This window comes from Streptomyces sp. SD15 (genome assembly GCF_054462255.1).
The window spans coordinates 54,364-112,034 of record NZ_JBTLMO010000016.1 but is presented as its reverse complement, the minus strand read 5'-3'; the positions used below and the strand labels follow the sequence as shown (position 1 = coordinate 112,034).

General features: G+C 70.1%; 41 protein-coding genes, 1 tRNA gene and 5 pseudogenes (2 of these 47 only partly in view). 14 read left to right on the top strand and 33 right to left on the bottom strand.

All coding sequences use genetic code 11. The annotated features are described in order from the left end of the window. Window positions 1–144 carry the final stretch of an MFS transporter gene (locus tag ACX28W_RS18150; protein WP_459000000.1) on the top strand. It extends 1,320 nt beyond the left edge of the window, so 144 of the gene's 1,464 nt are visible here — the last part of the coding sequence; the start codon falls outside the window, past its left edge; the stop codon is at window positions 142–144. 245 nt (window positions 145–389) lie between these two features. Here ACX28W_RS18150 and ACX28W_RS18145 read toward each other — a convergent pair whose 3' ends face one another. Both ACX28W_RS18145 and ACX28W_RS18140 read right to left on the bottom strand, forming a co-directional pair. Then, a complete protein-coding gene (locus ACX28W_RS18145) occupies window positions 390–1,718 on the bottom strand; it encodes a phosphoribosyltransferase family protein (protein ID WP_459000063.1) in 1,329 nt (442 codons plus the stop codon). A 210-nt stretch (window positions 1,719–1,928) separates the two neighbouring features. Next, window positions 1,929–3,032 (bottom strand): annotated as a pseudogene (locus tag ACX28W_RS18140) (CapA family protein); the annotation flags it as partial. Window positions 3,033–3,356: 324 nt separating this feature from the next. Between ACX28W_RS18140 and ACX28W_RS18135 the strand changes: the two are divergent. Further along, the gene (locus ACX28W_RS18135; protein ID WP_458999999.1) at window positions 3,357–3,668 is read left to right on the top strand and encodes an NIPSNAP family protein; all 312 of its coding nucleotides are present in this window, start codon (window positions 3,357–3,359) and stop codon (window positions 3,666–3,668) included. A 76-nt stretch (window positions 3,669–3,744) separates the two neighbouring features. On the opposite strand, the gene ACX28W_RS18130 is transcribed toward ACX28W_RS18135, so the two are convergent. From ACX28W_RS18130 to ACX28W_RS18110, 5 genes and pseudogenes are all read right to left on the bottom strand, one after another. Further along, window positions 3,745–4,389 carry a LysR substrate-binding domain-containing protein gene (locus tag ACX28W_RS18130; RefSeq protein WP_458999998.1) on the bottom strand — a complete coding sequence of 215 codons (645 nt, stop codon included), beginning with the start codon at window positions 4,387–4,389 and terminating at the stop codon, window positions 3,745–3,747. Window positions 4,390–4,423: 34 nt separating this feature from the next. Next, window positions 4,424–6,541, bottom strand: a complete 2,118-nt coding sequence (locus ACX28W_RS18125) for a hypothetical protein (protein ID WP_458999997.1) — start codon at window positions 6,539–6,541, stop codon at window positions 4,424–4,426. A 175-nt stretch (window positions 6,542–6,716) separates the two neighbouring features. Continuing rightward, window positions 6,717–8,303, bottom strand: a complete 1,587-nt coding sequence (locus ACX28W_RS18120; RefSeq protein WP_458999996.1) for a serine/threonine-protein kinase — start codon at window positions 8,301–8,303, stop codon at window positions 6,717–6,719. A 286-nt stretch (window positions 8,304–8,589) separates the two neighbouring features. Further along, on the bottom strand, window positions 8,590–8,874 hold the full coding sequence (locus tag ACX28W_RS18115) for a YciI family protein (protein WP_459000062.1): 285 nt from the start codon (window positions 8,872–8,874) through the stop codon (window positions 8,590–8,592). 357 nt (window positions 8,875–9,231) lie between these two features. Beyond that, window positions 9,232–9,704 (bottom strand): annotated as a pseudogene (locus ACX28W_RS18110) (ATP-binding protein). 161 nt (window positions 9,705–9,865) lie between these two features. On the opposite strand from ACX28W_RS18110, the pseudogene ACX28W_RS18105 reads away from it, so the two are divergent. Beyond that, a pseudogene (locus ACX28W_RS18105) lies at window positions 9,866–10,725 on the top strand (helix-turn-helix domain-containing protein). Continuing rightward, the gene (locus ACX28W_RS18100) at window positions 10,722–10,934 is read left to right on the top strand and encodes a DUF397 domain-containing protein (RefSeq protein ID WP_168509194.1); all 213 of its coding nucleotides are present in this window, start codon (window positions 10,722–10,724) and stop codon (window positions 10,932–10,934) included. Before ACX28W_RS18105 ends, ACX28W_RS18100 begins: the two are co-directional and overlap by 4 nt. 172 nt (window positions 10,935–11,106) lie before the next feature. On the opposite strand, the gene ACX28W_RS18095 is transcribed toward ACX28W_RS18100, so the two are convergent. Continuing rightward, window positions 11,107–12,420 (bottom strand): hypothetical protein, encoded by a 1,314-nt coding sequence (locus ACX28W_RS18095; protein ID WP_458999995.1) that lies wholly within the window; start codon window positions 12,418–12,420, stop codon window positions 11,107–11,109. 205 nt (window positions 12,421–12,625) lie between these two features. Next, window positions 12,626–15,667, bottom strand: a complete 3,042-nt coding sequence (locus ACX28W_RS18090) for a type I restriction endonuclease subunit R (protein WP_458999994.1) — start codon at window positions 15,665–15,667, stop codon at window positions 12,626–12,628. Between ACX28W_RS18090 and ACX28W_RS18085 the strand changes: the two genes are divergently transcribed. Continuing rightward, the gene (locus ACX28W_RS18085) at window positions 15,666–15,815 is read left to right on the top strand and encodes a hypothetical protein (RefSeq protein ID WP_458999993.1); all 150 of its coding nucleotides are present in this window, start codon (window positions 15,666–15,668) and stop codon (window positions 15,813–15,815) included. The genes ACX28W_RS18090 and ACX28W_RS18085 overlap by 2 nt on opposite strands. A 331-nt stretch (window positions 15,816–16,146) precedes the next feature. Here ACX28W_RS18085 and ACX28W_RS18080 read toward each other — a convergent pair. From ACX28W_RS18080 to bldG, 12 genes are all read right to left on the bottom strand, one after another. Beyond that, window positions 16,147–16,220: transfer RNA gene (locus ACX28W_RS18080), tRNA-Thr, on the bottom strand. Window positions 16,221–16,338: 118 nt separating this feature from the next. Next, window positions 16,339–17,964, bottom strand: coding sequence for an alpha/beta hydrolase (locus ACX28W_RS18075; RefSeq protein WP_458999992.1), 1,626 nt, complete (start codon window positions 17,962–17,964; stop codon window positions 16,339–16,341). 215 nt (window positions 17,965–18,179) lie between these two features. Beyond that, on the bottom strand, window positions 18,180–19,385 hold the full coding sequence (locus ACX28W_RS18070; RefSeq protein WP_458999991.1) for a DNA polymerase III subunit delta': 1,206 nt from the start codon (window positions 19,383–19,385) through the stop codon (window positions 18,180–18,182). A gap of 156 nt (window positions 19,386–19,541) precedes the next feature. Next, on the bottom strand, window positions 19,542–22,895 hold the full coding sequence (gene tmk, locus ACX28W_RS18065; RefSeq protein WP_458999990.1) for a dTMP kinase: 3,354 nt from the start codon (window positions 22,893–22,895) through the stop codon (window positions 19,542–19,544). Window positions 22,896–23,121: 226 nt separating this feature from the next. Then, window positions 23,122–25,935 (bottom strand): type I DNA topoisomerase, encoded by a 2,814-nt coding sequence (gene topA, locus ACX28W_RS18060; protein ID WP_458999989.1) that lies wholly within the window; start codon window positions 25,933–25,935, stop codon window positions 23,122–23,124. 236 nt (window positions 25,936–26,171) lie between these two features. Continuing rightward, entirely contained in the window at window positions 26,172–26,369 is a 198-nt protein-coding gene (locus ACX28W_RS18055; protein ID WP_458999988.1) for a hypothetical protein, read from the bottom strand. A gap of 108 nt (window positions 26,370–26,477) precedes the next feature. Next, window positions 26,478–28,625 carry a serine/threonine-protein kinase gene (locus tag ACX28W_RS18050; RefSeq protein ID WP_458999987.1) on the bottom strand — a complete coding sequence of 716 codons (2,148 nt, stop codon included), beginning with the start codon at window positions 28,623–28,625 and terminating at the stop codon, window positions 26,478–26,480. A 239-nt stretch (window positions 28,626–28,864) separates the two neighbouring features. After that, window positions 28,865–30,394: a DUF7059 domain-containing protein gene (locus ACX28W_RS18045; protein ID WP_458999986.1), complete on the bottom strand. Its 1,530-nt coding sequence runs from the start codon at window positions 30,392–30,394 to the stop codon at window positions 28,865–28,867. A gap of 180 nt (window positions 30,395–30,574) precedes the next feature. Continuing rightward, a complete protein-coding gene (locus ACX28W_RS18040) occupies window positions 30,575–31,165 on the bottom strand; it encodes a small secreted protein (RefSeq protein WP_458999985.1) in 591 nt (196 codons plus the stop codon). A gap of 192 nt (window positions 31,166–31,357) precedes the next feature. Beyond that, window positions 31,358–33,763 (bottom strand): sodium-translocating pyrophosphatase, encoded by a 2,406-nt coding sequence (locus ACX28W_RS18035; protein WP_458999984.1) that lies wholly within the window; start codon window positions 33,761–33,763, stop codon window positions 31,358–31,360. 348 nt (window positions 33,764–34,111) lie between these two features. After that, complete coding sequence (locus ACX28W_RS18030; protein WP_458999983.1) at window positions 34,112–34,549, bottom strand: ATP-binding protein; 438 nt, start codon at window positions 34,547–34,549, stop codon at window positions 34,112–34,114. A 119-nt stretch (window positions 34,550–34,668) separates the two neighbouring features. Then, a complete protein-coding gene (gene bldG, locus ACX28W_RS18025; protein ID WP_003975386.1) occupies window positions 34,669–35,010 on the bottom strand; it encodes an anti-sigma factor antagonist BldG in 342 nt (113 codons plus the stop codon). Between the two features lie 80 nt (window positions 35,011–35,090). On the opposite strand from bldG, the gene ACX28W_RS18020 reads away from it, so the two are divergent. After that, window positions 35,091–37,544 carry a DEAD/DEAH box helicase gene (locus tag ACX28W_RS18020; RefSeq protein WP_458999982.1) on the top strand — a complete coding sequence of 818 codons (2,454 nt, stop codon included), beginning with the start codon at window positions 35,091–35,093 and terminating at the stop codon, window positions 37,542–37,544. Between the two features lie 63 nt (window positions 37,545–37,607). Here the strand turns inward: ACX28W_RS18020 and ACX28W_RS18015 are convergent. The 7 genes and pseudogenes from ACX28W_RS18015 to ssd all read right to left on the bottom strand — a co-directional run. Beyond that, window positions 37,608–38,012 (bottom strand): annotated as a pseudogene (locus ACX28W_RS18015) (Rv3654c family TadE-like protein); the annotation flags it as partial. Between the two features lie 113 nt (window positions 38,013–38,125). Further along, window positions 38,126–38,593 carry a TadE family type IV pilus minor pilin gene (locus tag ACX28W_RS18010; RefSeq protein WP_458999981.1) on the bottom strand — a complete coding sequence of 156 codons (468 nt, stop codon included), beginning with the start codon at window positions 38,591–38,593 and terminating at the stop codon, window positions 38,126–38,128. Then, entirely contained in the window at window positions 38,580–38,786 is a 207-nt protein-coding gene (locus ACX28W_RS18005; RefSeq protein ID WP_458999980.1) for a DUF4244 domain-containing protein, read from the bottom strand. Before ACX28W_RS18005 ends, ACX28W_RS18010 begins: the two co-directional genes overlap by 14 nt. A 71-nt stretch (window positions 38,787–38,857) precedes the next feature. Beyond that, window positions 38,858–39,640: a type II secretion system F family protein gene (locus ACX28W_RS18000; protein WP_458999979.1), complete on the bottom strand. Its 783-nt coding sequence runs from the start codon at window positions 39,638–39,640 to the stop codon at window positions 38,858–38,860. After that, window positions 39,637–40,470 carry a type II secretion system F family protein gene (locus ACX28W_RS17995; protein ID WP_459000061.1) on the bottom strand — a complete coding sequence of 278 codons (834 nt, stop codon included), beginning with the start codon at window positions 40,468–40,470 and terminating at the stop codon, window positions 39,637–39,639. The genes ACX28W_RS18000 and ACX28W_RS17995 overlap by 4 nt, the downstream gene beginning before the upstream one ends. 32 nt (window positions 40,471–40,502) lie before the next feature. Continuing rightward, the gene (locus ACX28W_RS17990) at window positions 40,503–41,825 is read right to left on the bottom strand and encodes a TadA family conjugal transfer-associated ATPase (RefSeq protein WP_458999978.1); all 1,323 of its coding nucleotides are present in this window, start codon (window positions 41,823–41,825) and stop codon (window positions 40,503–40,505) included. Further along, the gene (gene ssd, locus ACX28W_RS17985; RefSeq protein WP_458999977.1) at window positions 41,822–42,916 is read right to left on the bottom strand and encodes a septum site-determining protein Ssd; all 1,095 of its coding nucleotides are present in this window, start codon (window positions 42,914–42,916) and stop codon (window positions 41,822–41,824) included. Before ssd ends, ACX28W_RS17990 begins: the two co-directional genes overlap by 4 nt. 588 nt (window positions 42,917–43,504) lie before the next feature. Between ssd and ACX28W_RS17980 the strand changes: the two genes are divergently transcribed. Continuing rightward, window positions 43,505–44,338, top strand: coding sequence for an HAD family hydrolase (locus tag ACX28W_RS17980; protein ID WP_458999976.1), 834 nt, complete (start codon window positions 43,505–43,507; stop codon window positions 44,336–44,338). A gap of 358 nt (window positions 44,339–44,696) precedes the next feature. Here the strand turns inward: ACX28W_RS17980 and ACX28W_RS17975 are convergent, their stop codons facing one another. Then, window positions 44,697–45,521, bottom strand: a complete 825-nt coding sequence (locus ACX28W_RS17975) for a Fic family protein (RefSeq protein WP_458999975.1) — start codon at window positions 45,519–45,521, stop codon at window positions 44,697–44,699. Between the two features lie 101 nt (window positions 45,522–45,622). On the opposite strand from ACX28W_RS17975, the gene ACX28W_RS17970 reads away from it, so the two are divergent. Continuing rightward, complete coding sequence (locus ACX28W_RS17970; protein ID WP_458999974.1) at window positions 45,623–46,603, top strand: ATP-binding protein; 981 nt, start codon at window positions 45,623–45,625, stop codon at window positions 46,601–46,603. A 178-nt stretch (window positions 46,604–46,781) separates the two neighbouring features. Here the strand turns inward: ACX28W_RS17970 and ACX28W_RS17965 are convergent, their stop codons facing one another. Next, the gene (locus ACX28W_RS17965) at window positions 46,782–48,053 is read right to left on the bottom strand and encodes a polysaccharide deacetylase family protein (protein ID WP_458999973.1); all 1,272 of its coding nucleotides are present in this window, start codon (window positions 48,051–48,053) and stop codon (window positions 46,782–46,784) included. 334 nt (window positions 48,054–48,387) lie between these two features. On the opposite strand from ACX28W_RS17965, the gene ACX28W_RS17960 reads away from it, so the two are divergent. Then, window positions 48,388–50,850: a SulP family inorganic anion transporter gene (locus ACX28W_RS17960; RefSeq protein WP_458999972.1), complete on the top strand. Its 2,463-nt coding sequence runs from the start codon at window positions 48,388–48,390 to the stop codon at window positions 50,848–50,850. Between the two features lie 73 nt (window positions 50,851–50,923). Here ACX28W_RS17960 and ACX28W_RS17955 read toward each other — a convergent pair whose 3' ends face one another. Beyond that, entirely contained in the window at window positions 50,924–51,055 is a 132-nt protein-coding gene (locus ACX28W_RS17955; protein WP_458999971.1) for a hypothetical protein, read from the bottom strand. A 253-nt stretch (window positions 51,056–51,308) separates the two neighbouring features. After that, a pseudogene (locus tag ACX28W_RS17950) lies at window positions 51,309–51,528 on the bottom strand (RNA polymerase sigma factor); the annotation flags it as partial. Between the two features lie 200 nt (window positions 51,529–51,728). On the opposite strand from ACX28W_RS17950, the gene acs reads away from it, so the two are divergent. From acs to ACX28W_RS17925, 5 genes are all read left to right on the top strand, one after another. Next, window positions 51,729–53,729, top strand: a complete 2,001-nt coding sequence (gene acs, locus ACX28W_RS17945) for an acetate--CoA ligase (protein WP_458999970.1) — start codon at window positions 51,729–51,731, stop codon at window positions 53,727–53,729. A 591-nt stretch (window positions 53,730–54,320) separates the two neighbouring features. Continuing rightward, the gene (gene nhaA, locus ACX28W_RS17940) at window positions 54,321–55,718 is read left to right on the top strand and encodes a Na+/H+ antiporter NhaA (protein ID WP_458999969.1); all 1,398 of its coding nucleotides are present in this window, start codon (window positions 54,321–54,323) and stop codon (window positions 55,716–55,718) included. Between the two features lie 55 nt (window positions 55,719–55,773). Continuing rightward, the gene (locus ACX28W_RS17935; protein WP_362075153.1) at window positions 55,774–56,250 is read left to right on the top strand and encodes a phage holin family protein; all 477 of its coding nucleotides are present in this window, start codon (window positions 55,774–55,776) and stop codon (window positions 56,248–56,250) included. Then, window positions 56,247–57,197, top strand: a complete 951-nt coding sequence (locus ACX28W_RS17930; RefSeq protein ID WP_362075150.1) for an alpha/beta fold hydrolase — start codon at window positions 56,247–56,249, stop codon at window positions 57,195–57,197. The genes ACX28W_RS17935 and ACX28W_RS17930 overlap by 4 nt, the downstream gene beginning before the upstream one ends. Window positions 57,198–57,392: 195 nt before the next feature. Continuing rightward, window positions 57,393–57,575 (top strand): hypothetical protein, encoded by a 183-nt coding sequence (locus tag ACX28W_RS17925; RefSeq protein WP_458999968.1) that lies wholly within the window; start codon window positions 57,393–57,395, stop codon window positions 57,573–57,575. Between the two features lie 39 nt (window positions 57,576–57,614). On the opposite strand, the gene ACX28W_RS17920 is transcribed toward ACX28W_RS17925, so the two are convergent. Further along, on the bottom strand, window positions 57,615–57,671 hold the end of the coding sequence (locus tag ACX28W_RS17920; RefSeq protein WP_458999967.1) for a MarP family serine protease. 1,143 nt of this gene lie beyond the right edge of the window; the window shows 57 of its 1,200 coding nt (coding positions 1,144–1,200); the start codon falls outside the window, past its right edge; the stop codon is at window positions 57,615–57,617.

Sequence of the window (57,671 nt, the reverse complement as noted above, 5' to 3'; positions counted from 1 at the left end):
CGCGTCGCCCTGCTGATCGGCTCCGGCGTGGGCCTCGCGGCGGCGGTCGTCGCCTTCTTCATCCCGGTGCGTCCGGTGGCGGCCAAGCCTGAGCCCGGCAGTACGCCGGACACCGCTCCGGAGGCGGTCGAGGCGAAGGCCTGAGCAACGCGCGCATCCACCCGGTAAGAGGGGGCAGGCAGCCGGGGGCGGCGCGGCCGGCTCATGACAAGCGCTGTCGCCGCCGTGTGCGCCGATCCCGCTGCGGGAACGAGGCAGACACATCCGCAACGAATTCCGACAACTCACCCCGAAGCCGTTCCACCTCCCCGAGCTCCATACCGACCACGATCCCCCCCCAACCAGGCAAGATCGGCAGAGGAAACGACGCACTGGCCGTTGCTTCCGGATCAGGCCAGGTGCCTGCTGAACCAGTCCGTGGCCAGCTCGGTGACCGATTCCAGGGTGCCGGGTTCCTCGAAGAGATGGGTGGCACCCGGGACGACGGCCAGCTGATGCTCGCAGGTCAGGCGTGCCGCCGCCTGCCGGTTGAGGTCCAGCACCACGTGGTCGCGGCCCCCGACGATGAGCAGCGTCGGAGCCTTCACCTCCGGCAGCCTGGGGCCGGCCAGGTCCGGCCTGCCTCCGCGGGAGACGACGGCCGCGACGTCCGCGGCGGGCGCCGCCGCGGCCCACAGCGCGGCGGCGGCGCCTGTACTGGCACCGAAGTAACCGAACCGCATGCCCTGGGTATCGGGCTGCTCACGCAGCCATTCGGTCGCCTGGGTCAGGCGGCGGGCGAGCAGCGCCGTGTCGAACACGTTGTCCCGGTTCTCCGCCTCGGCCTCGGTGAGCAGATCGAACAGAAGGGTGCCCAGACCGGCGCGGTTCAGCCCGGTGGCGACGAAGCGGTTGCGCGGGCTCTTCCTGCTGCTGCCGCTGCCGTGGGCGAAGAGGACGACCCCGGGGACGCCGCGGGGTAGCGTCAGCCGCCCGTCGAGCGCGGCATCTCCGGCCGGTATCCGGATCTCCCTGTCATAGAGCGGAGAATCGTGCTCCGGGGAGGCGCTGCCCGCGGCCGGCGGCGCATCGGACGTGGCGTGCGCCGCGCGGTTGTGCTCCAGGCAGGCGGTGACCTCCTCGTCGCTCGTCTGCCCGAAGTCCTCGTAGAACTGACCGATCGCGTAGAACTGCCGGGGGGTGTGCAGACAGACCCCTTCGTCCGCCTCGCCTCCGAGGCGGGCCGACCAGTCGTGCGGCGCCACGGGAACCGCCAGCACGATCCGCGACGCGCCGCGGGCGCGCGCGATCCGGCAGGCCGCCAGTGCCGTGGAGCCGGTCGCGAGACCGTCGTCCACCACCAGGACCGTCCGTCCTTCGTACCGGGCCGGCTGCCGCTCGCCCCGGTAGCGGCGGGCGCGCTGCTCCAGGACGCCGCGCTCGTGTTCCTCCACGGCCGTCAGATCACGGTCCGTCACACCCGTCGCCCGCATCACCTCTTCATTGATGACGCGCACTCCTTCCTCGCCGATGGCGCCCATGGCCAGCTCCGGCTGGAAGGGCACCCCCAGCTTGCGTACGAGGCAGACGTCGAGCGGAGCGCCGAGGGCCTCGGCGATCTGCGCGGCGACCGGGACTCCGCCGCGAGGAAGTCCCACGACCACCAGGTCCTGGCCCTTGAGGTGGTGCAGCTGGGCGGCGAGCCGCCGGCCCGCATCGGTTCGATCTGTGAAGTACATGGTCGCCTCCCGGGTGAGGTGAGGTCCTCGGGTCCCGAGTGAAGTCCGTTGTGCGCGCTGGGTGGCCGTTGCGGAGACGGTCCGGAGGCCGGAGCCCGGCGAGTCCATTGCCTGCGGCAACGGCGCGTCGGGCGTATGCGTCGCCGGGCGGTCCGTGCTCCCCGTCGGGTGCATGGTCCCGCTCACGCCTGCGGCCGGCCCTGGGGACGGCCGGACGGTGAGGGTGTCGTCCGGGTTCCGTTCGACGCGTGAGCCGTAGGCCCCGCTGATCCGGCCCAGAACGTCCTGCACCCACCGCGAGTCCTCGCCCGTCGCGCGCTCCAACCGCATCCGCCGGGACCGCATCGGAGCGATGCGCACGTCGTGGAACCTGCCGTCGTCCGGGTCCACGGTGACGAAGTACAGCAGCCGGAGGTCGTCCCGGTACTCCTCGTAGCCGCCGATGCCCTCGTAGTCGTTGATCAGGTCGCCGCAGCCGTGGGTGATGAGCTTTCCCCGGTACGACTCCAATGGCCGCGGATGGTGCGAGGAGTGCCCGTGCACGACGTCCGCGCCGCCGTCGATGAGCGCATGGCCGAAGCGGATCTGGTCACGCGGGATGAGGTAGCCCCAGTTGGAGCCCCAGTGGACCGAGACGACCACGAGGTCGCCCGGCCGCTTGGCCGGACGCAGCCGGGCGGAGATCCCGGCCGCGGCGGCGTCCGACGGCTCGGCGACGAAGTCGACCCCGCTGCGCTGTGCCGTGGCGGCCCAACTGCCGGGTATGCCGCTGGAGGCCATCCCCACGGAGAAGACCAGAACGCGCCGACCGCCTGCGACAGGGACGATCGCGGGGCGCCGGGCCTCGTCGGCGTCCCGCCCCGCCCCTGCCGAGCGAAGACCCGCGTCCGCCAGGGCCTCGAGGGTCTCCTCCAGCCCGCAGCGGCCGTGGTCCAGCACATGGTTGTTGGCCAGGGCGCAGACGTGCGGACGGGCGGCGGCCAGTGCGGGCAGGTTGGCCGGGTGCATCCGGTAGTGGACCTCTTTGCCGGGCGCGATCTCGTCGCTCTGCGTGACGGCGGTCTCCAGATTGAGGATCCGGGCGTCGGGCGCCGCCGCGGCGAGCACGTCCAGCGCGTCGCCCCAGGGCCAGGAGAAATCGACCGGAGAGGGAATCACGCCGTTCGCCGCCTCGGCCAGCTCCACATAGGCGCGGGCGTCCTTGATGTACGACTCCGACAACTTCGGATCGCCGGGGTGCGGAAGGATCTGGTCGACTCCGCGACCGAGCATCACATCGCCGGCCAGGAACAGCGTGACGAGGTCACCGCCCATTCCTCCAGGCTAGGCCGGTCCGGCGGGTACTGCTCCCGGGCGGCGAACAGGGGCCCGCCCGCTGCCCCTGCCGTTGTGCTCCCGCGGGTGCGAGGCGCTCGGCACTCCGGTCCGGCGGCGCTGCAGGACCTGCGCCCCGGACTCAGCGCACGTCTCATGTGGTGACACGCAGGAGATCAAGCCTCTCAGCAGCCAGCAGGATCACCATCTGGACCATGCGCTGGAAGGCGCCCCTGACTTCTCCCTCGGCCTCGGGCAGACGTGGATGCTGCGCAATCACCTGGCTGACTTCGAACCCGAACAGTCACGCGCCATCATGTGCGCATGATCACCATTCATCTGAAGTACGAGATTGACGCTGACAAGCTTGAGGACTTCGAGGAATACGGTCGCCGCTGGGTCGGGCTCGTCAACCGTTTCGGCGGAACGCACCACGGCTACTTCCTGCCGAGTGAGGGCGACAGCGACATTGCCTACGCCCTCTTCTCCTTTCCCAGCCTCGCCAGGTACGAGCAGTACCGCGCGGACAGCATGACCGACCCGGAGTGTCAGGATGCGATCGAACTGGCGCGTAGCACCCGCTGTATCAAGCGGTATGAGCGCCGCTTCCTCCGGCCACTCGATGGCTTGTCGTAGGTGTATTGATCACGAGCGTTGTTGACACTGGTCGGGTCTTGAACGTGGCGAAGACCTCCGGTGTGGTGGGAGCTGTCTAGGAACTCACCGCACGGAGGTCTTCGTGTCTCACCGTAATGCCCGGCTGACCGTGATGAGCAGCTGTGCGTAGCGCGGCGATGACAGCGGTGGTCGTGGGGTTCGCGGTTTCGGTCTGACGCGTCGCGGCGAACAGGAGGCGCTGGATCGGACGGTCCTCGATGGGCACAGCGTGGATTCCGGGTGTGGTCGGGTCGATGGCCGTCCGGGGAATGAGCGCGGTGGCGAGGCCGGCCCGTGCGAGGGTGAGCTGGGCGGCGATGTCGGCGGTGACGTAGGGCGCCTTGGCTGTGAAGCCGGCCTGGTGGCAGGCGTGCAGGATGGCTTGTCCGCAGTCCGTGGTCGGTGGCGGCACGGCGAGGGTGTGGGTGGCGAGTTCCCGCAGGGCGATGGGTCGCTTGTCGGCTCGGTCTGCCGCGGTGACGACGAGCAGCGGATCGTCGAGCAGCGGGGAGGCATCGATGCCCCGGGGTGTGGCCTCGGGCAGGTGGTGATAGCGCTGCCCGAGCACCACATCGACGGTTCCGAGCGAAAGTTCCCGCAGCTGCGCCTGGTCCGTGACAAGACAGGTGACGGTCAGCTGCGGGTGCTGCGAGGTCAGTGTGGTCAGCGCCGTCCGACTCCGTACCGGTGCCGGTCTCACCCGGCGCCTGCGAGGGTGGACGACGTTGTTCCGGTCAGCGGCGCCGCTTGCGGCCGCTCTTGCCTGCAGGGCGCCGGGACTTCCGGGCGCCGCCGGGGGTACCCAGTGCCCGTGCCGCCAGTTGCCTGAGCTCGGCGAGTCCGGACCGGTCCGGGTGCGCGGAGTCCAGCGCGGCGGCGATCGCGTCCCTGGCCTCGAAGCCCTGGGCACGCAGCGCTTCCTCGGCGCCGTCCCGGCCACCCACCAGCTCCACGAGCTGGAGCAGGCTCTCGGCGAGCACCAGCAGATGCTCGGCATCGGTCATGTCCTCGGGAGACAGCAGTTCACGGTGCGTCAGTTCGCTCAGCGCGAGCGGCGCGAGCTGGGCATCGCCGCGCAATCGGCGCAGCAGCCGTTCGCCCTCGCCGTCCGGCAACGCCTCCGGAAGTACGGCGAGCATCGCCTGCGCACGCACACGGAAAGGCATGGCCCTTACGGCTTCGACGAGTTGCCGTAGCGCGGCATCCCGCTCGCCGCGGGCCGAAATCCAGCCGACCAGCTCCGCGCGGGCGGCGTCCGGGTCGTAGTCGTCGGCCAGCACCCCCAGCAGGCCGGCCGCCGGTGCATGGGCCAGCTCGCCGACCAGCGGTGCGTCCCGGCCGGCCGCCAGCAGCCGCTGCCGTACGGCCCGGGTGCCCAGCTCAGTGAGACGGATGAGCTCGACCGGCCCGGCGATCAGCTCCTCACGCTGGGCACGGGCACGCTCCTGCGCCGCCGGATCCACTGCCGCCTCCGCGACACCCAGCAGCTCCGCAAGCTCGGGCGGCATGTCCGCGGGCGGTTCGTCTCCGGCGTCGGAGAGGTCGACATCGAGGAACACCGGATCGGCCATCCCCCGATCACGCTCGATCGCGCCCAGGTCCACCAGCACGTCGAGCGCCGCGCGCAGGTCCCGGTCCGCGTGCTCGAACCACATCCGGTGCGCGGCGTCCGACCCGCCGTCCAGCTGAAACTGGGCCCGGTAGCCCAGCTGTACGGAGTCACGCAGCCGCGGCCAAGGCATCGGGTACGGCAGGCTGTAGAGCGTGTTCAGTACGTCCTCCAGCACGTCCTCGTACACATCGAAGAGCATCGACTCCACATGCCAGCCGCTGCGCGCACCGATCAGGGCCTGCCGCAGCTCGAAGCACGCGTCGAACGCGCGCAGCCACAGCTGAAGCGGGTCGTCCAGCAGCGGCCGGGCCTTGGCCACCGCATACAACCGCCCCTTGGCCACCCGGACCAGCCGCGCCTTCTTCGCCCACTCCACCAGCAACCCGAGCCGTGGCAGATCGGCCGAGGAGCGCACCGCCTCAGCCTTGTCGCCAGTGCCCAGCACGTCCACCAGCTCACGGGCATCGGCCATCCGCAGCCTCCCCGCTGCCGTCACCGCGCGGCCGTCGCGCCCCGCCCACTCGGTGAGCCCACGCAACTGCGCCGCGACCGACGACGCCTCGGCCCGTCGGCGCAATTCGCCGTCCGGGGGGAGCGACACCGGCAGCTGCGGCTCAGCCCGGGCCGAGCCGGACAGCGCGCGGCCGGTCACCCGCCGTTCCATGATCGCGTCGAGGGCGTCCTCGTCGTAGGCGACCTCCCCGCGCTGCGCCCGCTCCGCGAATCGCTGCAACGCCGCCCCGTCCAGGACATCCACGCCCTGCTCGGCGGCGGTCATCGCCCAGAACTTCGCCAAACCCCAGCGGGTGCGATCCGCCATCGCCGCCGGGTACTGCTCCGCGGCCGCGTCGACCGCTGCGAGGGAGTCCTGAAGGGCTGGGCCGCGCGGGTCCGCCAACTGTACGGCGTGCAGATAGCGCAGCAGTGTGCGCAGCGTGCCCGGGGCGTCGCCGCATTCCTCCCCGGGGAGTTCGGTGACCGTCTGCGGCAGCCAGAGGAGCAGCAGCTCCTGCACATGACGCGGCTCCCACAGCCCGAGGCGACCGTCGGCCGTCGCCCGGTGCCGGTAATCCAGCGCTGCCTCGGCCGTAAACCCGTCAACCGGCAGCCCCTGCTCCCCGGACCACCGGAGCAGTCGGTCGATCAGCAGCGCGCGCGCCGCCTCGCACTCCTCCTCGGCCCCGGCTTCGAACCGCATCCGCATGAACCCGCCCAACGTCTCCGCAGTACTCCTCGCCACGTCACGCTAGCGCCGAACGGCCACGCACAACGCGGCAACCACGGTAATCACTCCGCATCCCTCTCAGGTCAACGACGCCGCAGAGACCGACCGTGGTTGTCGTCACCGGTGAGCCGCAGATCTGAACTCGTCGCGAGCAGCATGTTTCGGCCGATGCTGCCTCTGCAGGAGCGGGTCAGGAAGCCGATCCGTCGAGGCCGAGGCCGATCACGGCGAGTGCCTCGGCGATCTCGACGGTCATCTCGTCGTCGGGTCCGAACACCATGCACATGTCCTGGTGGAGCGGTTCGAGGACCTGCCGGGCCTCGGCGGCCCGGCCCTGGGCAAGCAGCAGCATCCCGATGTTGTGCCGTAGCTCCACGGCTTCCTCGCTCACGTCGCTGTCGACGGCCCGCACGACGTTCAGCACGCCCTGGAGCGCGGCGAGCGCGTCGGTGACCTGGCCGAGTTCGGCGCGGCACCGGGCCGCCTGGGCGCGGCAGGCGCGGGCCTGCTCGCCGGTGGGTCCGGCGATGCGGGCGTACGCGTCGGCGAGGGCGTCGAACTCGGGCAGGGCGGCCCGGTAGTCGCCGCCGAGGAGGCGGATCGCTGCTCGCTGGCGGCGCAGCGCCAGGACCTGCTTGCTCTCGGAGCCGAGGGCGAGGGCCGCGGGTTCGATAACCTCGCCGAGCACCTCGGCGGCCTGCGCGAACCGCTCCTGCTCCAGCAGGGCGTCGGAGTGGGCGTACGCCTTCTTGATGTCGTCGCGCAGCTGGGCGGGGACGGGCACCGGCTGGGCCCCCGGGAGGACGGCTGTCGGCGTCGAACCACCGGGTGCGGGGGCCTGGGCGCGGGCGCGGGGCGCGAAAGGGTGACGGAACACGCCCGTCGGGTCGGGTGCGCCGACCGGCCCGGCGTCGGCTGTACCGGGTTCTCCGCCTGGCGGCGGGAGGAACGGCAGCAGCCGCGCGTACACCTCCTGCGTGTCGGCGGGCCGCGCCTCGGGCGCCTTGCGCAGCAGGTGCAGGACCAGCTCCTCCATCGCCTCGGGGACGTCGGGCCGCAGCCGTCGCAGCGGGGTGGGGGCGGCGTTGACGTGCTGGTACATCAGCAGGTACTCGCTCTCCGCCTCGAACGCGAGGCGCCCGCTGAGGAGTTCGTGCAGTACACAGCCCAGCGCGTACAGATCGGTCTGCGGGGTGATGCGTCCGCCGCGGACCTGCTCGGGCGACATGTACTGGTGGGTGCCGATGGGGCTGCCGGTGGCGGTCAGTTTGGTGACGTCGGTGCGCAGGATCGCCGCGATGCCGAAGTCGAGGACCTTCACGGTGCCGTCGCGTGCGACGAGGATGTTGCCCGGCTTGAGGTCCCGGTGGATGACCGGCACGTCGTGCGCGTACGACAGCACGGTCGCGACCTGCGCGGCGACGGCGGCCGCCCAGCTGACCGGCAGCGGCCGGCCGGGGTCGAGGTAGGCGGACAGCGGTACGCCGTCGACGAGCTCCATCACCAGGAACAGCCGCTCGTACGACGCGTCGAGCACCGCGTCATACACCTGCGGCACGCCGGGGTGCTGGATGCGCGCGGTGATGCGGGCCTCGCGACGGAAGCGCTTGGCGAACTCCTCGGCCAGCTGAGGGGAGGTGACCGACGCCTGCCGGATGAGCTTCACGGCTACGGGCCGGTCGAGCACGGCGTCGTAGCCGCGCCACACGTCCCCCATGCCGCCGTGGCTGAGCTCCTCCAGGAGTTCGTAACGGTCGGAGATCGCCTCCTGCGGCACCTTGCCCCCGGTGTGCGTGAAGAACAGTCACGGTCAGGGGTCAAGTGTGACCGCTGCGTCGATCTGCCGTCCAGGTTGACGGAGCGATACGGACGTGGGGGCCAGCTGACCTCGTCTGAGACGTCCGGGTGTCCGCCTACGGAGATCCGGGCGCGGCCTACGGCCGCTGGGCCGGGGCGTTGTGCCCGGTGTTCCCGGGACGCGCGGCCGCTATCCGGTGGTCGCCGAGCTGGGTTGAGAGTCCGCGCCCGGGCTGCTACGGTCCGGCGCCGCTACTTGTGGAAGCCTACGAAGGACGGGGGGCCACCCGTACGGGCTTCACCTCGATGTTCTCCCACACGCCTGAGACGACGTAGGGCTCGACGGCCAGCCAGGCGTCGAGTTCCGCCCTTGTGGGGTAGTCGAGCACCAGCATGGAACCGATCATCTTGTCGTGCTCGTCGAGGATCGCGGCGGCGAACACCATGTGGCCCTCGGCGACCAGCTTTTTGGCGAGGGCGATGTGCTGCTCGCGGACCGCGAGGCGGCGGTCCAGGGCGCCGTCGTCGGTGCCGTCGTAGGCGGTGAGCATGAACTGCACGGGGATCTCCTAGGGATGTCGGTCGAGCGTTTGCTCGACGGTACGGAGTGTCGCACGGTCGGGTTGCCGCACCCATAGCAGCCTGCGGGGAGAACCCCGCCGACCATCGCGTCGTCTCGTCCCAGACAACGGACGGAAGGTTTCCCGGTCCATGGCCGTGATTGTTCAATGGCGTCAACTCACGGGAATGGGTGTTCGTACAAAACTGGCTCGTAGGTGTCGATCCCCGCTGGCCTGGGCGCCGGAACAGCTCATGTCGCCAGTTCGCAACAGCAAAGATGGCCAGGGCGCCGATGGACTGGGCCGGAGGATGTGCTCCTGGTGGCGCTAATCCTGTTGCACGGTACATCAATCAACAGTTGGCGACCTTCCCGTCGGCAGGGTGTACTCCGCCCACACCGTCTTGCCGGGGCCGGCAGCGCGCGGGTGCCAGTCCCAGCGGGCGGCGAGGTGCTCCACCAGAAGCAGGCCGCAGCCGGTGTCGCGGAGGTCCGTGGGCGTCACTACGACCGGTACGCCTTCGGTGCGGGTGTCGGTGACCTCGATCCGTACGGTCGTGGCGTCGGTGGCCAACGCGAGGTGGAAGTCGCCCCGGGGACCCGGCCGTGCAGGACGGCGTTGGCTGCGAGCTCGGCGACGATCAGCGTCAGCGCGTGGTGCGTGTCGCAGTCGTAGGGGATGCCCCACGCGTCGAGCCGCTGTCCGGCAAGACGCCGGGCGAGCCGCGCGCCGCGCGGGGTGGAGCTGAAGCGCATCGCGAAGTGGCCTGTGGGGCTGGTGGGCCGGGGGACGCGGTCGGGGGGAGCGGTCTCATTGTTCATGCCCTCAACGCTCCCCGTGGTGGCATAGCGTGACCAGTGGTGACGCACCGCCGCGTGCCGGTTGTACGCGACGGAGCGGGAGGTGTACGAGGCGCGCGGCGTGACCGGCTCGGGGCGGGCGCGTTGGGCCGGGGAACCGGGCCGGGGAGGCGGTGGAGCCGATGGAGTCGGTGGAGCAGGGCGAGGGCGAGCGGGAAGACGCCGGGCCGAGGCCGGAGGACGAGCCGGGGTCGGGTGTGGTGACGGCGTTCGGGCGGCAGTTGAAGCTGCTGCGGATACGAGCGGGCCTGGAACGACCGGAGTTCGGGAAGCTCACGGGCTACGCGGGCCAGTCGATCGCGTCCTTCGAGCAGGGCCGACGGATCCCCTCCCCCAGGTTCATCGACCGCGCGGACGAGGTGCTGGACGCCGGGGGCGTCCTCAAGGCGCTGAAGGAGGAGGTGGGGCGGGCACAGTATCCGGCATTCTTCCGGGATATGGCGCGGTTGGAGGCGAGCGCGGTCGGCCTGTCTGTGTACGCGGCTCTTGCGGTGCCGGGCCTGTTGCAGACAACGGAGTATGCGAAGGCCGTCTTCCAGATGCAGCGCCCTCTGCTCGATGACGACGTCATTGAACAGCGGTTGGCGGCACGGATGGCGCGGCAGGAAATCTTCACTCGCCGCCCAGCCCCCTTCTGAGCTTCATCATCGAGGAAGTGGTGCTGCGCAAGCCGATCGGTGGACTGGCAACGCTCCGCGAACAGTTGGAGCAGATCCTGCTCGTGGGGCAGAACCGCAACGTGGAGATTCAGGTGATGCCCACCGACCGAGAGGACCATGCGGGGCTGGGCGGGCCCTTCAATCTGATCGACAACGCCGAAGGGCGACGAATCGCGTACACCGAGGTCCAGGACGACAGTCGCCTGTACACCAGCGCCGGAAAGATCCGTGAGCTCGAAGCCCGATATGGCATCCTCCGGTCACAGGCGCTCACCCCTCGTGAGTCGCTGGACTTCATCGAGGAACTGCTGGGAGTGAAATGACCTTGGGAAGCACCGAGTTGACTGTGTCGGAGTCGGCCTGGTTCAAGAGCAGTTACAGCAGCGGCGGGGGTGGCGAGTGTGTAGAGGTCGCAGCCGCCGTGGACGCCGTACACATCCGGGACTCGAAGGTCCGATCCGGACCGGTTCTGACGGTCACCGCCCAGACGTGGGCCGGGTTCGTCGGGCTGGCCGCCGACCAGGCCGTCTGAGCCGTATATTCGCCCCCCCGTGGGCTCAGTCGCTCGGGCGGCTGGGCCCACGTCTGGGGTCGTACTCCACCTACACGTCACTCGGACACCGCCCGTCGCCATGTCCTCGACGGTACGCAGCTCGTCCATGGCGGATCGGAATGCGGGGCCGTCCTTGCTGAGGAGAGTGCGCCTACGCTTGCATGGGCAGCGCGGGGAACACGATCACCGAGCCGTCCTTGTTGCGGGCAATCTCGATCGCCACGTCTGTCGTGCGGCTGTTGACCATGACGCCGTCGCCCAGCTTGCGAATGCGGTCTGCCGCGCGCATCAGGCGATCGACTTCACCGGTCGTGAAGACGGGCCGCAAACCTTGCGGGCCTGCCAGCTCCAGCGCCGAAAGGTGCACCAGCACACCGGCGATGCTCGACTCCAGCTCGTCGAGGCGCTGTTGGTCGCGCTTGAGCTCGCGGGTGAAGTTCTCGAACATGTTGTCAGGGTTGTCCTGGGCATGCTCGACCGCCTGCAGGACGACGACCCGCCGCTTCAGCGCAATGGCCAAGGCGGCGAGTTCGAGGTGGGCGCGGAACGTGCCGCCATGCTCGTCGACGCCGGGGAACGACTTGGTCAGCGTGCTGATCTCGACGGGCTTGTCGTCGGGCAGCTTGTCGAGTGCGGTCTGCCACCGGGCAAGGCGGCGGTCAGCGGCGCCAAGAGCCGTGTTGATGGCATGTACCGCCGAGTCCAGTCCTAGCGAGATACCGAGTTTGCCCTGGTCGAGCAGAATGGCGGTGGCTTTGTCGATGGCATCGCGGCAGCCGTCGAGTTCGCTGTGCTCGTCTTCGAGCTTCTGCTCGTGCAGTTGCTCCAGCAGTTCTGTGATGTGTTCGATAGCCTGCTGGCGCTTGTAGTCGGCATGCGCGCTTACCCCCACCGCTACGGCCATGAGCACGAGCGGCGCGGCCACGGTGAGCGCCGCGCTGCCGGTGGCCGCGACGCCTGCTGTTGCACCGGCTCCACCGACTGCGCCTGCTGCGGCCGCTTTACCGACTGGCACGAACGTCGCATTGGCGGCGATGCCCGTCGAGTTCATGAGTGCACTGTGGATGCCACCGGCTGCCGCCTTCGACGCCATCGGGCGAACCATGCCCTGACCGAACTGGGCAGCAACCTTCGCCGGAACCACCATGCGATACAGGTTTTCGCCGGCAGCGGTCGCCCTGGCCGCCGTAAGGGAACTTCGCGTCGATTGCGTGATGAACTGTGACAGGTGCTGCGCCAGGGGACTCGCGGCATCGAGCGGGATGCCTCGGTTGCGGTCGAGCTTGGCGGGCAGCGGATGCACCTCCAGCGTGGCAATCGGCGCGTCGGCCAGGGCGGCCAGCACACCGCGCAGTTCAGCCAGGCGCTCAGCCGTCATCGGCTCGTCTCCGGCCAATGCGGGCACCCGGACGTCACCGGTCGCCAGCGTCCACACCGGAACGAGTGCCCTGCGGTCGTCAGTCATCGTCTCCCCCTCTTTTCCCACAACAACCTATGGCTTACATCGGACAAGAACGGCATGAACCTCGTGCATTCGTTTACGGGCGCTGCCTGCCGGCGAACCGACGATCATCCGGACAAATCCCGCCACATCAACCACAGGTGTCAGGCCGCAGACGAATCGAGGCCAAGGGGTGCCCCGGTCAGCATGTCCAGCCGGGGCTTACGCCTCAGACGTCGTCGTCGAGGCCCTCCTCGCGGCGGATCATCCGCCAGGCGGCCTTGCGGGCGCTGCGGTCCAGGCTGGACTTGAAGCCCTTGTCGGGGCCGAAGTACTGGCGGCCCATGCCCGCGATGGTGTCGATGTGGTCGGCCATCTTGTCCGCGAAGACGTTGTCGAAGACGAGCCCGAAGTTGTCCTCGTCGTTGACGACGGCCGCCGCCCGCACCTTCGGGTCGGCCTTGGCCTCCTCGAACGGGCGGATGACGTCCTGCTCGGTGAACTCGGTGCCGAAGCGTTCGTTGAACTTGTCGATCAGCTGCGAGAGCAGCGACTTCTCCGCTTCCTTCGCGCCGCCCGAGCCGTCGCCGAAGCCCTGCATCGTCGTCGGACCCTCGGCAGTGAGGGAGACGTCGTACTCGCCGGTCTTCTCCACCCGCATGTGGCTGAGGTCGATCTCGCCTATGTCCACGCCGCCGTCCGCGCGGCGCGGCAGGCGGTTGAGGAGGTAGCGGCCGTAGAGGTGCAACCGCTCCAGCTCGGCATCCCGGTAGGGGACGATCTGCGCGAGGAAGCCGTACTTCCTGACGTAGTCGTTGAGGTCGGCGCGGAAGCCCTCCGCCGTCTCCTGGTCGTCCTCGTCGTCGCTTTCGAGCAGGGGCGTGAAGCGGGCGACGGCAGGGGAGAGCAGCCGGTACAACTCGGCGTGCAGCTTCTCCCACTTGGACTGTGAGCCTGCCGCCTTCTCCTTGGCGGCGAAGTACGCGGCGGCGAACTCGTCCATCTCCTGCCCGGACAGGATCGGCGCCTGCATGACCCGGCTCTGCGCGGTGTAGAGCAGGTTGGGGTCGGAGGGGAGGGTCATCGCCTCCTCGAAGTACGGGCGGAAGGAGTCCTGTATGTCGTCGGCGTCGTTGACGAAGTCCAGTACGGCCAGGTCGGCCTGGGTCTTGCGCTCGGCGGTCCGGTTCAGCCGGGACAGGGTCTGGACGGCGGAAATGCCGGTAAGCGACTTGTTGACGTACATCGTCGTCAGGAGCGGCTGGTCGAACCCGGTCTGGTACTTCTCCGCCACGACCAGGATCCTGTACTCGCGCTGGCCGGCGCCGCCGGCTCGGGCGGCCTTGTCGTCGGCGCGCGTGTACGCGAACGCCTTCGGCAGCGCGCTCTCCGACAGCCCGCCGTTCTCCTTCGGCTCGGTGGTCTCCTCGCCGTCGACGGTGAGCGAGCCGGAGAAGGCGACGAGGACGCCCAGGTCGGGGTACTTGGTGTCGTAGTCCCGGTCCTTGATGTAGCTCTTGATGGCGCGCGCCATCTGTACGGCGGACTGCCGCGAGGCGGTCACCACCATCGACTTGGCCCGCCCGCCGAGACGGCCCCGGCTGTGCGCCACGAAGTGCTCCACGATCACCTGCGCGTGCTGGGCGACCGTCGAGTCATGGGTCAGCGCGTACCGGGCGAGCAGGCCGTTCGCCTTCGACGGGTCGACCTCCCGCTCGTCGGGGTTCTGGTTCACCAGCTTCCAGTACGTGTTGTACGTGACGTAGTTCCGCAGCGGGTCGAGGATGAAGCCCTCCTCGATCGCCTGCCGCATCGAGTACGTGTGGAAGGGCCGGTAGGTCGCCTTGCCGTCGATGTCCTGGAGCGTGCCGAAGAGTTCGAGGGTCTTGGCCTTCGGCGTGGCGGTGAACGCGAAGTAGGAGAGGTTCGCGGCGCGGGAACGCTGCTCGGCACGCTTCTTGAGCTGCTCGTCGAGAGTGGCGGCGGCCGGAGCCTTGACCGTGGTCGCGCCCGCGTCGTCCGAGTCGGAATCCAGGCCGAGGTCACGCAGAGCGGACCGTACGGCGGTGGCGGCGTCGCCGGACTGCGAGGAGTGCGCCTCGTCCACGATGATCGCGAAACGGCTGCCCTGGATCTCGGTCGGGTTGCGCTGGAGGTAGTCCAGCAGCGCCGGGAAGGAGTGCAGCGTGACGGTGACGATCTTCCCGGTGTCGCGGGAGAGGGCCTTGGCGAGCTGCTCGCCCTTCGCCCCGTGCTTCTCGTCGATCTTCACGACCAGGCCCGCGGTCTGCTCGAAATTGCCGACCGTTTCCCGGAGTTGCGCGTCCAGGTTGCGGCGGTCGGTGATGACGATGACCTTGTCGAAGACCGGCACGCCCGGCTTGAGTCCCTTGGCCACGGCCTCGGGGTCGAGTGCGCTGGGGTCGGTGGGGGTGTGCAGGTCGCTGAGGCGGTGCGCGAGCCAGCCGATGGTGTTCGACTTGCCCGAGCCGGCCGAGGCCATGACCAGGTAGTCGTAGCCCGCGCCGTGTGTGGCGGCGTGCGTGGTGAGCTTCTTGACCGCGTCCCACTGCTGGAACCGCGGGAAGACCATCGTCTTCGTCGTGCCGCCGCCGGGCGTCTTGCTCTTGTGCAGGTGCACGAACCGCTGGAGCAGGTCCAGCCAGTTGTCCGGCTGCCAGACCTGCGCCCAGAGGTAGGAGGTCGCGTACGTGCCGAAGGCGGTGGGGGCCGGGTTTCCGGCGCCGCCTGGCTGACCGGGTCCGTTGGAGCCGGTGTTGAAAGGGAGGAAGCGGGTGTTCTTGCCCTTGAGCTGGGTGGCGACAAAGACCAGGTCCGGGTCCACGGCGAAGTTCGCGACGACGCGACGCGTGAAGATCAGCTCGGTGGGGTCCCGGTCGGTGCGGTACTGCTCCTTGGCCTGCTCCACCCCCTGCTTGGTCAGGGGGTTCTTCAACTCGGCCGTGGCAACCGGGATTCCGTTGAGGAAGAGGGTGAGGTCGAGCCGATTGCCCCAGTCGGCCTGCTTCGTCGCGTACTCGAGTTCGCGGACGACGGTGAGGCGGTTGGCCCGGTATCCGTCGAGCACGGAGTCGTGGGCGACGAGGTTCGGCTTGAAGTACGCGACGCGGAGGAGGACGCCCCGGTCCTTGACGCCGTTGCGGAGGACATCGAGGAGCCCGTTGGTGGCGATGGCCTGGTCCAGGCGGCCAGCGAACCCGCGCTGCGCCTCGTTCGGGCCGGGGGGCGTGTACGTCGACGACGGCAGCATGACCTACACCGCGAGCGACAGCACCTGCTCGCAGGAGTACGCCCAGATCTCCCAGGAGCCCACCGGCGGCACCATCCACCGCGACGCCTTCATGAAAGCCTGCCTGACCAACGTCGACGACACCGCCAAGACCGACCCCGCGCCCTGACCGGCCTTGGCGCTGACCTGCAGGTCACATGGGCGCGTGGGCGCAGCACCGGATTACCGACCCCTTTGCGCACCCTGCGCGGCAGTGGCGAAGTCGGTGTCCGCACGGCCTCGTTCGCCTCGACGGACTCGCCACCGTCACCGACCCCACGGCGGTAGCGCGCTTTCGCCTGCGCGGGGTGATGCGCGGCTGGGATCACAGCCACATCGGAAATCTCTACCACGCAAACGAATGCCCTCGGAGCCGAATCAGGCGTGTGGTGTAGACCACGAACTGATCGAGAAAAGCAAAAGCCCCAGGTCACGGCGAGTGAGTCCTGAGGCTTCCACAGAGCCGCCTTCGGGATTCGAACCCGAGACCTACGCATTACGAGTGCGTTGCTCTGGCCATCTGAGCTAAGGCGGCGCGCTGTCCGCACTATGGTGCGATCAGCAACGTCGGTAAGTCTACACAGTTTCCAGGGGTGCTCCGTACACGCCCCCGGAGGGCCCGGAGAGGGCCGGTTCCGGGGCGGGCGGGAGGGCTATGAGCAGCGTTTCCCCTTCGGTGGAGGGGTGCCCTGGAGGAGGTAGCGGTTGATCGCGGAGTCGATGCAGGTGCTGCCGCGGCCGTAGGCGGTGTGGCCGTCGCCGACGTAGGTGAGGAGGGTGGCGGAGGAGAGCTGGGAGGCGAGGGACCGGGCCCAGGAGTACGGGGTGGCCGGGTCTCGGGTGGTGCCGACCACGAGAATCGGGGCCGCGCCCTTCGCGTCGATGCGGTGGGGTTCGCCGGTAGGCCTCACCGGCCAGTACGCACAGTTCAGGGAGGCCCAGGCCAGGCCGGCACCGAAGACGGGGGACGCCTTCTCGAAGGCGGGGAGGCCCTTCTCCACCTGCTCCGGGGTGGAGAACGCGCCCGGGAGGTCGAGGCAGTTCACGGCCGCGTTGGCGAACATCAGGTTCGCGTACCTGCCATCGGGCTCACGCTCGTAGTAGCTGTCGGAGAGGGCGAGCAGGGCGGCGCCGTCCTTGTCCTTCATCATCGCCGACGCGAGGGCCTCGCGCAGTCGGGGCCAGGCCCCCTCGTCGTACATCGCCGCGATCACCCCCATCGTCGCCAGCGACTCGCCGAGCTCGCGGCCGTCCGCATCGCCGGCCGGGATCGGCGCCGCGTCGAGTCGCTTGAAGAAGGCGCTGAGGTTTTTGCCCACCTGGTCGGGGCTCGTGCCCGGGCCGCCCAGCGGGCAGTCGCTCTGGCGTACGCAGTCCTTCGCGAAGGACTGGAAGGCCCTCTCGAAGCCGGCTGTCTGGTCCTCGTTGAGTTTGCGGGCGGGCAGGGACGGGTCCATCGCGCCGTCCAGGACCATGCGGCCCACCCGCTTCGGGAAGAGACCGGCGTATGTCGCCCCGAGGAACGTCCCGTACGACGCCCCGACGTAGTTCAGCTTCTGGTCGCCCAGTACCGCGCGCAGGATGTCCATGTCACGGGCTGTCTCGACCGTGGAGACGTGCCGGAGCAGATCGGGCGAGCGTCGCCCGCAGCCCTCGGCGAACTTCTTGTAGGCGTCGACCAGTTCACCCGTCTCCCTCGTGTTGTCGGGGGTGATGTCCGTCTGCGTGTACGCGTCCATCTCGCGGCCGGTAAGACATTGGACCGGCTCGCTGCGGGCCACCCCGCGGGGATCGACCGCGACCATGTCGTAGCGGGCGCGCACCTGGGCCGGGTAGCCGATCCCCGCGTACGACTGCAGGTAGTCGATCGCCGATCCGCCGGGGCCGCCCGGGTTGACCAGCAGCGATCCGAGGCGTTTGCCAGGGCCCGTGGCCTCTTTTCGGGCGACGGCCAGTCTGATGTGGCCCGAGGACGGCTTGGCGTAGTCGAGCGGCGCCTTCATCGTGGCGCACTCGAAGCCGGGGACACCGCAGCTGCGCCAGGTCAGCTTCTGCCCGTAATACGACGACAGCGCCGACGGCGTGGAACTGGGAAGCGCGGCGAGCGCCGCCGACGCCGATGCCCTCGCTGTCGGGGTCGGACTCCCCGAGGAGCAGGCGGAGACGAGCAGCGCGGTGGCGGCCAGCAGCACCCCGCCCATACGGATCGACCGCACGGCGGGAAGGGACGGAATCGGCCGGCGGGACCCGGTCGGCCGAGGAGTGCGCCTGAAGTACATCTCGTGAGCGTAACCCTGTGCGACGCATTGATCACCATCAGTCGTAGGGGCGATTCGTGCGAGTGATGCCAGGCGACCCGTCGCGCGGTCCTCATGCACCCCACCCGTGCTGCCCGGTCCGGGCGGTCCCGCCGGTGGCGTCAGCCATGCCTACCGCGTCAGTCATCCCAGTTGCACCCCGTCACGCCGCCCGCTCCCGGACACGGCGGGCGCGCTCAACCCGCCCGCAGCGCCATCGTCATCGCCTCCACCGCGAGCAGCGGGGCGACATTGCGGTCGAGGGCCTCACGGCACGCGGCGATCGCGTCGATACGGCGCAGGGTCGCCTCCGGCGAGCTGCCGCGGGCCAGGCGCTCCAGCACGTCCTCGGCCTCCGTGTTGGCGAGGGCCACACGGGAACCGAGCTGGAGAGCGAGGACGTCGCGGTAGAAGCCGGTGAGGTCGATGAGGGCCAGGTCCAGGCTGTCGCGCTGTGTACGCGTTCTTCGGCGCTTCTGCCGGTCCTCCAGCTCCTTCATGACACCCGCGGTGCCGCGCGGCATACGGCCGCCCTGCGACGCGCCCATGGCCGCCTTCAGATCCTCGGTCTCCTTCACATCGACCTCCTCGGCGAGCTGCTTCGCATCTTCGGAGGCCGTGTCGATCAGCTCTTGGGCCGCCCTGAGGCAGGCTCCGACGTCGTCGACCCGGAGCGGCATCTTGAGGACGGCCGCCCGGCGCTCGCGGGCGCGCGGATCGGTGGCGAGACGGCGGGCCCTCCCGATGTGTCCCTGCGTCGCGCGCGCGGCGGCGGCCGCGACGTCGGGCTCGATGCCGTCACGGCGTACGAGGATGTCGGCGACCGCGTCCACCGGCGGAGTGCGCAGGGTGAGCAGGCGGCAGCGGGAGCGGATGGTGGGCAGGACGTCCTCGATGGACGGGGCGCACAGGAGCCAGACCGTGCGGGGGGCCGGTTCCTCGACGGCCTTCAGAAGTACGTTGCCCGCGCCCTCCGTGAGGCGGTCCGCGTCCTCCAGGACGATGACCTGCCAGCGGCCGGTCGCCGGCGACATCTGGGCGCGGCGGACCAGGTCGCGGGTCTCCTTCACGCCGATGGAGAGGAGGTCGGTGCGGACGATCTCCACATCGGCGTGCGTCCCGATCAGGCTGGTGTGACAGCCGTCGCAGAAGCCGCAGCCGGGGACTCCGCCCAGCGCGCGGTCGGGACTCACGCACTGGAGCGCCGCCGCGAAGGCCCGCGCCGCGGTGGAACGCCCCGAACCGGGCGGGCCGGTGAACAGCCAGGCATGCGTCATCTTGGACGCCTCGGGGCGCGGGGTGCCCGCGGCGACCGCCGTGACGAGGGCGTCGGCGTCACGCGCGGCGGCGGCGAGCTGCTCGCTCACCTTGTCCTGGCCCACCAGGTCGTCCCATACGGGCATGGGGGCACCGCCCTTTCGTCGCACTTTGCCTTGCCGCGTCCATTGTGCGGGTCGCCACTGACAACGAGGCACAGGACCGGAAGGAGCGAGGGACGGCGACCGCCGGAAACGCGGCAGCGGTGACCGCCCGAACCTCACCTACAGCGACCGCCGGTCTCAGCGGCGGCGCCGACCGTCCCGCCCCTCGTCCGGGTCGTCGTCCTCACGCGGGCCCAGCAGCTCGTCCGCCAGGGTCGGGAGATCGTCCAGCGGGGTCTCCTCCGCCCAGTCGGAGCGGGGGCGACGGCGCGGGGCTCCGTCGGCGTCGACCTGGGGCAGCTCGCGCGTACGGTCACCGGTGCCGTCGGGCCCCGGTGCCGGCCGCTCGTCCCGGAAGAACCCCGCGGGCACCCGGTCCGCGGGATCACCCGCTGGAGCACCTGTGGGGGAGCCCGCAGAGGCGTCGGCGCCCTGTTCCCGTACGGGAGGAAGCACCGCCGTCTCATCGGCCGCGCCCGGAGCCACCGGCGGCAGCACGGCCGTCTCGTCCGCGGTCCCCGGGACCACCGGCGGCAGTACCGCCGTCTGATCGGCCGCCCCCTCGGGCACGGGCGGCTTCGGCAACGTGGCCGTCTTCTCCGAGTCGGCCCCGGGACCCGACGAGGCGGACCCGGAACCCGACGGGGCGGACCCGGAACCCGAGCCAGACCCGGAACCAGAATCGGACCCGGAACCAGAATCGGACCGGAAACCACCGCGGCCCTCGCCCGACCTCACCGGCCGCAACACCGTCGTCTCGTCCACCGGCCCGCCCGCCGCAGCCGACGGCGCCACAACCGGCGTAGGCACCGTCGTCTCGTTGTCGGGCACGGCACCCGCAGCCGAAGCCGACGCGGAAGTCGAAGCCGAAGTCGCGGCAGCTGCCGCAGCGGCGGCTGCCGCGGCCGCAGCCGCCGTCTCCGCAGCCGCCCGCCGCGCCTCCTCCGCCCGCAGCAAGGCCTCCTCGGCCTTCCGCTGCTTCTCCAGGCGGCGCTCCTCCGCCTCGGCCCGCAGCCACGCTTCCTCCGCGGCCTGCTTGCGCAGCCGCTCCTGTTCGGCGGCCCGAGCCTGCTCCTCGGCCAGCAGACGAGCCCGCTCCTCCTCGGCCCGGCGGCGGGCCTCCTCGGCGCGCTGCCGGGCCTCCTCCGCCTGACGCTCGGCCTCGCGTCGCTGGGCCTCCTCCAGCTCGCGCTGCTTGCGCTCCTCCTCCTCCGCGCGCAACCGGGCGAGCTGTTCCTGGCGCTCACGCTCCAGGCGCTCCTCCTCGGCCTTGCGGGCGGCCTCTTCCTCGGCCTTGCGCCGGGCGTCCTCCTCGGCCGCCTTGCGAGCCTCTTCCTGGGCCTTCACCTCGGCCGCGGAGAGGGGCAGCATCACGTCGAGCCGGTGCCGGACGACGGTGGTGACCGCCTCGGGCTCCTGCGCGGCGTCGACGACCAGGTACCGGCCCGGGTCGGCGGCGGCCAGTGTCAGAAAACCGGACCGCACGCGCGTGTGGAACTCGACGGGCTCCGACTCCAGCCGGTCCGGCGCCTCCGTGAACCGCTCGCGCGCCGCCTCGGGGGACACGTCGAGCAGCACCGTCAGATGGGGCACCAGCCCGTCCGTCGCCCACCGGTTGATGCGGGCGATCTCCGTCGGGGACAGATCACGGCCCGCGCCCTGGTAGGCCACCGAGGAGTCGATGTACCGGTCCGAGATGACGACGGCGCCCCGCTCCAGCGCGGGCCGCACCACGGTGTCGACGTGCTCCGCGCGGTCGGCGGCGTACAGCAGTGCCTCCGCGCGGTGCGAAAGACCCGCCGACGACACGTCCAGCAGGATCGACCGCAGCCGCTTGCCGACCGGCGTGGCGCCCGGCTCCCGGGTCACCACGACCTCGTGGCCCTTGGCGCGGATCCACTCCGCGAGCGCCTCCGCCTGGGTCGACTTCCCCGCGCCGTCGCCGCCCTCCAGGGCGATGAAGAAACCGTTCGCGGTGGATGCCTGCACCGGGTCGTCGCCGCCGCGCAGCGCGTCCATGAGGTCGTGCCGCAGCGGCACCCCGGAGCGGTCGTCGACCTTGGCGAGCACCAGGGCCGCGACGGGCAGCAGCAGCGCGCCGACCAGCATCAGCGTGAAGGCGGCGCCGCCGTGCGCGAACACGAACTTGCCGTTCTCCAGCCGGTGCGGGCCGATCGCCGCGGCCACCAGGGGCGCCACCAAGGCGCCGAGTGCCACGCAGACCCGTACGACCGCGTGCAGATGTTCGGTCGTACGCGCCCGCCGGTACTCCTCGGTCTCCTGGTCGAGCAGTGCGTGCCCGGTGTTCGCGGCGACGCCCGCGCAGATACCCGCGAAGGCGAGGATCAGCAGCACGCTGGTGACGTCCGGGACCAGCCCGGCGGCCAGCAGCGCGATCCCGGTGAAGGCGATCGCCAGCGAGAGCAGCCTGCGCCGCGACAGCGACGGAAGCACCGAAGAGGCCGTACGGATGCCGACGACGACACCCCCGGTCAGCGCCAGCACCAGCAGCCCGTACGTCACCGGTCCGCCGCCCAGGTCCTTGGCCTGCAGCACGGAGACGGCGACCACGGCCGCGACCGCCGCCGCGACGGCCGCGCAGGCGAACACCAGGAGCGGGATCGCGCCGGTACGGCCTTTGTCGACGCTCGTGCCCGTCTTGGGGCGGCGCAGGCCCTCCAGGGGGGAGCGCGCGCGGGGGGTACGCGTGTCGGGCAGTTCGAGGAACGTGAGGACCGAGAGCGACGCGGCGAACAATCCGGCGGCGACGTACGACGCGAGCGCCCCCTGGTGCTGGTCGAACCAGGCGATCCCGGCACCCAGCAGATTGTTGACGAGCGACACCGCTACAAGCGCGGCGGCCGCGATCGGCACCGCCACGAATCCCGTACGCAGCGACAGGCGCCGCAGTGCGTCCAGGTGGTCCGGCAGCGGGCGGACCGTGGCTCCCTCAAGCGGTGGCGCGGGCAGCAGCGCGGGCGCCGCGCTCTCCCGGCACACCGTCCAGAAGCGCTCGGCGACGCCGGTCACGAAGGCGATGACAAGGAGGACGGCGAGGGCGTTGTCCGGGGTCCAGTCGATCCACAGGGGCGCGAGGATCAGGAGCACGGCGCGCAGACCGTCGGCGCCGACCATGGTCCAGCGCCGGTCGAGCGGCCCCTCTTGGGACGTCAGCGAGGTGAGCGGTCCAAGGAGTACGGCTCCGAAGAGCAGCGTGGCGAGCACGCGTGCCCCGAAGACGGCCGTCACGGCCAGCGCGACTCCGCGGTAGCCACCGCCGAAGGAGCCCTCGGCGACCGCCGCCTGGAAGGCGAGGACGACCAGGACGAGGAGGGTCAGGGCGTCGGCGACACCTCCCACGAGGTGGGCGCTCCAGAGCCGCTTCAGCTGCGGTTGGCGCAGCAGCGCGCGGACGGCGCGCTCGCGGGAATCCGCGACCAGGGCGTCGTCGGGGGCCGGGGTGTGGGCCGTTGGCTGCTCGGCTCGCGTCATCCTGCAAGCCTATCCGGCCGTACTGACTCCCCGGAGGGGCGCCCGAACATGTGGACGCCCCCACACCAGAAGATGCGGGGGCACACACAAGCCGGTCACAGCGGGCGCGGCTTCAGCCACTGCCCTCAGCCACCGGTATCAGCCTCCGGAAGCCGCTCTCAAGCCCCCGGAAGCCACCGTTCTCAGCCCCTGGAAGCCGCTCTCAAGCCCCCGGAAGCCGCCGTCCTCAGCCCTCTGAACTCGCCGTCTTCTTCGCGGCGGCCTTCTTGGCGGGCGCCTTCTTGGCGGCCGTCTTGGAAGTCGTCGTCTTCTTTGCGGCTGTCTTCTTGGCAGGGGCCTTCTTTGTCGCCGTCTTCTTGGCGGGGGCCTTCTTCGCGGTCTTCTTGACCGGGGCCTTGGCGCGCTTCTCGGCGAGCAGCTCGAAGCCGCGCTCCGGGGTGATCTCCTCGACGCTGTCACCGGACCGCAGGGTCGCGTTGGTCTCGCCGTCGGTCACGTACGGTCCGAAACGACCGTCCTTGACGACGACCGGCTTTCCGCTGACCGGGTCCTCGCCCAGCTCCTTCAGCGGCGGCTTGGCGGCCGCACGGCCACGCTGCTTGGGCTGGGAGTAGATCTCCAGCGCCTCTTTCAGCGTGATGGTGAAGAGCTGGTCCTCGGACTGCAGGGAGCGCGAGTCCGTGCCCTTCTTCAGGTACGGGCCGTAGCGCCCGTTCTGCGCGGTGATCTCCACACCCTCGGCGTCCTTGCCCACGACGCGCGGCAGGGACATCAGCTTGAGGGCGTCCTCGAGGGTCACCGTGTCGAGCGACATCGATTTGAAGAGCGAGGCGGTGCGCGGCTTGACGGCGTTCTTGCCCGTCTTCGGGGTGCCCTCGGGGAGCACCTCGGTGACGTACGGGCCGTAGCGGCCGTCCCTGGCGATGATCTGGTGGCCGGAGCCCGGGTCGGTACCGAGCTCGAAGTCGCCGCTCGGCTTGGCGAGCAGTTCCTCCGCGAGTTCGACCGTCAGCTCGTCCGGGGCCAGATCCTCGGGCACATCCGCGCGCTGGTGGTTCTCGGAGTCCTTCTCGCCGCGCTCGATGTACGGGCCGTAGCGCCCGACGCGCAGCACGATGTCGTTGCCGACGGGGAAGGACGACACCTCGCGGGCGTCGATGGCGCCGAGGTCGGTGACAAGCTCCTTGAGGCCGCCGAGGTGGTCCCCGTCGCCGTTCCCGGCCTCGGCCGCGCCCCTCGCTTCCCCCTCGCCGAAGTAGAACCGCTTCAGCCACGGCACGGCCTGCGCCTCGCCCCGCGCGATGCGGTCGAGGTCGTCCTCCATCTTGGCCGTGAAGTCGTAGTCGACGAGCCGCCCGAAGTGCTTCTCCAGGAGGTTGACCACGGCGAAGCTCAAGAAGGAAGGCACAAGCGCCGTGCCCTTCTTGAACACGTAACCGCGGTCGAGGATCGTGCCGATGATCGACGCGTACGTCGACGGGCGGCCGATCTCGCGCTCTTCGAGCTCCTTGACCAGGCTGGCCTCGGTGTAGCGGGCCGGGGGCTTGGTGGCGTGGCCGTCGACCGTGATCTCGTCGGCGGACAGCGGGTCGCCCTCGCTGACCTGCGGGAGGCGGCGCTCGCGGTCGTCCAGCTCGGCGTTCGGGTCGTCCGCGCCCTCGACGTACGCCTTGAGGAAGCCGTGGAAGGTGATCGTCTTGCCGGACGCGCTGAACTCGGCGTCGCGGCCGTCGGCGGCCGTGCCGGCGATCTTCACGGTGACGGAGTTTCCGACCGCGTCCTTCATCTGGGAGGCGACGGTCCGCTTCCAGATCAGTTCGTACAGCCTGAACTGGTCGCCAGTCAGACCCGTCTCGGCCGGGGTACGGAAACGATCTCCCGAGGGCCGGATCGCCTCGTGCGCCTCCTGCGCGTTCTTGACCTTTCCGGCGTACGTGCGCGGCTGCGCCGGCAGGTAGTCGGCGCCGTACAGCTGCGTGACCTGGGCGCGGGCGGCGGTGACCGCCGTGTCCGACAGGGTCGTGGAGTCCGTACGCATGTACGTGATGAAGCCGTTCTCGTACAGCTTCTGCGCGACCTGCATGGTCGCCTTCGCGCCGAAGCCGAGCTTGCGCGAGGCCTCCTGCTGCAGCGTCGTCGTGCGGAACGGCGCGTACGGCGAGCGCCGGTACGGCTTGGACTCGACCGAGCGGATCGAGAAGTTCGTGTTCTCCAGGGCGGCGGCCAGTGCGCGGGCGTTCGTCTCGTCCAGGTGCAGCGTGTTCGCGCTCTTGAGCTGCCCCAGGGAGTCGAAGTCGCGGCCCTGGGCGACCCGCTTGCCGTCCACCGTCGCCAGGCGGGCGACGAGGGAGGACGGGTCGCTCTGGTCGCCGGCGCGGCCGGTGCCGAAGGTGCCCGTCAGGTCCCAGTACTCGGCGGAGCGGAAGGCGATGCGCTCGCGCTCCCGCTCGACGACGAGGCGGGTCGCCACGGACTGGACACGGCCTGCCGACAGGCGCGGCATGACCTTCTTCCACAGGACCGGCGAGACCTCGTAACCGTAGAGACGGTCGAGGATGCGGCGGGTCTCCTGGGCGTCGACCATGCGCTGGTTGAGCTCACGCGGGTTGGCGACGGCCTCGCGGATCGCGTCCTTGGTGATCTCGTGGAAGACCATCCGCTTGACCGGGACCTTGGGCTTCAGGACCTCGAGAAGGTGCCACGCGATGGCCTCGCCCTCGCGGTCCTCATCGGTGGCGAGGAAGAGTTCGTCGGAGTCCTTCAGCAGGTCCTTGAGCTTCTTGACCTGGGCCTTCTTGTCGGCGTTGACCACATAGATGGGCTGGAAGTCGTGTTCGACGTCCACGCCGAGGCGGCGCACCTCGCCGGTGTACTTCTCCGGCACCTCCGCGGCGCCGTTGGGGAGGTCGCGGATGTGCCCGACGCTCGCTTCGACGACATAACCGGGGCCGAGATAGCCCTTGATCGTCTTCGCCTTGGCAGGCGACTCGACGATGACGAGTCGGCGGCCGCCGTGTGCGGTGTCGCTGGTCGGGGACAACTTCGCTCTTCTCTCCGGTCGACGCAGGGGGTCTCCCCAGGCCTTGGTCCCGGGGGTCGGGTCATGCTGACGCTGCGGAGTGTGACGGTACATCCCGCCCCCGTGTCAAACGGGAAAAGCCCGCAACGGCCACTCGAACGGTAACCCGACTACCGCCATTCCTGCCGCCCGGAGTGCCCACCAGCCCTTTCGACCCTATCCGGAGCGTGATCTCTCAGTTACTCAGAGCCCCGCTCTCACGCGCGCATGAAACACCACATTCCGAGTGTCAGCGCACCCGCTCCGGCGACACTCGCGAGCGTCGCCGATGCGACGCGGTTCACACCCACGGCAATGGGCTCACCCTGACGCAGCCGCATCGCGGCCCATGTCAGCAACCCGCCCCCGAACAGGGCGAACACCGTTCCCACGAAGATCGCAGGTCCGCTTTCCATCGGTATACCCTTTCGCGTCGAGCCCCCGGGGTCGGGAGGTTTCCACGCGCCGGAAGCGGACATGCGAACCTGCGGTGAACGCGGGGCAGACGGCGCCCCATGGGCCGCTCAGACCGTGCCGGGCGCGGGTATCTTCCCGGTCGTCTTCTTGTTGTCGGAGTGGCCCACCGTGCACACGAGTGTGGTGAATCCGTCGTTCCAGTCCTCCTCGTCGCCCAGCCAGCCGTAGGTCTTGAGATCCGAACCGGGCGCCCAAGTCGACTCGAACTTGTTGCTGCAGAGCTTTCCTCCGTTGTCGATCCCCTTCTCGTAGCCCATGGTCCTGGGCGCGGCGGCGAACCCGACGACCTGGTCGGTGTGCGGCTCGGCGCAGTCGGTCAGCAGGGACTGGAACCCGTCGTCCCCCTTGTCGACGTAGGTCCAGCAGTCACCCACGGCCATCTGAGCCGCGTACAGGTCCATGCCCGCGTCCCGGAACCGTGCCACCGCACCCCCGATGGCGACATGCCGTCCGAGTACGAGACATGCCGTACCGCCTTCGGCCGCCGTGAAGCCCTCCTTCGTCGGCACGAGGGCGTACGCGCCCGCGTCGGGGAGGGCGGTGGCCAACGGCTCGGCCTGCCGCGCGCACCGCTGCCCGCCCTGGGCGCGGGCGTCGGCGTAGTCCGTCGCCGTGTCGACGGCCACGACCTGGCCGTCCGGCCAGTCGTCGACGCAGTCCACCACGCCGAGGTTCGGCGCCGACTTGAACGGCGTCCCCGACCAGACGGCCTTCACGCATTCACCCGCCTGCAGCGGCTCGGTGAGTCCGACCGGTTCGCCATACGGAAACACCGGGCCCGTCGGCTCCGGCGACGGTGTGCTCACCGTGGGGGACTTCTTCGCCGCCGTGTCCTTCTTGTCGCCGTCGTCGCCGGCCAGCGAGACGGCGGCCCAGGTGCCACCGGCGACCACCAGGAGGACCCCCACCACGAGGGCGACGACGGCGGCCAGGGGCCTTTTGCGGCGCGGAGGCGGGAGGGGCGGGCCGACCACGGGCGGCACCGGGGCACCGGTCCCCGAGTACGGCGTGGGCGCGCCGGTCCCGGCGTAGGGATTCCAGGAGTCGTAGGCACCGCTGGGAGTGGACGGGCGCCAGGGGCCGTACGGCGACGGACTACTGGAGGCCGGTCCGGGCGAGCCGACCGGCGCGACCGGCCCGCCCCCTCCCGGGGAAGCCGGACCGCCGGGTGGAGTATGCGGCGCCTGCGGAGTGTTCGGAGTGGGGGGCAGGCCCGGAATCTGCGGGGTGCCCGGAGTCTGCGGCGTGCTGGAGGGCGAGCTCGCGACGTACCCGGCCGGCGCCCCCGCGACATACCCCGGCGGCGGCCCGAACACTCCGCCCGCCGCACCCTGCACCACTCGCTCCAGCCCTCGTGCGACCGCCTCCGGCGCAGACCGCCGCACCGGGTCCTTGACCAGCAAGCCGTGCAGCACAGGGGCGAGTTCACCGGCGCGGACGGGCGGGGCTGGCTCCTCGCTGAGGAGGGCCGTCAGGGTCGCGTACTCGCCCTGGCGGTCGAAGGGGTCGCGGCCTTCAACAGCGGCGTACAGCGTGGCGCCGAGGGAGAAGAGGTCGGCGGCCGGGGTGGGCGGCTCACCGCGGGCACGCTCGGGCGCGAGATAGCCGGGCGTGCCGAGGATGCCGTCGGTGGCGGTGAGCCGGGGTTCGCGGGACTCCGGCTGGAGCGCGATCCCGTAGTCGGTGAGCAGCACGCGCGCGTAGGGGTCGCCCGAAGCGTCCGGCGCCAGAAGGATGTTGGCCGGTTTCACATCCCTGTGGAGGATTCCGATCCGGTGACCGGCACAGAGCGCGTCCAGGACGGCGAGCCCGATCCGGGCGACCTGTACGGGGGACAGCGGCCCCGACTGCCGTACGACCGCCTGTAGATCGACCGCGTCCGGCACGTACTCCATGACGATCCACGGCAGTCCCTCGTGCACCACCACGTCGTGCACGGTGGCCACATGCGGATGGCCGCGCAACCGCGCCGCGTGCCGAGCCTCGCTGCGGGCTCGCGCAACACGTTGTGCCGGCTCGTTCGCGTCCATCGGCACGTCCGGCAGCGCGATCTCCTTCATGGAGACCTCGCAGGCCAACTCCGCGTCGTAGGCGAGCCACACCCTCCCCATGCCGCCCGCGCCGAGCGTCCGCAGCAGCCGATACCGGCCGCTGATGATCCTGCCCTCGCCCTGATCCGGCGTCTCCCCCGCCATGGCGCCTCCCCCGAGACAGCGCGCCTCCCCCGAGGACGCATGGAGCTTGTCTCTTGAAGGTAGCTTCGCACGCACCACTGACAGGAGCCCTTTTACCGGCGAATCATCACCACTCCCACCAGAAGGGGCACATACGACTCAGTCGTACGGATACACCTCAGACGCTTCGCAGCCAGGACGCCCGCGTCCCTCGCTCCGCGGGGGCGGCATCCAGGGCACTTCGCGGGTGCTCGCCCAGCTCACTCCGCGGGTTCGAGGAACCCCTGCTCCACCAGCAGACGAATCTGCGCGGGCGTCCGGTCGCGGAGCAACACCGGGTCTTCGTCGACCAGTTGGGCGATGGCGTCCAGAATCCGTCCCGCGCTCAGCGTGCCGTCGCACACGCCCGCGAAGCCCGCACCGACCGTGTCCACCTTGGTGGCCCGGCGCATCCCTCGGTGCTGGCGCAGCACCACGTGCTCCGGGTCCTCGGCGCCGGGCAGCCCGACCTGCTCCTGAACCACCTCGGCCGCGAGCTTGAAGTGCCCGCCGAGCAGCGCCGCGTCGTCGCTCGCCCGCAGGTAGTCGACGCGGGCGAAGTGCGCGCGCACGGTCTCACCGAGCGGCTGCTCGACCGGGTGCGGCCACTCCTCGACGGTGATCGAGGGCTCGGCTGCCGCCGTCCTGCGCAGCGTGATCCACCCGAAGCCGACGGCCTTCACCTTGCGCGCCTCGAACTCGTCCAGCCAGGCGTCGTACCGCGCCTGGTACTCGGCCGGGTCGCTGCGGTGGTCGCCCGCGTCGCGCAGCCACAACTCCGCGTACTGCGTGATGTCCTGGACCTCGCGCTGCACGACCCAGGCGTCACAGCCTCGCGGCACCCAGGAACGCAGCCGGTCCTGCCAGTCCTCGCCCTCCACGTGCTGCCAGTTGGCCAGGAACTGCGCGTACCCCCCTTCGTTCAGGCGATCGCCCGCCTGCTGAACGAGCGTGCGGCACAGATCGTCCCCGCCCATCCCGCCGTCGCGGTAGGTGAGCCGGGCGCCGGGCGAGATCACGAAGGGCGGGTTCGAGACGATCAGGTCGTACGTCTCGTCCGCCTCGATCGGCTCGAAGAGGGAGCCCTCGCGCAGGTCGGCGGCCGGGGCTCCGGAGAGCGCGAGGGTGAGCGAGGTGATGTGCAGCGCGCGGGGGTTGAGGTCGGTCGCGGTCACGCGTGTGGCGTGCTGCGCGGCGTGCAGGGCCTGGATTCCGGAGCCGGTGCCGAGGTCGAGCGCGGCGGAGACGGGAGTACGCACGGTGATGCCGGCGAGGGTCGTGGACGCCCCGCCCACGCCCAGGACGACACCCTCCTCACGGCTGCCGATGCCGCCCGCGCCGCCGACGGCGCACCCTAGGTCGGACACGATGAACCAGTCCTCGCCGCCGGGCCCGCCGTACGGCCGGACGTCCACCGTCGCGGCGATCTCGCCCCCGCCCACCCGAGTCAGCCAGCCGCTCTCCAGGCAGTCCTCGACCGGCAGAACGTCCTCCACGCGCGCGTGCGGCACGGGCTGCTGCAGCAGGAAGAGCCGTACGAGCGTCTCCAGCGGCGTGTCGCCGCGGGTGGCCCTCAGCGCGGGCACGGTCTCGCTGCGCGCCAGCGCCGCGTACGCGGGGGCGCCGAGCAGCTCGAGCAGTCCGTCGGCGGTGAAGGCGGCGCCGAGCAGGGCGTCCCGCAGCCGAGCTGCGACATCGGCGCGGTCGGACGAGGGCAACGGTGACAGGCTGGTGTGACTCACGTCCCCCATTGTGTCCGCTCCCGCCGAAAGAGACATACACCTGTGCACAGCGCGTGTGCCTGTGGATACGCGCGTGCGCCTGTGGACGCAACGCGCATGCCTGGGGCAGCGCGCGCCGAGGGCCCGGTACGCGCGCGTACCGGGCCCTCTTTGGCTTGACTGACGATCGCCCTCCCGGGGACCCGGGTATCAGCCCTGGGTCGCCGAAGCCGTGGCCGACGTGGACTTACAGCTCGCCTGCTCGGCCATCGCGTTGCCGACGTCTCCGGCTTCGAGCTCCTTCAGGGCGTCGGTACCGGTCTTGCTCAGCTTCCCGAGCTGCTCGGCGACGCCGTCGAGGCCCTCAGCGAACTTCGCCTGGTCCTTCGTGTCGAGCGCGTCCGACTGCTTGCCCAGATCGGCGTAGGACGCGGAGAGGGCGTTGAGCTCCTTGACCGCGTTCGTCAGCTTCGTCTTGCCGTTCTCCACGTCCGGCGGCCCGGCCTTCTCAATGGCGGTCGCCATCGCCTTGTAGGCATCCGAGATGTCCTGGAAGCCCTTGGAGTCGGCCTTCTGGACGTCCTCCGGCGCGCTTTCGTCCGTGGTCTCCTTCTGGATCTCGGCGTTGGCCGCCGCGATCTTCCGAACCTGGGGCTGCACCGCGTCACAGACCTGCTTGGCCCAGGGGCCCAGCTTGTCGCTGTTGTCGTCGCTACTGCATCCCGACAGCGCCAGTACCAGTACCGCACCGCCGGACAGTGCGGCCGCGAGCTTCTTGTTCACCGGGTTGGTCCCTTCCATGGCTCTCGGCCCCGGAACTTACACGCCAAGCGGGCGACACCCACACGCCCGACGTCCGCTTTAGTAGTTATTGCAGCCATTTGCCCCAAGCGAGAGAAGGCTCACGACAAGGGTGTGAACACACACAGGGCGGGCGGGCGGCGCGTCGATACGCGCCGCCCGCCCGCCGGGACCAGGCAGAAGACCTGAGGTCTACGAAACCGCCGCAGCGTCGGCCGACTTGGCCACCCTTTCCGCGTTGTCTTCGTCACCTACGGCGATCCCACGCCGCTTGGAGATGTACACCGAGCCCACGATCACAAGGATCGCGAGGACGGCGATGAGCACCCGTACACCCACGTTCTTGTCGTCGCCGTACGAGAACTTGACGACCGCGGGCGCGATGAGCAGCGCCACCAGGTTCATCACCTTCAGCAGCGGGTTGATCGCGGGACCGGCGGTGTCCTTGAACGGGTCGCCGACGGTGTCGCCGATCACCGTGGCGGCGTGGGCCTCGCTGCCCTTGCCGCCGTGGTGACCGTCCTCGACGAGTTTCTTCGCGTTGTCCCACGCGCCACCGGAGTTGGCGAGGAAGACCGCCATCAGCGTGCCGGTGCCGATTGCGCCGGCGAGGAACGAGCCGAGCGCGCCGACCCCGAGCGTGAACCCGATCGCGATCGGGGTGAGCACGGCGAGCAGCCCGGGCGTGGCGAGTTCGCGCAGCGCGTCCTTGGTGCAGATGTCGACGACGCGCCCGTACTCGGGCTTCTCGGTGTAGTCCATGATCCCGGGATGCTCGCGGAACTGCCGCCGCACCTCGTAGACCACGGCCCCGGCGGAGCGCGACACCGCGTTGATCGCCAGGCCCGAGAACAGGAAGACGACCGCGGCGCCCGCGATGAGACCCACCAGGTTGTTGGGCTGCGAGATGTCCATCATCAGGTTCATCGGCGCGCCCTCGCCGGAGACCTTCTCGCCCACTTCGTTCGCGGCCGTGAGGATCGCGTCCCGGTACGAGCCGAAGAGCGCCGAGGCCGCGAGGACAGCGGTGGCGATGGCGATGCCCTTGGTGATGGCCTTGGTGGTGTTGCCCACGGCGTCCAGGTCGGTGAGCACCTGGGCGCCCGCGCCCGTGACGTCGCCGGACATCTCGGCGATGCCCTGCGCGTTGTCGGAGACCGGACCGAAGGTGTCCATGGCGACGATGACACCGACCGTGGTGAGCAGTCCGGTACCGGCCAGGGCCACCGCGAACAGCGCCAGCATGATGGACGTACCGCCGAGCAGGAACGCCCCGTACACGCCGAGGCCGATCAGCAGGGCGGTGTAAACGGCCGATTCGAGACCGATGGCGATGCCGGCGAGGACGACGGTGGCCGCGCCGGTGAGCGAACTCTTGCCGATGTCCCGCACGGGACGACGGGTGGTCTCGGTGAAGTAGCCGGTCAGCTGCTGGATCAGCGCGGCGAGCACGATGCCGATCGCGACGGCGATGAGCGCGAGGATCCGCGGATCGCCGCCCTTGGCCTGGATCGCCGCGTCCGTGACTCCGTCGAGGTCGGCGTACTTCCCCGGCAGATAGACGAATACGGCAATGGCCACCAGCACCAGCGAGATCACCGCGGAGATGAAGAAACCGCGGTTGATCGCGGACATGCCACTGCGGTCGGAGCGCCGGGGCGCCACCGCGAAGATGCCGACCATCGCGGTGAGTACGCCGATCGCGGGCACGATCAGCGGGAACGTGAGCCCGGCGTCTCCGAACGCCGCCTTGCCGAGGATCAGCGCGGCGACGAGTGTCACGGCGTACGACTCGAAGAGGTCGGCCGCCATGCCCGCGCAGTCGCCGACGTTGTCGCCCACGTTGTCGGCGATGGTCGCGGCATTGCGCGGATCGTCCTCCGGAATGCCCTTCTCGACCTTGCCGACCAGGTCGGCGCCGACGTCGGCGGCCTTGGTGAAGATGCCGCCGCCGACACGCATGAACATCGCGATCAGCGCGGCGCCGAGGCCGAAGCCCTCCAGGACCTTCGGCGCGTCGGCCGCGTACACCAGCACCACACAGGAGGCGCCCAGCAGACCGAGCCCCACCGTGAACATGCCGACGACGCCGCCCGTACGGAAAGCGATCTTCATGGCTTTGTGCGAGACAGCGGTGAGATCCTTTTCGGGTTCACCCTGGGCCGGAGTCGCTTCCCTTGCCGCGGCGGCCACGCGGACATTGCTCCGTACGGCGAGCCACATGCCGATATAGCCGGTGGTCGCCGAGAACACCGCGCCGATCAGGAAGAAGATCGACCGTCCGGCACGCTGATTCCAGTCGTCCGCGGGCAGCAGCATGAGCAGGAAGAACACCACGACGGCGAATACCGCGAGGGTACGCATCTGTCGGCCCAGGTAGGCATTTGCGCCTTCCTGGACCGCCGCCGCGATCTTCTTCATGCTGTCGGTGCCCTCGCCGGCCGCGAGCACTTGTCGTACCAGAACCCCGGCGACCGCCAGGGCCGCCAGGGCGACGACGCCGATGACCATCACGATCATGCGGTTGTCGTCGGTCAGCACTGCGGCTGCGAAGGTTGTGGGATGGTCAAACTGATGAGGGGTAGAAAGCCCCGCCATTCGTCCTCCTTGACGCTTGGGCTGAGCTCAAGATGTGGACGGATTGTAGGTACCGGAACCTGATCAAAACAGTGCCCGGTAAACGGAATTAGCCTTCACATCGCCTTCAGCAAATGATCCACCCGCATCCATGGAACCCAAAAGAGGTAATGCCCCAAAAGCGTTGACGCTTGATCAAATAATCGCGTGATTGATCGTGAATCAATTCACGAAATGGGCGGGCGCAAGGGCGGGAAGGCTGGACAGGAGGGCCGGGCGAGGGCCGGGCAGCGGGCCGGGCAGTGGGCCGGCACAAGAAAAAAGGGCCCTGCGAGGCAGGGCCCTTCGGGTTTTGCTACGAGGGGGATGTCAGGGAACGAGCGCGGCCGGCGGCGTGGTCGGCCAGCTCATCCTGATCAGTCCACCGTTCTCCCCGGCGGTGACCTCGACGTCGTCGACGAGGCCGCTGATGACCGCAAGGCCCATCTCGTCCTCGTCGCTCTCCGTGTCCGAATCACTCAGGGAGGCACCGGGCACCGTCTCACCGGGCGCCGAACGCGGCGCCTCGTCGCCGACCTCGATGGAGAACTGCTTCTCCTCCTCGATCAGCGTCACCCGCACCGGCGCCGAGATGCCGCTGCTCTGGTGCAGTCCGACGGCCCGGGTGCAGGCCTCGCCAACGGCGAGTCTGACCTCGTCGAGTACGGCCTCGTCCACTCCGGCCCTGCGCGCCACCGCTGCCGCCACCAGTCGGGCGGTCCTGACGTGCTCGGGCAGCGCGCTGAAGCGGAGTTCAACGGTGGCCATGCATCCCCCTCAAACTACGGGCGTGCTGTCGGGGGCCGGGCCGTCGAGGCCCGGTCCCCCTCCATTGCTTCTGCCGTCTCGGACGCCACACACCTCTCGTGCGGCGCCCTGGGACGGGGTCAGTCGGTGGCCGCTACCGCTTCCTCGACCGAAGTGTGGATCGGGAACACCTTGGTGAGACCGGTGATGCGGAAGATCTTCAGAATGCGCTCCTGGTTGCAGACCAGTCGCAGCGAGCCTTCGTGGGCGCGCACCCGCTTCAGGCCACCCACCAGCACGCCGAGCCCGGTGGAGTCGAGGAAGTCCACGCCCTCCATGTCGACGACAAGGTGAAAACTGCCGTCGTTCACCAGCTCGACCAGCTGCTCACGCAGCTTGGGCGCGGTATATACATCAATTTCGCCACCGACCTCGACGACCGTACGATCGCCGACGGTACGGGTCGACAGGGACAGGTCCACGGATCCTCCAGCACCTTGCTATCGAGCGGTCGCCCGAAGGGACATCTCGGCAGAGCCCCCGGGACGGTTCGCCAGCCGCGATGGCATTCAATCACTTACCGGCAGGCGTGCACGACGCCTTGAGCCCATTGTCCGTCACGCCAGTGACACACTCGTTGCCGATGGCCAAGAATCACCGATCCGATCGATCCTCGACGGACACCGCTTCCCGCCCCTCTCCGGGCACGGTCCTGGACCGGCTCGCCTCGGGGTCGAGCCGGGCTTCGCGCATCACTCATACGGAGCACTTGCCCCCGCGGGAGGGTCGCCATGCCGTGTGGCCCGACCGGATCCGCTCGGAGGTCATCGCCGCGGTCCAGGCCGCGGGGGTCGAGCACCCCTGGGCCCACCAGGCCCTGGCCGCCGAGCACGCCCTGGACGGCGACTCCGTGGTCGTCGCCACAGGCACCGCCTCCGGCAAGTCCCTGGCGTACCTCGCACCGGTCCTGACGGCCCTCTTGGACGGCTCCGAGGCCCCGAACGGCCGCGGCGCCACCGCGCTGTACCTGGCCCCGACAAAGGCCCTGGCCGCCGATCAGTGCCGATCTGTGAAGGAACTTTCACAATCTCTGGGCAATGCCGTACGCCCAGCCGTGTACGACGGGGACACCCCGTTCGAAGAACGCGAATGGGTACGTCAGTACGCCAACTACGTCCTGACCAACCCCGACATGCTGCACCGAGGGATACTTCCCTCCCACCCCCGCTGGTCCTCCTTCCTCCGTGCCCTGCGCTACGTCGTCATCGACGAGTGCCACACCTACCGCGGCGTCTTCGGCTCCCACGTCGCCCAGGTGCTGCGCCGCCTGCGCCGTCTGTGCGCGCGCTACGGCGCGTCGCCCGTCTTCCTGCTGGCCTCGGCGACCGCCGCCGAGCCGTCGGTGGCCGCCCGCCGCCTGACCGGCCTCCCGGTGGTCGAGGTCGCCGACGACGCCTCTCCCCGCGGCGAACTGGTCTTCGCCCTCTGGGAACCCCCGCTCACCGAGCTGCACGGCGAGAAGGGCGCACCCGTACGGCGTACCGCCACCGCCGAGACGGCCGACCTCCTGACCGACCTGACCGTGCAGGGCGTGCGCTCGGTCGCCTTCGTACGATCCCGGCGTGGCGCCGAGCTCATCGCGGTGATCGCCCAGGAACGCCTCGCCGAGGTCGACCGCTCCCTGGCCCGCCGCGTGGCCGCCTACCGCGGCGGCTACCTCCCCGAGGAACGCCGCGCCCTCGAACGCGCCCTCCACTCCGGCGAGCTCCTCGGCCTCGCCGCCACCACCGCCCTCGAACTCGGCATCGACGTCTCCGGACTGGACGCCGTCGTCATCGCGGGCTACCCGGGCACCCGGGCCTCGCTGTGGCAGCAGGCGGGCCGCGCCGGACGCTCCGGGCAGGGCGCACTCGCCATCCTGGTCGCTCGCGACGACCCCCTGGACACGTTCCTCGTGCATCACCCCGAAGCCCTGTTCGACCAGCCGGTGGAGTCCACCGTCCTCGACCCCGACAACCCGTACGTCCTCGCCCCGCACCTGTGCGCCGCAGCCGCCGAGATCCCCCTCACGGACGAGGACCTGGAACTCTTCGGACCGGCCGCCCCGGATCTGCTGCCGCAGCTGGAAGCCGCGAAACTGCTGCGCCGCCGGACGAAGGCATGGCACTGGACCCGTCGGGAGCGCGCCGCCGACCTGACCGACATCCGCGGCGGAGGCGGCAGTCCGGTGCAGATCGTCGAGGCCGGGACCGGGCGGTTGCTGGGCACGGTCGACGCCGGTGCCGCTCACACGACGGTCCACGAGGGCGCGGTCCACCTGCACCAGGGCCGTACGTACCTGGTGCGGCAGCTGGATCTGGAGGACTCCGTCGCGCTGGTCGAGGAAGCCAACCCTCCCTATTCGACGGTCGCCCGCGACACGACCTCCATCTCCGTCCTGGAGACGGACACCGAAATCCCTTGGGGTGAGGGCCGGTTGTGCTACGGCTCCGTCGAAGTCACCAACCAGGTCGTCTCCTTCCTGCGTCGTCGTGTCATCACCGGTGAAGTGCTCGGCGAGACAAAGCTCGACCTCCCTCCCCGTACGCTCCGTACCCGCGCCGTGTGGTGGACGGTCACCGAGGATCAGCTCGACGCCGCCCGGATCAACCCGGAGATCCTCGGCGGCGCCCTGCACGCCGCCGAGCACGCGTCGATCGGCATGCTCCCGCTGTTCGCCACCTGCGACCGCTGGGACATCGGCGGCGTGTCCATCCCGCTGCACCCCGACACCCTGTTGCCCACGGTCTTCGTGTACGACGGTCACCCGGGCGGCGCGGGCTTCGCAGAGCGCGCCTTCCACACCGCCCGCGCCTGGCTCACCGCCACCCGCCAGGCCATCGCCTCCTGCGAGTGCGACGCCGGCTGCCCGTCCTGCGTCCAGTCCCCCAAGTGCGGCAATGGGAACGATCCCTTGCACAAGCGGGGCGCCGTGCGGCTGCTCACGGAGCTGCTGCGAGGGGCGCCGGAGGGCTAGCGTCGCTGACGTCGGCCCGTGTGGCACGTCCCTCCGGACGCTGGTCGGTCAGATCTCACGACCTCACCGAGGCGGGTGCCCGACGTCTCCCAAGGTCTCCGGCGCCGCCCCGGGTAAGTCGGCGGACGGGCCAGGGGCGACCGGCCCCGCAGGTCCCGCCCTCGACCTGACCTCCACACCGAAAGGCGCCCGGCCCGACGCGGCAGTGACGTCCGAGATCTCGCCCTCGACCGCGCACCGCACGAGCCGAGCGTGCTGGGCGCGTGCCACCCGGCCCGCTTCGGCGCAGGCCGCCGGTCCACCGTCCATCCAGTGGTCCGCCGCGGCGAGCGCCGCCAAGTCGGCCGCTCCCGCCGCACGATGGCGGACCACGACAGCCTGCCCCATGGCCAGGATCGCCCCGAAGACCACACACAGCACGGCGATCAACCCGACCGTCCAGACGGTCGCCGACCCTCTGTCCGAGGAAGGAGCCCGCCTGGCGCAGAACGGGTCCCACCTATCCCAGGAAGGGGTGCGCCTGGCGCAGGAGGGGACCCACCTGCCCCGCGAAAACGTGCGCGCGGCGCCACCACCTCTCGTCATCCCGCCACCACCCCGACCGTCTCCTCCGCCAATGCCACAGCCGCGTCGCTCAGCTCCACGGACAGCGCGTCGGGGCCCGGCGTACTCGCCATGACCGTCACCCGGACCAGGTCGCCCTCTCGGCTCACCGTGACCCTGGCGCCGTCCGGTGCCGCGCGCCGCGTTGTCGCCAGGACCGTGTCCGGCGGGTCCTGGCGGGCTGCTGCGCGGGCGCCCGCCCTCGCCGCGTCCACGCACTGGATCTGCGCGGACGCGGCGAGCAGGGCCCAGACCAGAGCCATTCCGACGAGCACCAGTGACGGCAGCACCACGGCGGCCTCGGCGGTCACGAATCCCCGGTCCCGACACCGGGACGACCCACTCCCCACCCGCTCGCATCCGGACCCGACGGACGTGCCGCGGAGCTCGCTTTCCCATCCGGACACGACCGCCGAACCGTCAGTCACCCGCTCACATCGGGACATTGAGCGCCCGCCCCACGATGCCCTGCAACTCCGCGCCGACCTGCCCGCTCGTCACCACCTTGTAGAGCGCAGCCGCGAAAGCCACCGCCGCGATGATCCCCACCGCGTACTCGGAGGTGACCATGCCCGCGTCCCTCCGCGCCGCCCGACCGAGCAGCCACGCCCGCACCCGTACCCGTACCGTCCTGCACATCTCAACCCCCGTAAGGTTCGACTCCGTTGCCCACCTGCCACTGCCTCACCGCACGCCGTCGCCATAAGTCGTCATCCGCCACCCCCTCCCAGCACCCCGTCCGCCAGCCCGATCACGACGGGCAACACGCCGATCGCGAGGAACGCGGGCAGAAAGCACAGCCCCACGGGCGCGGTGACCATGACAGCCGCCCGGCGCGCCCGCGCCGTCGCGCTGCGCCCCCACTCGGCGCGGGCCTCCGCGGCGATCCGTCCGACCGGCACGGCCGCCGGTACGCCCGCCTCCCCCGCCCGCTCCAGGAGTCTCGCCAGCGCCCCGGCACCCGGCATCGACGCCAACCCGCGCCACGCCTTGTCCGGTTCACCCCCGAGCCGCACCTCCGCCGCGCCCCGCGCCAGCCGATCCCCGACGGGTCCGCCCAAGGCCTCACCCACAGCCTGAGCCGCCACTACGGGGCCCGCCCCGGCCGCGATGCAGGCGGCCACCAGGTCGGCCGCGAGTGGGAGTTGCCGGGTGGCCTGCGCCGCGTCGTACTCCTCCGCCGGCCCCGGCTTGCGCCGCTGCCGCCACCGCCAGACCCCGAAACCGGCCACCACCCCCACCAGTAGCCCGGCAAGGCCGCCGACCAGCACCCAGCCGGCGCACACGGCACCTGTCGGCGGCAGCCAGCGCCGCCCCACGCCCCGGAACTCGAAGCGCCGCTGTGAACGCGCCCGCTCCAAGGCCAGCAGCTCGGCCAGCCTCTTGCGCACCCGCCGCTCACGTCGGGCCGCACCGAGCGACCACACCAGCCACCCGAGCGCCGGCGCCCCACACAGGGCCGCCCCCAGCCTGTGGACAACCTCCGTGCTCATGCCGCCTCCGCTCCCCTCACGATGCGCAGGGCCCACCAGAGCCCCACGCCCTCCAGCACTCCGCCGACCAGCAGACAGCCCAGGCCCGCACCGGTGTGCAGCAGCACGTGCAGCGGATCGGCGCCCAGGGCGGTGCCGATCAGCAGCCCCAGAACCGGCAGCCCCGCGAGCATCACCGCCGTCGATTGCGATCCGGCCAACTGGGCTCGCATATCCGCTCGTTGGTCCCGCTCCGCACGCAGCGCCCCTTCCAGACGGTCGAGCCCCGCCGCAAGGCCCGCGCCCCGGTCCACAGCCACCCGCCAGCACGCGGCGAGTCCCACCAGCCCGTCGGCCCCCGCTTGCCGTGCCGCATCGGTGAGCGCGCCCGGCACGTCCCCGCCGAACCGGGCCGCCGCCAGTACCACTGCCTGTGCCTCGCCGAGTCCACCCGAGTCACGCGCGGCCCTGAGCAGTGCCTCACCCGGCTGCCGCCCGGCCCGCACCTCCCCGGCGAGCGCCCCACACAGGGCGATCACGGCATCGCCCCGGCGCTCCCGCTCGCGCCGCGCCTCCCCGGCCCGCCGCATCCGCCCGAGCAGCGGCACCAAGGCCGCCCCGAGAAGCAGCGGCACCACGGACGCGCCCAGGAGCGCGATCACCGCCCCGACGACCAGCGACCATCCTCCGGACCGCAGCCGCCCGCGCAGTCGCCGCCACGCGACGAGTGCCTTTTCCCACGACGGCGGACCGGTCGCCACCACCCCGCCACCCGCGCACAGCAACCGAGCCCTGCGCGCCCCCGAATCCCACCCGCTCATCAACCAGGCCGCCGCCCCGGCACACGCCATGGCCGCCCCCACCGACACCCCACCGCCCCCCGTCACGACAACCCACTCCCCTCAGCCCGGTCAGCCCCGTCAGCCCCGTCAGCCCCGCCAGGCACACCAGTCCCGTCAGCCCTGCTAGTCCCTCTCATCCCTCCAATCCCATCCCGGAGCAACTCCCGCAGCCGCTCCCACCCCCGCTCGTACGCGAACGCCTCCGCGCCCCACCGCAGTGCGGGTACCGTCACCACCAGCCCCGACGGATCGCGCTCCAGGACATGCACCTCGGCGATCCGCCGCCGCCCGACCGGGTCGCGTACGAGATGCAGGACCACGGACAACGCCGCCGCCAACTGGCTGTGCAACGCGGCCCGGTCGAGCCCCGCGGCCGTGCCCAGCGCCTCCAGCCGGGCCGGCACCTGCGCGGCGGCGTTCGCGTGAACCGTTCCGCAGCCGCCCTCGTGGCCCGTGTTGAGCGCCGCCAGGAGCGACACGACCTCCGGCCCGCGCACCTCGCCGACGACCAGCCGGTCCGGTCTCATGCGCAGGGCCTGACGGACCAGGTCCTGCAGTGCGACGAGCCCTACGCCCTCCTGGTTGGCGGGCCGCCCCTCCAGGCGGACCACATGAGGATGGTCGGGGCGCAGCTCCGCCGAGTCCTCGGCGAGCACGATCCGCTCCCCGGGGCCGACCAGCCCCAGCAGTGCACTCAGCAAGGTCGTCTTGCCGCTTCCGGTCCCCCCGCTGATCAGGAACGACAGCCGGGCGTCCAGCAGGGCTCTGAGCACCCGGTCGCCGCCGGGTGGCACGGTCCCCGCCGCCACCAACTCGTCGAGCGTGAACGCGCGTGGCCGCACGACCCGCAGGGACAGACAGGTGGAGCCGACGGCGACCGGGGGCAGCACCGCGTGCAGCCGGGTGCCGTCCGGAAGCCGGGCGTCGACCCAGGGGCGCGCGTCGTCGAGCCTTCTGCCGGCCACGGCTGCGAGGCGCTGCGCGAGGCGTCGTACGGCGGCCGCGTCCGGGAAGGAGACAGCCGTCAGCTCCAGGCCTCCGCCCCGGTCCACCCAGACCCGGTCGGGCGCGGAGACCAGGACGTCGGTCACCGACGGGTCGGCGAGCAGCGGCTCGAGGGGTCCACTGCCGACCAGTTCGGAGCGCAACTGCTCCGCAGCGCCGAGGACTTCCGCGTCGCCCAGCACGCGCCCCTGCGCACGCAGGGCTTGTGCCACACGCGCGGGTGTGGGCTCGGACCCGCTCTCGGCGAGCCACTGCCGTACGCCGTCCAGAAGCCCTGTTCGCCCGGCCTGTCCGGCCGACTCCGTAGGCCCGCCGAGGCTCGCTCCGCGGTGCGTCCCAGTATCGGCGTCCCAGTTCATACGCCCCCTCCTGGCACCGGAACGCGCTCCCAGAAGGCCGTGCAGAACCGGGCGAGCGGTCCCCGCACCGCTCCTCCGGGTGGCAGGTCGGCGTCCGGCCGCGGTGATTCGGCGGGCACCTCGCCGACCAAAGGCAGTCCGAGCAGCCTGGCTACCTCGCGGTCGTCGAGGCCCGGCGCGTAGGGACCTCGGACCACGGCCCGTAGATCGCGCAGAACCATGCCGACCGCGGACGCCACCCGTCCTGCCGCCGCGATGGCGCGCAGGTCTGCGGGGACCACCAGCAGTCCGAGGTCGAGTTGGGCGAGTGCTTCCGCGACGCCTTCGTCGATGCGGCGGGGCAGGTCGACGACCACCGTGCCGCCGCGCCGTCTGGCGGCGGCCAGGACCGCGCGGACGGCCTGCGGCGGGATGGCCACGGAGTCGCCGCGATCCCAGCTGAGGACACGCAGCGCGTGCAGTTCGGGCAGGGACTCCTCCAGGGCGCCGCCGCCGACCCGGCCGCGGGAGGCGGCGAACGCCGGCCAGCGCAGGCCTTCGGCCGCCTCTCCGCCCAGGAGTACGTCGAGACCGCCACCCAGGGGATCCGCGTCCACGAGCAGGGTGCGTCGTCCGGCACGCGCCGAGGTGACGGCGAGCGCGCAGGCCAGCGTGGAGGCTCCGGCCCCGCCACGGCCACCGATCACGCCTACGGTGAGCGCGGGCCGGCCGACTCCCTCGGCCACGTCGGCGATGCGGTCGACGAGCCACTGCTCGCCGTCGGGCAGCATCAGGACATGGTCGGCGCCGATCTCGACGGCCCGGCGCCAGACACCGGAGTCGTCCTGATCCCGCCCGACCAGCACCACTCCGCGTCTGCGCGCGGCCCCACGCACGCGCCGTGCGGCGTCGTCACCGACGATCACGAGAGGTGCCGCCTCCCAGCTACCACTGCGCTCCGGCACCCCGTGATGGACTTCCGGCCTCGCGCCCGCCGCCGCACACAGGCGCAGCAGGTCGTCGAGGAGGTCGACGTCCTCCGTGACGATCAATGGTCCGCCCTGCCGCCCTTCGGCGGCGGGCGGCCGATCATGTGTGATGGCTCCCGCCACGATCCCCAGCCCCCTTCGCTGCTTCTTGCGCGGCGCCCCCTACGGCCCCGCGATTCCCGCTCGTGTGAAGTACCGGCAACCGGCCTCCATATGAACGGCCGATACGAACCGGCCATACGCGTCCCGCAAACGGAACCGGCCATGAACTTGCCGCGAGGAACTCGCCGCGAGCAGGACGCGCTGGAATCACGGTGCAGCGATCCCGAAAATCGTGTGGATCTTGGTCGATAACTGTGGACAACTCGATGGTTGTGAATATCGCCTTCACCCATACCGGCGACTCGCGCGCGGCTTCCACAGAGCAGTCCCGCGACTACGCACAGTGATGAATCATGGGCGCGCAAAAAGGGACGCCACAGTGGCAATCAGAGGGTCCCGGGGCCGCGCAAGAGAGGGGAAAACCCCATCCGGACATGCGACGACCCCCGCCGGGGGGGAGAGCGGGGGTCGTCCCCACGGTCCGACTCGGGGGGGGAGGAGCCAGACCGGGTTAGCACGGTCGCGAACGATCCGTGACTTCCATGGTGTACCCGAGAGCCGTCTCAGGCAAACCCACGCGCCCCACACTAGCCCGAATGGTGGGCGCATATGCTCAGGCTTGTGGAAAACCACTCCTCGCCCCGGACAGCGGCCTTCTTTGACCTGGACAAGACGGTCATTGCGAAGTCGAGCACGCTCACGTTCAGCAAGTCGTTCTACCAAGGCGGACTGATCAACCGCAGGGCCGTGTTGCGTAGCGCATATGCCCAGTTCGTGTTCCTGGCAGGCGGCGCCGATCATGACCAGATCGAGCGGATGCGCGCTTACCTGTCCACGCTGTGCCGCGGCTGGAACGTCCAGCAGGTCAAGGAGATCGTCGCCGAGACACTGCACGACCTGATCGACCCGATCATTTACGACGAGGCCGCCTCCCTCATCGAGGAGCACCACACCGCCGGTCGCGATGTCGTGATCGTCTCCACGTCCGGAGCGGAGGTGGTCGAGCCGATCGGCGAACTGCTCGGCGCGGACCGCGTAGTGGCCACCCGCATGGTCGTCGGCGAGGACGGCTGCTTCACCGGAGAGGTGGAGTACTACGCATACGGGCCGGCAAAGGCCGAGGCGGTCAAGGAACTGGCGGAGTCCGAGGGATACGACCTCTCGCGCTGCTATGCGTACAGCGACTCCGCGACCGACCTGCCGATGCTGGAGTCCGTCGGCCATCCCCATGCGGTGAATCCGGGCCGCGTGCTGCGGCGCGAGGCGCTCGCCCGCTCCTGGCCGATTCTGGACTTCCACCGTCCGGTCCGGCTCAAGCAGCGACTGCCCGCGCTCTCGGTACCGCCGCGTCCGGCGCTCGTCGCGGCGGCCGCGATAGGCGCGGCGGCGGCCACGGCGGGGCTCGTCTGGTACGCGAGCCGACGGCGCGCGGCCGCGGCATGAGCGCGTCACGTCCGCGCGAGCAACACAGTCACGCCCGATTCACACCCATTTGAAGCTAAAAGTAAAGAAGTACAGTCAGGACTTCCGCTTCCTGTGAACCTGGAGTACAAAGGGGTTAACGGCCCGCGAGACCAAGGACATCCGAAAGGATCACCTTTAAACGCAATCAAGGCCCCACGGACCGAGCATGAACATCGAGCACCCACGCGACGTCGACCCGTCGATTACGGGCCAGCCGCACCAGGTGACGGGCAGCAGTTCCCGACCTGATGGGCAACATATCGAGGACGCTTGGTAACCCGGTGAACATGCCAGCGGCGGTACGAGAACTCGTACCGCCGCAACCCTGTTGTGGGTCCTATGCCGCGCCGCGCTGAAGCGCCTCGCAGACGGCCGTCGATTCCCTGGCTCCCAGCTCAACGGCCTTGCCGCAGTGGGCGATCCACGCCGCCATACCCTCCGGGGTGCCGGAGGCATAGCCGTCCAGAGCCGCCAGATAGGCCTCGCGGCCGAGTTCGGCGTGGCCGACCTCGGCCGGACAGACGGACTTCGGGTCGAGGCCGCTGCCGACCAGGACGATGCGCTCGGCCGCGCGAGCGACCAGGCCGTTGTGGGTACCGAAGGGGCGCAGGGCGAGCAGCTCGCCGTGCACGACGGCCGCCGTTACCAGCGCCGGGGCCGAACCACCGGCGATGATCAACTGCGAGAGCCCCTCGAGCCGTCCCGCGACCTCGGTCGCGTCCGGCAGCGGCAGCTCGACGAGCGGCTCGTCGACCGGTTCGCCGTCATGACGCGGCCGGCCGACCCCGTCCCCCTTGTCCGCGGCCGCGACGAGATGCAGCCGGGCCAGCACCCGCAGGGGGGACTGCCTCCAGATAGAGAGGAGTTGGCCCGCCTCGGCGGTCAGCCGGAGGGCCGCGCCGACCCTGCGGGCCTCGTCGTCACCGCTGAAGTCGGTGCGGCGGCGCACCTCTTCGAGGGCCCAGTCGGCACCGGACAGCGCCGCGGAGCCCCGGGCCCCCCGCAGCGCGGCCTCGGAAGTGATCTCGTTGCTGCGACGCCGCATGATCCGGTGCCCGTAGACCCGGTCCACCGCCTTGCGGACGGACTCCACGGATTCGGCCACCCCGGGCAGCGAGCCCAGGGCCGCGAGCGGGTCGGCGTTCGCGCCTGTCGTACTCATGAGTACGACATTACGCACCCCGGCAGCCCACCCCACGAAGGAGTGGTTTTCTTCACGCCGGCCAGGCACTCCGCGCACTCATCAGACTACCCTTGGTGAACATGAAAATGGCTTTCGTTGGGAAGGGTGGCAGCGGCAAGACCACCCTGTCCTCTCTGTTCATCCGTCATCTCGCCGCCACGGGATCACCGGTCGTCGCGGTGGACGCCGACATCAACCAGCACCTGGGAGCCGCGCTCGGCCTGGACGAGGCCGAGGCCGCCGGGCTGCCCGCCCTGGGCACGCGGCTGCCGCTGATCAAGGACTACCTGCGGGGTTCCAATCCGCGGATCGCGTCCACCGAGACGATGATCAAGACGACTCCGCCCGGTGAGGGGTCGCGGCTGCTGCGGGTGTGCGAGGACAATCCGGTGTACGACGCCTGCGCCCGACCGGTGGAACTCGACGGCGGCGTCGTCCGTTTGATGGTCACCGGCCCGTTCACCGAGGCCGATTTGGGAGTGGCCTGCTACCACTCCAAGACCGGTGCAGTGGAGCTCTGCCTGAACCATCTCGTCGACGGCCGGAGCGAGTACGTCGTCGTCGATATGACGGCAGGCTCAGATTCCTTCGCGTCCGGCTTGTTCACCCGCTTCGACATCACGTTCCTCGTCGCCGAGCCGACCCGGAAGGGAGTCTCCGTCTATCGCCAGTACAAGGAGTACGCCCGCGACTTCGGGGTCATCCTGAAGGTCGTCGGCAACAAGGTGCAGGGCCAGGACGACATCGACTTCCTCCGCGCCGAAGTCGGTGACGACCTACTGGTGACCATCGGCCACTCGGACTGGGTGCGCGCCATGGAGAAGGGCCGCCCGCCCCGGTTCGAGCACCTGGAGGACGCCAACCGGCGTGCCCTGCGCACCTTGCAGGGCGCCGCGGATGCCACGTACGAGCTGCGGGACTGGGAGCGCTACACCCGCCAGATGGTGCACTTCCACCTGAAGAACGCGAGCAATTGGGGCAACGAGAGGACCGGGGCGGACCTGGCGGCGCAGGTCGACCCCGGCTTCGTACTCGGCGAAGGGCTGGTGGCCACCGCCTGAGCGTCCGGCCGACCCGGGCGGGCCCTACCGCATGGGCGACCGGCCCGCCGGGACGGCCGCCACCGCCCGAGCGGCGGGCCCGCGGCCCTTACCCCATGGGTGACCGGCCTGCGGGCACGGGCGCTACCGCAGGGGCAGTCATGCCCGCGGGAACGGGCACTACCGCCAGGAACGGGCACTACGGCTTGGCTGCCGGCGCCCCGGGGACGCCCTTCGGGGCCGGAGCGGGGTGAGCCGAGAGGAAGGACGTCCAGCCCTGTTTCGGGGCCTCGCCGACCTTGAGGCCACGGAGCTTCTCCAGCGTGACCGGATCCTGCGCGTCGAGCCAGTCCGCCAACTGGCGGAAGGAAACACAGCGGACGTCGGATTTGGTGCAGACACGCTCGATGACCTCGCCGACGGCACGCATGTAGTTGCCGCCGTTCCAGGATTCGAAGTGGTTGCCGATGATCAGCGGCGCACGGTTGCCGTCGTAGGCGCGGTCGAAGCCCTTGAGCAGGCTGTCACGCATCTGGTCGCCCCAGTACACCTGCTTGTCCAGGTCGCCCTGGGTCGCGGTGCCCGACTGGTTGACCATGAAGTTGTAGTCCATGGTGAGCTGCTCGTAGGAGTGCCCGACGAAGGGCACGAGCTGCATCGACAGGTCCCAAAGGCCCTCCCTCCTCTTGGGCCAGACCTGATCGTTGACGCCACTGGTGTCATAACGGAAGCCCAGCTGGGAAGCCGCCTTCATGAAGTTCTTCTGGCCCTCCAGGCAGGGGGTGCGAGCGCCGATGAGCTCCTTGTCATAGTCGAAGGGCAGTGGAGGGGCCTTCGTCATGCCCGTGTTGGTCTTCCACGACTTGACGAACGACTTCGCCTGGGCGATCTCGCTCTTCCACTCCGCGACCGACCACTCGCCGACACCGCCTTCACTGCCGCAGAAGTGGCCGTTGAAGTGCGTGCCGATCTCGTTGCCCTCCAGCCACGCGCCGCGCAGCTGCTTGGCGGTCTCCTCGATGCCCTGCTCGTCGTTGAAGCCGATGTCCGAGCTGCCTGGTGAGTGCTCCGGCGGCTCGTACAGATAGCGCTTGTCCTCCGGCAGCATGTACACGCCGCTCAGGAAGTACGTCATCGTCGCGTTGTTGGCCTTGGCGACCTTCCGGAAGTGCGAAAAGAGTTTCTGACTGTCCTCACCGGCGCCGTCCCAGGAGAAAACCACGAACTGCGGGGGCTTCTGACCCGGCTTCAGCCGCTCTGGCCTGGGCAGATACGGCTGCGCACCGGTGTAGGCGGTGGAACCGTCGCCGATCAGGCGGGCCACACGATTGGGCGCCGGGCCCCCGGCCGCCTTCTTCGCACCGTGCGCGCCTTCCTGGGAACCGGTGGTATCGCTCGCACAACCGGCGAGCGCCGTGGCGCAGGCCGCGACGAGTGCGACGCCCGCGGCAATCCTCTGGGTGGCGGCCATCTCCGCCCACCTTCTTCCTTCAGTCAGGGCAACGCTGATTAGGGCGATCTGGGGTGATGCACAGCGAAATGCTGATAGCGCCGCCAAGGTCGCACGGGGCCGAGACTGAATAAATACGACAAGCCGATAAAAAGCTTGGATCACCCGCAAGAGTGATTTATTGCATCATTTGCTACCAAATTGAGCGGGAAGTCTTTACTCTGCATTACGATCCGTTTACCGAACGTTGAAAATCCCGCCGCTGCACGCCGTGACCCACGGCCGCGATCCGCCCCCGTCCTCCCTGGACGGGGACCACCTGTTCCGCGACCGCGCTGCCCCGGAGGAGACGGGAATGTCCTCTTGCGTCCCCACCCGCCCCCAAGTACTCGACCCCGCTCGCGCAGCGGGGAACCCCATCGCCGAATCGACTCGGCCTAAGCGCATCCACCAGCCCCACAGCCCCCCACCGATTCCGCCCCACCGATTCCAGATGACGGGCGCCGATCTGTCCGCCTCGATCGCCGTCTTCCTGATCGCCCTGCCCCTGTCCCTCGGCATCGCCCTCGCCACCGGCGCGCCACTCCAGTCGGGCCTCGTCGCCGCCGCCGTGGGCGGACTCGTCGCCGGACGCCTCGGCGGCTCAGCACTCCAGGTGAGCGGGCCCGCTGCCGGCCTCACGGTCGTCACCGCAGAGCTCATCCACCGCTATGGATGGCGTACGACCTGCGCCATCACCGCCCTCGCCGGACTCACCCAACTGGGCTTGGGCTGCCTGCGCGTGGCCCGTACGGCGCTGGCCGTGAGCCCCGCCGTCGTGCACGGCATGCTCGCCGGCATCGGCATGACCATCGCCGTCGCCCAGCTGCATATCGTGCTGGGCGGCACCCCGCAGAGCTCCGTCCTGGACAACCTCCGTGCGCTGCCCGACCAGTTGACACACGTCCACCCCGTGGCGGTGTCGATGAGCGTGCTGACGCTGGCCCTCCTGTTTGCCTGGCCACGGATTCCCGGACGAGCCGGGCAGGTACTGCGCACAGTCCCGGCCGCCCTCGTCGCCGTCACCGGGGCCACCCTGACCGCCTGGCTCGCCGGGCTGACCCTGCCCAAGGTCGACCTGCCGTCCTGGAGCAGCCATGCCCTGGCCGGGCTGCCCGAGGGGCCGGTGCTCGGAATCATCGCCGCCGTCCTCACCGTCACGCTGGTGTGCAGTGTTCAGTCGTTGCTCGGCGCCGTGGCCGTGGACAAGCTGGTGGCGAGGCGACCCGAGTCGCAGCCGCGGGTGGGCCGTTCCGACCTGGACCGGGAGCTGCTCGGACAGGGCGCGGCCAATGTCGTCTCCGGCGCCCTCGGTGGGCTGCCCGTCGCCGGGGTCGCCGTCCGTAGTTCCGCGAATGTGCAAGCCGGTGCTGTGAGCCGGAACTCCACGATGTTGCACGGCGTTTTCGTAGTAGTTGCCGCGCTGCTGATGGTCCCGATCCTGGAGCTGATCCCCCTCGCATCGCTCGCCGCCCTGGTGATGGCCGTCGGCATCCAGATGGTGTCCCTGCACCACATCCGCACGGTCACCCGCCACCGCGAGGTGCTGGTGTACGCCGTCACCACGATCGGCGTCGTATTCCTCGGTGTCCTCGAGGGAGTGGCGCTGGGGGTCTCCGCGGCCGTCGCCGTCGCCCTGCACCGCCTCGCCCGCACCCGCATCACGCACGAAGAGAGAGAAGGTGTCCATCACGTACATGTACGAGGGCAGTTGACGTTCCTCGCGGTGCCTCGGCTCAGCCGTGCCCTGCACCAGGTGCCTCAAGGGGCAGATGTCGTCGTGGAGTTGGACGGTTCATTCATGGACCATGCGGCGTTCGAGTCCCTGCACGATTGGCAGAAAGGGCACTTCGCGCAGGGCGGCGCGGTCGAACTGACCGGGCGGGCCCGCACCCCTATCGCCGAGCCCACAAGCGCCTCCCATTGCCGCTGCCGACCCTGGACGCCGTGGCGCAACCACTACTGCGAGCCGTCCGCGAGCCCGCAGGCCACATCCCCGAGCGACCGGTCGGACGGGGAAGGCGGTTCGGGCGGGGCTGACGTGGCGATCGGCTCCTCCGAAGGGAGTGGGCCGAGCACACAGAGTGGGCCGAGCGGGCAGAGCGGGCATCAACTGGCGCGCGGCATCAGCGCGTTCCAGCGCAACACCGCGCCCTTGGTGCGGGGTGAGCTGGCGCGGCTGGCGCGGGAAGGACAGCGGCCGCAGCAGCTGTTCCTGACCTGCGCCGACTCACGGCTCGTCACGTCGATGATCACCTCCAGTGGTCCGGGTGACCTCTTCGTCGTACGCAATGTCGGCAACCTCGTACCGAAGCCCGGGGAGGAGAGCGGAGACGACTCGGTGGCCGCGGCGATCGAGTACGCGGTGGACGTGCTGCATGTTCGGTCCATCACGGTGTGCGGACACTCCGGGTGCGGGGCGATGCAGGCCCTGTTGAACGCGGAGCACGGCGAGGCACAGACGCCGCTCAAGCGGTGGCTGCGGCACGGGCTCCCGAGCCTGGAGCGGATGGCCGCCAAGGACCGACCGTGGGCCCGGCTCGCCGGGCGGGCGCCGGCCGACGCGGTGGAGCAGCTGTGTCTGACCAACGTGGTGCAGCAGTTGGAGCATCTGCGGGCGCATGAGTCCGTGGCGCGGGCCATGCGGGAGAGCGAGCTCGAGCTGCACGGGATGTACTTCCACGTCGGCGAGGCTCAGGCGTATCTGCTGGTCGACCGCGACGGCACCGAGCTGTTCGATCACGTGGGAGCGGCGGAGGATCTGCGCCATCCCGCGTGAACTCGTCCGCCGTCCCGGGTGACCTGGGCGTGGTGCGCGGCCCCGGTCGGCGGGGCCGCGCACCACGTACCGGTTACCGTCGCGAGGCGGATGAGGGGGCCAGCGCTGCCTCGCCGGGGTGGGTGCCTTTCACCGGCACACAGGGCTTGATGCTGCCCTTCACCGCGTAGAAGGCCATGGCCCGCATCTCGGGGTTGCCGGTCATGAGGAACGGGAAGTTCTCGAGGGCCAGGGTGTCACCGGGGTGGAGTGTGCCCGTCCAGGGACGGTGCGCCGCGAGAGCGCGCCACGGGATCCAGCTTCTCGAGGTCCTTCCGCGCCCCGTTTTCCTTGGTCTGTTTCCTTGGTCTGTTTCCTTGGTCTGTTTCCTTGGCCTGATTCCTTGGTCTGTTTCCTTGGCCTGATTCCTTGGTCTGTTTCCTTGGCCTGCTCGGGCGTGACGGCGAAGTGCCCCGGGATGGACAGCCAGGCGGTATCGCTGCCGCGGCCGGGGCGGTAGGTGTGGGCCGAGTGGAGGACCGCGAGGAAGATCTCCGCAGTGAGGTCGGCGGCGATGTGGGGGTCGTCGACACGCCGGGCCCCGAAACGTGTCAGCGCGTCGACATGGCGCCGGTAGAACTGTTCGAAGAGCTGTGGATCACGTGCCGCGGCGAGGGGCCCGCCCCGTATCCGTTCCACTCGGTGTCTCCTTCGCTTCGGGGGCACTTCGCCTGTACTTGGGCCGAGCCGAGGGAAGCGTGACGAGTGAACCCGAACACCGGTCCGTACGTGGCCTGGAGTGCGTAGTCCTGAAGGGCCCCGGCCCCCTCAGTACCCGCGAAAGGTCTAAACCAATCAGGGATCGGCCCTTGTCAGCGAGCCCCCGGGTCTGATGAGCTGTGGCCTGGGACACAACGGACACCCTGGGAAAGGGAGATGTCGTGAGCAACGAAAGCCTGGCCAACCTGCTGAAGGAAGAGCGCAGGTTCGCGCCGCCCGCCGACCTGGCCGCGAACGCCAACGTCACCGCGGAGGCGTATGAGCAGGCCAAGGCTGACAGGCTCGGCTTCTGGGCCGAGCAGGCCCGCCGGCTGACCTGGGCCACCGAGCCGACCGAAATCCTGGACTGGACGAACCCTCCGTTCGCGAAGTGGTTCGCCGACGGGAAGCTGAATGTCGCGTACAACTGCGTGGACCGGCATGTGGAGGCGGGGCACGGGGACCGCGTCGCCATCCACTTCGAGGGTGAGCCGGGGGACAGCCGGGCCATCACCTACGCCGAGCTCAAGGACGAGGTGTCGAAGGCCGCCAACGCCCTGATCGAGCTGGGCGTCGAGCAGGGCGACCGGGTCGCCGTCTATCTGCCGATGATCCCCGAGGCGGTCGTCGCGATGCTGGCCTGCGCCAGGATCGGCGCCGCGCACTCGGTCGTCTTCGGCGGGTTCTCCGCGGACGCCATCGCGACCCGCATCCAGGACGCCGACGCCAAGCTGGTCATCACCTCCGACGGCGGTTACCGGCGCGGTAAGCCGGCCGCCCTCAAGCCCGCCGTCGACGACGCGGTGCGCCGGGTCGACGGGGTCGACAAGGTGCTGGTGGTGCGGCGTACCGGGCAGGAGGTCGACTGGACCGAGGGCCGCGACGTGTGGTGGCACGAGATCGTCGAACGGCAGTCCGCCGAGCACACGCCGGAGGCGTTCGACGCCGAGCAGCCGCTGTTCATCCTCTACACCTCCGGGACCACCGGGAAGCCGAAGGGCATCCTGCACACCTCGGGCGGCTACCTCACGCAGACCTCGTACACCCACCACGCCGTCTTCGACCTCAAGCCGGAGACCGACGTGTACTGGTGCACGGCCGACATCGGGTGGGTCACCGGGCACTCGTACATCACGTACGGGCCGCTCTCGAACGGTGCGACGCAGGTGATGTACGAGGGCACACCGGACACCCCGCACCAGGGGCGGTTCTGGGAGATCGTGCAGAAGTACGGGGTGACGATTCTCTACACGGCGCCCACGGCCATTCGTACGTTCATGAAGTGGGGGGACGACATCCCCGCGAAGTTCGATCTGTCGTCGCTGCGGGTGCTGGGGTCCGTCGGTGAGCCGATCAATCCCGAGGCGTGGATCTGGTACCGCAAGCACATCGGGGCCGACCGGACGCCGATCGTGGACACCTGGTGGCAGACCGAGACCGGGGCGATGATGATCTCGCCGCTGCCGGGGGTCACCGAGACCAAGCCGGGGTCGGCGCAGCGGCCGTTGCCGGGGATCTCGGCGACGGTTGTGGATGATGAGGCGCGGGAGGTTCCCAACGGGGGTGGTGGGTACCTCGTGCTCACCGAGCCGTGGCCCTCGATGCTGCGGACCATCTGGGGGGACGATCAGCGGTTCCTCGACACGTACTGGTCGCGGTTCGAGGGGAAGTACTTCGCCGGGGACGGGGCCAAGAAGGACGAGGACGGGGACATCTGGCTCCTCGGGCGGGTCGATGACGTGATGCTCGTGTCCGGGCACAACATCTCGACGACCGAGGTGGAGTCGGCGCTCGTGTCGCATCCGGCGGTGGCCGAGGCGGCGGTGGTCGGGGCGGCGGACGAGACGACCGGGCAGGCGATTGTCGCGTTCGTGATCCTGCGGGGGACGGCTTCCGCCGAGGACCACGGGCTCGCGGCCGAGCTGCGCAATCACGTGGGGACGACGCTTGGGCCGATCGCCAAGCCGAAGCGGGTGTTGCCGGTGGCGGAGCTGCCGAAGACTCGGTCCGGGAAGATCATGCGCCGTCTGCTGCGGGATGTCGCGGAGAACCGGGAGCTTGGTGACGTCACCACGCTCACGGACTCGACGGTGATGGATCTGATCCAGGCGAAGCTGCCGGCGGCGCCGAGCGAGGACTGAGGGTTTTCCCCCGCCCACCCGCCCCTTTTCAGGTGTGGGGGCACTGCGTGCCCCCACACCCCCGCCGGCGACCGCGGGGCTCCGCCCCAGCACCCCGCCGGGAGACCGCGCGCCCGCGCACAGTTGCCCCGCCGGCGGACCGTCTTCCCGGCCCCTCGCTCATCCGCGCCCTCCGGCCGCTGAGGGGGCCTTCTCGGCGTCCCCCTGTAGGTGCTCCCGTCCTCAGGCGGAGGGCGATGTCCCGGCACCCGCACGCGGACGAAGCGCGCTCCCCCGCATCTGTTGGCGACCCCGTCAGGTATTGCGCGGTCCTGCGAGAGGGCTGATGGCGTCGTTCTCTCGTTGGGGCGGGCCAGGGCGTCGCGTCCTCGTGTTCCACGCCGGGGGCGGGGGGATGCCGCCTCATCCGCGTGCTGGCGGTGGGGCTGGGCGGGGCGCGTATGGGCTGCATGTTCGGAATGCGCGATATGCGTCTGTAATGGCAAGGTAAAGTGGTGTCCCAGGGTGTGCCGGGAAGTCTGGTCGGCAACGTCGTCAGCGACCCCTCGTGACGGCCGTCAGCAAGTGACACCGACCCGGAAGGTCCACCCAGTGGCCGCGCCCAGCACGAACACCCGCAAGTTCCTCGGACGGCTGTCCCTGCCCGAGCGGAACTTCGTCGCCGACGCACTGCGGACCGAGACCGTGGGCGGCGTGCTGCTGCTGGTCGCTGCCATCACCGCGCTGATCTGGGCGAACTCGCCGCTGCGGGACAGTTACGCGGACGTGAGCCACTTCCATCTCGGGCCCGCGGCGCTCGGCCTGAACCTGTCCGTCCAGCACTGGGCGGCCGACGGACTGCTCGCGGTGTTCTTCTTCGTCGCCGGTATCGAGCTCAAGCGAGAGCTGGTCGCCGGGGATCTCCGGGATCCGAGGGCCGCCCTGCTGCCGGTCGCCGCGGCGATCTGCGGGATGGCCGTACCGGCGCTCGTCTACACCCTCACCAATGTCATGGGGGACGGGTCCCTCGCGGGGTGGGCCGTACCGACCGCCACCGACATCGCCTTCGCACTCGCCGTGCTCGCCGTGATCGGAACGTCGCTTCCGTCCGCCCTGCGCGCCTTCCTGCTCACCCTCGCCGTCGTCGACGATCTGTTCGCGATACTCATCATCGCGATCTTCTTCACGGACAGGATCGACTTCGCGGCTCTCGGCGGGGCCGTCATCGGGCTCGCCGTGTTCTGGCTGCTGCTGCGCAAGGGCGTACGCGGCTGGTACGTGTATGTGCCGCTCGCGCTCGCCAACTGGGGCCTGATGTACAACAGCGGCGTGCACGCCACCATCGCCGGTGTCGCGATGGGCCTGATGCTGCGCTGCCACCGGCACGAGGACGAGGAGCACTCCCCCGGCGAGCACATCGAGCATCTCGTGCGGCCCCTGTCGGCGGGACTCGCCGTTCCCCTGTTCGCCCTGTTCAGCGCGGGGGTCGCGGTCTCCGGCGGGGCGCTGGGGGATGTGTTCACGCGGCCCGAGACACTCGGTGTCGTGCTCGGACTCGTCGTCGGGAAGGCGGTCGGCATCTTCGGTGGTACGTGGCTCACGGCCCGGTTCACCAAGGCCTCGCTCAGCGACGATCTGGTCTGGCCGGACGTCTTCGCCGTCGCCTCCCTCGCCGGTATCGGTTTCACCGTCTCGCTGCTCATCGACGAGCTCGCCTTCAAGAACGACCCTGCGCTCACCGACGCGGTGAAGGCCGCCGTCCTGATCGGCTCGTTCATAGCCGCCGTATGCGCCACCGCGCTGCTGAAGATACGTAACGCCAAGTACCGTGCGCTGTGCGAGGCGGAGGAGCGCGACGAGGACCTCGACGGCATCCCGGACATCTACGTGCAGGACAATCCGGCGTACCACCTGCGGATGGCCGAGATTCACGAGCGGAAGGCCGCTGAGCACCGGAGGCTTGCCGAAGTAACGGGCGGGGCAAGCGAGGAGAACGACGGTCCGGCATGATCGGACACGACAAAACAAACCAAGAAGACCAGCACGCAAAAACAGGGAGTCCGCGATGAGCGCACCCGACGGCAGCCCGGTCGGCGCCGAACGCAGCATCGGCCAGCTGTTCGCCTCGGCGACGACCGAGATGTCCGCGCTGGTGCACGACGAGATCGCGCTGGCGAAGGCGCAGCTCAAGCATGACGTCAAGCGCGGTGCGGTGAGCGGCGGCTCGTTCTCCGCGGCCGGCGCGGTGCTGATCTTCTCCCTGCCGATGCTGAACTTCGCCCTGGCGTACGGCATCCGCACCTGGAGCCACTGGAATCTCGCGATCTGCTTCCTGCTGTCGTTCGCGGCGAACGTGCTGGTCGCCGCCGTCCTCGCACTCATGGGTGTCGTCTTCGCGAAGAAGGCCAAGAAGGGGAAGGGACCCCAGAAGGTCGCCGCCTCGATGAAGGAGACGGCGGGCGTCCTGCAGAGCGCCAAGCCTCACCCCCGGGCGGAGCGGGTCGAGGACGCCGTCGAAGCTGTGACACGCTCATCCTCATGACGGACCCCGCCACACCTTCGGCGCAACCCACCTCGGTCGTACGACTCGACGTCCCCGGCGGGCAGGAGCTGACCCATCGGGATGTCGCCGCCAACGGTGCGCGCTTCCACATCGCCGAGATGGGCGACGGGCCGCTCGTGCTGCTACTGCACGGTTTTCCACAGTTCTGGTGGACGTGGCGCCATCAGCTGGTCGCGCTCGCCGACGCCGGCTTCCGGGCCGTGGCCATGGATCTGCGGGGAGTCGGCGGCAGCGACCGCACCCCGCGCGGTTACGACCCCGCCAACCTCGCGCTCGACATCACCGGGGTCGTACGGTCCCTCGGTGAGCCGGACGCGGCACTGGTCGGGCACGACCTGGGCGGATATCTGGCCTGGACGGCGGCCGCGATGCGCCCCAAGCTGGTCCGCCGGCTCGCCGTCTCCTCGATGCCGCATCCCCGGCGCTGGCGCTCGGCCATGCTCTCCGACGTCAAGCAGACGGCCGCGGGTTCCTACATCTGGGGATTCCAGCGGCCGTGGATCCCGGAGCGTCAACTCGTCGCGGACGACGGCGCCCTGGTGGGCCGTCTGATGCGGGACTGGTCGGGGCCGCGGCTGCCGGACGACGAGGCCGTGGAGACGTACCGCCGCGCCATGTGCATCCCTTCCACGGCGCACTGCTCGATCGAGCCGTACCGATGGATGGTGCGGTCCATGGCCCGACCGGACGGGATCCAGTTCAACCGGCGTATGAAGCGGCCGGTTCGGGTGCCGACGCTGCATCTGCACGGCTCGCTCGACCCGGTGATGCGGACGCGGAGCGCGGCGGGCTCCGGGGAGTACGTCGAAGCGCCGTATCGCTGGCGGCTGTTCGACGGCCTCGGGCACTTCCCGCACGAGGAGGACCCCATGGCGTTTTCGACCGAACTGATCAACTGGCTGAAGGATCCCGAGCCCGATCGGTGACCCCTCGGTGACCCCTCGGTGACCTGTCGGTGACCTGTCGATAACCGTCGGAATGCGTCCGGCTTCGCGCCGGGTACCGCGTCCGGTATGCGGACAGGAACGCGTGTCCTACGAACAGCCAAGTGCCTCGCGCATAGGCCAATTGGGGGGCGTGGGCGCGGTTATCGACCTTGGGGCAGGGGCAGACGTCGGGGTATGGGCTGGACGCACGACTACAGTGACGTAGCACGCACACGCCGCTCGGCCACGGGCCTGAGCTCCCATCAGAGGGGCGGCACCCCGCAGTTGCCGGGCGCGGACCCCCGAGTGGGGATCCCGCGCATTCTGCGCCGGCGGGCCCGCTGGGTCTCGGTGCGGTTGCGGCATCCTCGCGGCTGACCGGCCGATCCCACCGGGCCCCGCGCCACAAGCCGGTAACTACAGCGCGCAGCTGTCGCTGTCCACCTGCTGGTTCGCGGTACGCCCCTTGGTGAT

Bases quoted from the DNA above. Each gene is read 5' to 3' on its own strand.
- ACX28W_RS18145 (WP_459000063.1), bottom strand. From the start codon at position 1,718: ATGTACTTCACAGATCGAACCGATGCGGGCCGGCGGCTCGCCGCCCAG.
- ACX28W_RS18135 (WP_458999999.1), top strand. From the start codon at position 3,357: ATGATCACCATTCATCTGAAGTACGAGATTGACGCTGACAAGCTTGAG.
- ACX28W_RS18115 (WP_459000062.1), bottom strand. From the start codon at position 8,874: ATGCTCACCGCCTACGACGGCACCGACGACGGCGCCCTGGACCGCCGC.
- ACX28W_RS18100 (WP_168509194.1), top strand. From the start codon at position 10,722: ATGACCTTGGGAAGCACCGAGTTGACTGTGTCGGAGTCGGCCTGGTTC.
- ACX28W_RS18095 (WP_458999995.1), bottom strand. From the start codon at position 12,420: ATGACTGACGACCGCAGGGCACTCGTTCCGGTGTGGACGCTGGCGACC.
- ACX28W_RS18085 (WP_458999993.1), top strand. From the start codon at position 15,666: ATGACCTACACCGCGAGCGACAGCACCTGCTCGCAGGAGTACGCCCAG.
- ACX28W_RS18090 (WP_458999994.1), bottom strand. From the start codon at position 15,667: ATGCTGCCGTCGTCGACGTACACGCCCCCCGGCCCGAACGAGGCGCAG.
- ACX28W_RS18075 (WP_458999992.1), bottom strand. From the start codon at position 17,964: ATGTACTTCAGGCGCACTCCTCGGCCGACCGGGTCCCGCCGGCCGATT.
- ACX28W_RS18070 (WP_458999991.1), bottom strand. From the start codon at position 19,385: ATGCCCGTATGGGACGACCTGGTGGGCCAGGACAAGGTGAGCGAGCAG.
- tmk (WP_458999990.1), bottom strand. From the start codon at position 22,895: ATGACGCGAGCCGAGCAGCCAACGGCCCACACCCCGGCCCCCGACGAC.
- ACX28W_RS18055 (WP_458999988.1), bottom strand. From the start codon at position 26,369: ATGGAAAGCGGACCTGCGATCTTCGTGGGAACGGTGTTCGCCCTGTTC.
- ACX28W_RS18050 (WP_458999987.1), bottom strand. From the start codon at position 28,625: ATGGCGGGGGAGACGCCGGATCAGGGCGAGGGCAGGATCATCAGCGGC.
- ACX28W_RS18045 (WP_458999986.1), bottom strand. From the start codon at position 30,394: ATGGGGGACGTGAGTCACACCAGCCTGTCACCGTTGCCCTCGTCCGAC.
- ACX28W_RS18040 (WP_458999985.1), bottom strand. From the start codon at position 31,165: ATGGAAGGGACCAACCCGGTGAACAAGAAGCTCGCGGCCGCACTGTCC.
- ACX28W_RS18035 (WP_458999984.1), bottom strand. From the start codon at position 33,763: ATGGCGGGGCTTTCTACCCCTCATCAGTTTGACCATCCCACAACCTTC.
- ACX28W_RS18030 (WP_458999983.1), bottom strand. From the start codon at position 34,549: ATGGCCACCGTTGAACTCCGCTTCAGCGCGCTGCCCGAGCACGTCAGG.
- ACX28W_RS18020 (WP_458999982.1), top strand. From the start codon at position 35,091: ATGGCATTCAATCACTTACCGGCAGGCGTGCACGACGCCTTGAGCCCA.
- ACX28W_RS18010 (WP_458999981.1), bottom strand. From the start codon at position 38,593: ATGTCCCGATGTGAGCGGGTGACTGACGGTTCGGCGGTCGTGTCCGGA.
- ACX28W_RS18005 (WP_458999980.1), bottom strand. From the start codon at position 38,786: ATGTGCAGGACGGTACGGGTACGGGTGCGGGCGTGGCTGCTCGGTCGG.
- ACX28W_RS18000 (WP_458999979.1), bottom strand. From the start codon at position 39,640: ATGAGCACGGAGGTTGTCCACAGGCTGGGGGCGGCCCTGTGTGGGGCG.
- ACX28W_RS17995 (WP_459000061.1), bottom strand. From the start codon at position 40,470: ATGGCGTGTGCCGGGGCGGCGGCCTGGTTGATGAGCGGGTGGGATTCG.
- ACX28W_RS17990 (WP_458999978.1), bottom strand. From the start codon at position 41,825: ATGAACTGGGACGCCGATACTGGGACGCACCGCGGAGCGAGCCTCGGC.
- ACX28W_RS17980 (WP_458999976.1), top strand. From the start codon at position 43,505: ATGCTCAGGCTTGTGGAAAACCACTCCTCGCCCCGGACAGCGGCCTTC.
- ACX28W_RS17975 (WP_458999975.1), bottom strand. From the start codon at position 45,521: ATGAGTACGACAGGCGCGAACGCCGACCCGCTCGCGGCCCTGGGCTCG.
- ACX28W_RS17970 (WP_458999974.1), top strand. From the start codon at position 45,623: ATGAAAATGGCTTTCGTTGGGAAGGGTGGCAGCGGCAAGACCACCCTG.
- ACX28W_RS17965 (WP_458999973.1), bottom strand. From the start codon at position 48,053: ATGGCCGCCACCCAGAGGATTGCCGCGGGCGTCGCACTCGTCGCGGCC.
- ACX28W_RS17960 (WP_458999972.1), top strand. From the start codon at position 48,388: ATGTCCTCTTGCGTCCCCACCCGCCCCCAAGTACTCGACCCCGCTCGC.
- ACX28W_RS17955 (WP_458999971.1), bottom strand. From the start codon at position 51,055: ATGACCGGCAACCCCGAGATGCGGGCCATGGCCTTCTACGCGGTGAAG.
- ACX28W_RS17935 (WP_362075153.1), top strand. From the start codon at position 55,774: ATGAGCGCACCCGACGGCAGCCCGGTCGGCGCCGAACGCAGCATCGGC.
- ACX28W_RS17930 (WP_362075150.1), top strand. From the start codon at position 56,247: ATGACGGACCCCGCCACACCTTCGGCGCAACCCACCTCGGTCGTACGA.
- ACX28W_RS17925 (WP_458999968.1), top strand. From the start codon at position 57,393: ATGGGCTGGACGCACGACTACAGTGACGTAGCACGCACACGCCGCTCG.